This window comes from Polaromonas sp. P1_G1 (assembly GCF_056405595.1).
Genome location: NZ_JBFUBU010000014.1, coordinates 112,214 through 167,322 on the forward strand (window position 1 = coordinate 112,214; position 55,109 = coordinate 167,322).

The window sequence follows — 55,109 nt, forward strand, 5'->3', positions numbered from 1 at the left end:
GCCGACCGTGTGCTGTCGCAGCTCAAGCTGGTCATTCGCACCAATTACAGCAACCCGCAGATCCACGGCGGCATGGTGGTGGCCATGGTGCTCAACACGCCGGCGCTGCGCACCCAATGGGAGCAGGAACTGGGCGAAATGCGTGTTCGCATCAAGGCCATGCGCCAAAAACTCGTGGACGGCCTGAAGGCCGCCGGCGTCAAGGAAGACATGAGCTTCATCACCGCCCAGATCGGCATGTTCAGCTATTCCGGCCTCAGCAAGGACCAGATGGTGCGCCTGCGCAATGAATTCGGCGTCTACGGCACCGATACCGGCCGCATGTGCGTGGCCGCGCTCAACAGCAAGAACATCGACTACGTCTGCGCGTCGATTGCCAAGGTCGTCTGATTCCCCTGACGCCTTCTGAGCCTGCCAGCCCGGATGTCTTCATCCGGGACGTCCTGCAAAACCGCCACAACCAGCGCATCCTGGCGCAGTTGCCCGCCCTGGGCCTGCCGGATGCCTGGCTGGTCGCGGGCTGCCTCTTCCAGACTGTCTGGAACCTGCGCTCAGGCAACCCGCCCGAAGCCCACATCAAGGACTACGACCTGTTCTACTTCGACCCCGCCGATCTTTCGGAGGCGGCGGAGGCACGGGTCAACGAGCGGGTCCTGGCCTGCTTTGCCGGCCAGGGCATCACCGTGGAGGCGAAAAACCAGGCCCGGGTCCATACCTGGTACCAGGATTACTTCGGTTTTCCCTACCCTGCCCTGCGCAGTTCCCGGGACGGCATTGACCGTTTCCTGGTCACCAGCACCTGTGTGGGCGTGAAGGCGGGTAGCTCAGGCCTTGAGCTTTATGCGCCCAACAGCCTGGACGACCTGTACCAGGGCCGGCTCGGACCGAATCCGCTGTGCCCTCACCTGCCGCTGTTTGAAAAGAAGGCCAGGGCCTACCAAGAGCGCTGGCCCTGGCTGCGGATGAGCACCTGAACGCCTAACCCCACACCGCCGAGCGCATGGAGATCGACCCAGCCTGAAAGCTGGTGTTGAAAAAGCGCATGGGCTCCTTCCCGTCGGCGGCGCCGGCCGCATACAGCAAGGGCAGGTAGTGCTCATGGGTGGGGTGCGCCATTTTGGCGACCTGGCCCAGCTTCTGGAAGTTCTGCAGCGCGTCGAGGTTGCCCTGCTGGAGGTAGCCACCGATGATCTGGTCGAACTCCAGCGCCCAATCGTAGGCCTGGCTGCCCGTCGCGCCGCGCTGCATCTGGCGCAGGTTGTGCACGATGTTGCCGCTGGCCACCACCAGCACCCCGCGCTCGCGCAAGGCCTTGAGCTGTTTTGCCAACGCGTAATGGTCCTCGGGTGCGCGGCCGTAGTCCATGCTGAGCTGGATCACCGGAATGTCCGCATCCGGGAACATGGGCTTGAGCACCGACCAGGCTCCGTGGTCCAGCCCCCATTCGCCTTCATCGATGCCCAGCGGCGCCGAGGCCCGCTGGCGCACCAGCTGGCTGATGGCCTGCGCGGCGGCCGGATCACCGGGCGCGGGGTATTGCTGGTCGAACAGCTCCTGCGGAAAACCGCCGAAGTCGTGGATGGTCTTGGGCTTGTCCATGCCGGTCAGCCACCAGCCTTCGGTCAGCCAATGGGCGGAAATGCACAAAATCAGCTGCGGTTTGGGGTATTTCGTCCCAAATTCGGCGCCCAGCGCCTGCCAGCTGCGCCGGTATTCGTTGTCGCCGATGGCGTTCATGGGGCTGCCGTGGCCCACAAAAAGCACCGGCATCCTGTCGGATTTCTTCAGGGAGGCCAGTCGGTCCAGCGCGGAGGCGTCAATAGTGGGGAGCATGTTGTTGTTTCCTGTTCGGGTCTGCGGTCCCAGAGGGTCGGCAAAACCGCTGGCCGGAGGCAGAATGGTAAGTGTTCCTACAGTTTTGCAGGTGGCGGCGGTTTATCGGTAAACAAGCCCCGGCCCGCCTGCGTGGCGCTTTGGCACCAATCCCGTGAAAAGCGCCCGGAATTGGTGGTTATCCTCAAATCAGTGCGGCGCCCGCCTGTTATATTGCACTGCAACATACTACGTTTTACTTCATAACGACATAACCAAGGTTGACCCCCGATGCTGTACCAAGTCTATGAAACCCAGCGCACCTTGATGGAGCCCTTTGTTGACTTCGCACAGGCTGCCGCCAAGCTCTACGGCAACCCCCTGTCGCCGCTCGGGCAAAACCCCTTCGCCCAGCGCGTGGCGGCCGGTTACAGCCTGATTTACCGGCTCGGCAAGGATTATGAAAAACCGGCCTTTGACATCCGGACCATCGACGTCAACGGCACCGATGTCAGCATCCACGAACGAGTGGAAATCGACAAACCCTTTTGCGAACTGCGCCGCTTCAAGCGTTTCACCGACGACCCCGCCACGCTGACAGGCCTGAAAGGCGAGCCCGCGGTGCTGATCGTGGCGCCGCTGTCCGGCCACTACGCCACCTTGCTGCGCGACACCGTGCGCACCATGCTCAAGGACCACAAGGTCTACATCACCGACTGGAAAAACGCGCGCACCGTTCCGCTGTCCGACGGCTCCTTCCACCTGGACGACTACGTCAACTACGTGCAGGAGTTCATTCGCCACATCCAGGGCATTTACGGCAACTGCCACGTCATCAGCGTCTGCCAGCCCACCGTGCCGGTGCTGGCGGCGGTGTCGCTGATGGCCTCGCGCGGCGAGACCACCCCGCTGAGCATGACCATGATGGGCGGCCCCATCGATGCGCGCAAATCGCCCACGGCCGTGAACAACCTGGCCATGAACAAGAGCTACGAGTGGTTTGAAAACAATGTGATTTACCGCGTGCCCAGCAACTTCCCGGGCGCCGGCCGCCGCGTCTACCCCGGCTTTTTGCAGCACACCGGCTTCGTCGCGATGAACCCCGACCGCCACGCCAGCAGCCATTACGACTACTTCAAGGACCTGCTCAAGGGTGACGACGCCAGCGCCGAGGCACACCGCAAGTTCTACGACGAATACAACGCCGTGCTCGACATGGACGCCGATTACTACCTGGAAACCATCAAGACGGTGTTCCAGGAATTCAAGCTGGTGAACGGCAACTGGGACGTCAAGAATGTGGACGGCGAACTTGAGCGCGTGCGTCCCCAGGACATCAAGACCACGGCCCACTTCACCGTCGAAGGCGAACTCGACGACATCTCCGGTTCGGGACAGACCGAGGCGGCCCACAGCCTTTGCTACAACATCCCCAAGGGCCTGCAAAAGCACCTCGAAGTCAAGGGCGCGGGCCACTACGGCATCTTCAGCGGCCGCCGCTGGCGCGACATTGTGTACCCGCAGGTCAAGGCTTTTATTCTGGAGAACAACAAGCTTTCTGCTCCGGCGAAACGGGCCGCAGCGGCAAAGCCTGCCGCCAAATCCACCGCCAAGCCCGCTGCAAAGCCGGCGACAAAAAAGACCGCGCGCAGCAAACAGGCCTGAACACGCCGCTAGCGGCAGGCCCTGGGGCCATGACTGGTAGGACAATAGGCCGGTGACTTCCCCCATAGCCTCCCGCCTGGCAGAGCGACTCAACGCCGCCCTGCCCCAGACCCAGTGCACCCGCTGCGGTTACCCCGACTGCTCGGCGTATGCCGAAGCCATGGCCTCCGGCGACGCCGCGATCAACCAGTGCCCGCCGGGCGGCGCCGAAGGCGTTCAGCGCCTTGCGACCATCACCGGCCTGCCCGTCCGGCCCCTGAATCCCGCCAATGGAACGGAAGGCCCGCGCGCCATGGCCGTCATCGACGAGAACTGGTGCATAGGCTGCACTCTGTGCCTCAAGGCCTGCCCGACCGACGCCATCATGGGCAGCAACAAGATGATGCATACCGTGATCGAGCCCTGGTGCACGGGCTGTGAGCTGTGCATCCCGGTATGCCCGGTCGACTGCATCAGCCTCGAAAACATCACCGGCGCGCGCACCGGCTGGGAGGCGTGGTCGCCGCAGCAAGCCGACACGGCGCGCAGCCGCTATGAGCTTCACGGCCGGCGTTACCCCAAGGAAAGCGCCGCAATCCCGCAGCCAACCACCGAAAGCGCCCAGCAGTTCCAAGCAGAAGACAGGCCGGCCGCTCCCGCATCCGCCTCGTCAACCGATGACGGCAGCGCCGAGCGCAAGCGCGCCGTGATCGAAGCCGCGCTGGCACGCGCCCGCGCCAAGCGCGGCCCCGCCGCCTCAGGCTGACACGATGTTTTTGTAGACGCCGCAGCCCACGAAGATGTCGCCGGCCTGCTGCACGAATGACATCTTGGTCTGGACCTTGCCCGTGGCCGGGTTGGTGATGTCGTACTCGACCCAGCCCGGCTCCTCGCCGGCCTGCGAAACAATGGCCTCCAGCAGCCCCTGCCCGTCAATGCCGGGGATGTCCTGCACGCGTGTGCCCAGCTTGGCCGGGTTGCCGCCAAACGCCAGGTAGGTGCCGCGGCTGTCCAGCGCAAAGACATACATGTCGCGGTCATGGAAACCCTTGGCGGGGTTGGTGAGGTCGCGCAGGAAAACATCCCTGGGCATGTTGCGGCCATGCGCGATGGCCCGCCCCACCATGGCACACGCCTCCTCGGCCGATCCCTGCTGCAGCCTGAAGCCGGCCACCGACTGGACCAGGGTGCTTGCCCGTCCCTCAAGCCTGGTGGCTTGTGCCACGGCGCGCTCCACCATCTGCGCGTTGTCCTGGGTGATTTTGTCGAGCTGCCGGACCGCCGTCGTGATTTCGCCCAGGCTGGCGCTTTGCTCGGTGCTGGACTTCGAAATCTGCGCCATATTGGTCGCCACGTCGCGGATGCCGGAAACCATGTGCGTGATGCTGCTTCCCGCCGTGCGTATGGTTTGCACGCTGGCCTCCACCTGGCGCGAAGACTCGCCAATCAGCTGGCGGATTTCCTTCGCCGACTCGGCCGACCGTTTGGCAAGCGAGCGCACCTCGGCGGCCACCACCGCGAAACCACGGCCCGACTCGCCCGCTCGGGCAGCCTCCACCGCGGCATTGAGGGCCAGGATATTGGTCTGGAAAGCCAGGCTGTCGATCACGCCGACGATCTCGTCCATGCGCCTGGCGCCGCCATGAATAGCCTCCACGGAAGCGACGGCCTCGGTCATGGCCGAGGCGCCGGCCTCCGCCAGGTCCCGCACCTGGGCTGCCTGCAGATTGGCCTGGCCGGCCCTGCCGGCGTTGTCCCGGACGGTGGAAGACAGCTGTTCGACGCTGGCCGCCGTCTGCTCCAGGTTGGCGGCCTGCTGTTCGGTACGGTCCGACAGCTCACGGTTGCCTCTGGCCATGCTCTGGCCCGAATGCGCCACAAATGCCGCGTTGCTGCGCACATTGGCCACCATGCCCGAGAGTGTGTGGCTGAGTGCGGACGTGGAGGCCAGCAGGCGGCCCAACTCGTCGGCGCCGCGGCCTGCGGGCTCGAGGCGCAAATCGCCGGCCACCATCTTGCCCGTGGCCCTGGCCAGCTGATCGATGCCGTCGGCCATCACGCAACGGAAGGCGAGCAGAAAGTAAAGCAGCAGCGCGAGGATCAAGCCGCATGCCGTTGCCAGCGCAGCCAGGCCCTCAGCCGGCCTGGATGCCAGCGTGAACTGCAGCACGACGAGCAAAGGCGGCAGGGCCGACAAAACCGCAAGCCACGCGAGCTTCCCCCCAAGCTGCAGGCGACGGAGCAGCCGGATGCCAGGATTCAACAGCGTGCCGGGATTCATCAGAGAGTCTTCTTCAGGTGGAAGCACAGGCTGCGCTTCTCTTGAAACCATTGTGAAGAATTGCGCGGCGGCCAATTGAGGAAAAAGAGGGCTTAAGCGCGCCCTCATCCAGGGGCGGCCGGGCCCGCTCCCTGGCCTCTCCGCGTTTACCCCAGGGCCGCGAAGGCCTTGATGACTTCAGGCGGCGCCTGAACCATCTCGATCAGCACGCCCTCACCCGCAATCGGAAATTCGTCGCTGGCCTTGGGATGCAAAAAGCAGATGTCAAAACCCGCGGCCCCTTTGCGGATACCGCCGGGCGCAAAACGCACGCCCTGGGCCGTCAGCCATTCCACGGCTTTGGGCAGGTCGTCTATCCACAGGCCCACGTGATTGAGCGGCGTGGTGTGCACGGCAGGCTTCTTGTCCATGTCCAGCGGCTGCATCAGGTCGACCTCGACCTTGAACGGGCCGCTGCCGATGGCGCAGATGTCTTCGTCCACGTTCTCGCGTTCGCTGACGAAGTTGCCGGTGACTTCCAGTCCCAGCATGTCCACCCACAGCGTGCGCAGGCGGTCCTTGCTGGGGGCACCGATGGCGATTTGCTGGATACCCAATACCTTGAAAGGACGCGTCATGAGGAAGCCGCCTCCTTGCGGCCGGAAAGATAAACCACGCCGGCGGGCCCGGCGCTTTCAAGATGCACGGTGCCTGCCGCAAGGCGGAAAATATCGCCCGCTTTGTAAGTTGTGGCGACGCCGCCCACGGTCAGTGTGATTTCGCCGCCGAGGATGAACGCTCGCGCATCGAAGGGATGCTGGTGCTCGCCGAGGCTGTAACCCGCCAACCGTTCCACCTGGACGGCAGTGGCAAACCCGTCACGCTGCAAGCTGGCCTCAAATTCCTGACGGTCCATGACATGCTCCTTTGCCTGCCTTCAGACGAATTCCACAATCGGCTGGTCCACGCTTAACGACTCGCCCTTGGCCGCCAGCACCTTGCCGACCACACCGTCAGCCACGGCGAACAGCACGTTTTCCATCTTCATGGCTTCAATCACGGCCACGCGCTCGCCGGCCTGCACTTTCTGTCCCACCTGCACGGCCACGTCCACCAGCAGCCCCGGCATGGGCGACAGCACATAGCGGCTCATGTCGGGCGGCGCCTTGTAAGGCATCAAGGCATGCAGTTGCGCCGCGCGCGGCGCCAGCACCAGCGCGTCCAGGCGTGTGCCGTTGTGGGCGATGCGGATGGCCAGTGGATTGCGGCCCACGCCGCGCTCCACCTGCGCGGCAAAAGGCTGGCCGTTGACCGTGCCGCGGATGCGCGCACCGCCCAGGTGCCAGTTGCTGCAGATTTCATAGCTCCTTGCATCCACATCCACCGTGCCGGAACCGGTTTGCGCCTGGTAGTTGCGCACCGTCACCGGGTGTGTGGTGTTCTGCCCGGCCGCTCCCAGGCCGACCACGGCGAACTCTTCGCCCACCGTCACGCCATGGCCCGGCAGCTGGCCGCTGATGCCGGCCGCGCGGCCCAGCATGCGACGATTGACATAGGCCGCCAGCGCCAGCAGGAAGGACGGGTCCTCGTGCGGCACGTCCTCGGCGTGAAAGCCCTTGCCGTAGTTCTCGGCGATAAAACCGGTGTTGAAATCGCCCGCGACGAATTTGGGATGCGCCAGCAAGGCCGCCTGGAAAGGAATGTTGCTCGAGATGCCACGGATCACAAAGCCGTTGAGCGCCTCGCGCATTTTCGCGATCGCCTCCTTGCGGTCCTTGCCATGCACGATGAGCTTGGCGATCATCGAGTCGTAAAACATCGGGATCTCGCCGCCGTCCTGCACGCCGGTGTCCACGCGCACGCCTAACAGCTGCGAGGTGTCGGCCGCGAACATGGTTTCCTTGGGCGGCTGGAAGCGCACCAGCCGGCCCGTCGAAGGCAGAAAGCTGCGGAACGGGTCTTCGGCGTTGATGCGGCACTCAATCGCCCAGCCATTGCGCTGCACGTCTTTCTGCATGATCGGCAGCTTCTCACCGGCCGCGACGCGGATCATCAGTTCCACCAGGTCCAGCCCCGTGATGCATTCCGTCACCGGGTGCTCGACCTGCAGCCGGGTGTTCATTTCGAGGAAATAAAAGCTCTGGTCCTTGCCAACCACAAATTCCACGGTGCCGGCGCTCTGGTATTTCACGGCCTTGGCCAGCGCCACCGCCTGTTCGCCCATGGCCTTGCGCGTGGCGTCGCTGATGAAGGGCGACGGCGCTTCTTCGATCACCTTCTGGTGGCGCCGCTGGATGGAGCATTCGCGTTCATTGAGGTAGACCACATTGCCGTGGCTGTCGCCCAGCAGCTGGATTTCGATGTGGCGGGGTTCTTCGACAAACTTCTCGATAAAGACGCGGTCATCGCCAAAGCTGTTGCGCGCCTCGTTGCGGCAGGAAGTGAAGCCCTCGAACGCCTCTTTGTCGTTGAAGGCCACGCGCAAGCCCTTGCCGCCGCCACCCGCGCTGGCCTTGATCATTACCGGGTAGCCAATGCCTTTGGCGATTTCCACCGCTTTCTCGGCGGTTTCAATCGCATCATTCACGCCGGGAATGCAGTTGACCCCCGCCGCGCCGGCCAGCTTTTTAGACTCGATCTTGTCGCCCATGGCGGCAATCGAATAATGCTTGGGGCCTATGAAGATGATGCCTTCTTCCTCGACCCGTTTGGCAAAGCCTGCGTTCTCGCTGAGGAAGCCATAACCCGGGTGTACCGCCTGCGCGCCCGTCTGCTTGCAGGCCGCGATGATCTTGTCGGCCTGCAGATAACTGTCACGGCTGGGCGCCGGGCCTATGTTGACGGCCTCGTCAGCCAGTTCGACGTGGCGCGCGTCCTTGTCGGCGTCGGAGTACACCGCGACGGTTTTGATGCCCATCTTGCGGGCGGTCTTGATCACGCGGCAAGCGATCTCACCTCGATTTGCAATGAGTATTTTGGTGAACATGATATTTCCAGTCGATTTTCTTTTTTGATACGCGGCAGCTCAGTATTCCCGCAGCAACCAGCCTGAAAAGCAGGCGAAATACTCGCGTGTCCATGCGTTGTAGCGCATATAAAGCGGTGTCAAGGCACCCGCCGTGCGCACATGGGACCAGCCCGCTTTTTCGGCAATCCAGCCGGCGCGCAGCGTGTGAAAGTCGCTGGTCACCAGCACCATGGGCACATCCCGTTTCACACCCGCAGCCTCCAGCAGACGCGCCGAAAACACCAGGTTTTCATACGTGCTGGTGCTTTGGTCTTCCAGGTTGATGCGCGCGGCATCCAGCCCAAGGCCGACCAGGTAGTCGGCCATCACACGTGCTTCAGGAATCTGCTGCTTGAAGTCCGTTCCGCCGCTGACCACGACCCGCGCCCGGGGATGTTGCCCGGCGAGGCTGTAGGCCAGTTTGAGGCGCTCCGCCAGGGTCGGGGAGGCTTGCCCGTTCGGCGTGCTTGAGCCGAGAACCACGATGACCCGCGGATCGGCATCTCCCGCAGCCGAAGGCTGCAGCCGCTGCAGGACGACAAAAAAGACCAGCAAGGAGGCCAGCCACAGGAAGAACCCGGTGAGTACCAGCCGCCAGGCGAACCATCGCCAGCGGCGTTCGCGCAGCCACCTATGCCAACGTTCGGCGAACAATGAAAGCGCGATCAGCACCGTCGCGATGACTGCCGGCACGATCACGCCGAGGTGCGTGACCTTGACCGTCACGAGGTAAAGGCAGTCGACCAGCAACAGGAGGCCGATCGCCAGCTGCAGCCAACGCATGGTCCCCGCACGGTAGCTGCTGGGTGTCGAAGCAGAAATGTCCAAGGCGGAAATTCCGGACATGGCTTACAGCGGGATGTTCCCGTGCTTGCGCCACGGGTTCTCGATCTTTTTGTCGCGCAGCATGACCAGCGAGCGGCAGATGCGCTTGCGGGTTTCGTGCGGCAGGATCACGTCGTCGATAAAGCCGCGCGCACCGGCCACAAAGGGGTTGGCGAAGCGCGCCTTGTATTCGGCCTCTTTGGCGGCCAGCTTGGCCGGGTCGCCCTTGTCTTCACGGAAGATGATTTCCACCGCGCCCTTGGCACCCATCACCGCGATCTCCGCGTTGGGCCAGGCGAAGTTGACATCGCCGCGCAGATGCTTGGACGCCATCACGTCGTAGGCGCCGCCGTAGGCCTTGCGCGTGATCACCGTGATCTTGGGCACGGTGCACTCGGCGTAGGCGTACAGCAGCTTGGCGCCGTGCTTGATGATGCCGCCGTATTCCTGGCTGGTGCCGGGCATGAAACCGGGCACGTCGACAAAGGTGATCACCGGGATGTTGAAGGCATCGCAAAAGCGCACAAAACGCGCGGCCTTGATGGAACTCTTGATGTCCAGGCAGCCGGCCAGCACCAGGGGCTGGTTGGCGACGATGCCCACGGTCTGCCCTTCCATGCGCGCAAAACCGATGATGATGTTCTTCGCGTATTCGGGCTGGATTTCGAAAAAATCGCCGTCGTCCACCGTCTTGACGATGAGTTCCTTCATGTCGTACGGCTTGTTCGGGTTTTCCGGCACTAGCGTGTCCAGGCTCAGGTCCATGCGGCCAGCCGGATCGGCGCTAGGGCGAACCGGTGCTTTTTCGCGGTTGTTCAGCGGCAGGTAGTTGTAGAGGCGGCGCAACATCAGCAGCGCCTCGACGTCGTTTTCGAATGCCAGGTCGGCCACGCCGCTGCGCGTGGTGTGGGTGGTGGCGCCGCCAAGCTCCTCGGCGGTCACTTCCTCGTGGGTCACGGTCTTGACGACCTCGGGCCCCGTGACAAACATATAGGAGCTGTCCTTGACCATGAAGATGAAGTCGGTCATGGCCGGCGAATACACCGCGCCGCCCGCGCTGGGCCCCATGATCATGCTGATCTGCGGAATCACCCCGCTGGCCATCACGTTGCGCTGGAACACGTCGGCATAGCCGCCCAGCGAGGCCACGCCTTCCTGGATGCGGGCGCCACCCGAGTCGTTGAGCCCGATGACGGGCGCGCCCACCTTCATGGCCTGGTCCATGACCTTGCAGATCTTCTCGGCGTGGGCTTCGCTCAAGGCACCGCCGAACACCGTGAAATCCTGGCTGAAGACAAACACAAGGCGGCCGTTGATCATGCCGTAGCCGGTGACCACACCGTCGCCGGGAATCTTGTTGTCCTGCATGCCGAAGTCGGTGCAGCGATGCTCGACGAACATGTCCCATTCTTCAAACGTGCCTTCATCCAGCAGCAGCTCAAGCCGCTCGCGCGCCGTCAGCTTGCCTTTGCCGTGCTGCGCGTCTATGCGCTTCTGACCGCCGCCCAGGCGGGCCGCGGCGCGTTTCTTTTCGAGTTGTTCAAGGATTTCTTGCATGGTGTGTTCCGCAATGTCGACAGTGAAAACTTACTTGGTTGAATCAAACAAAAGGCGCGCAGCGGCCTGGCTCATGCGGCGCGAGTCGTGCCCCACACCCGGCACGGTGACGCGCTCCCAGGCCAGCGGTGTGCCCAGCTTCTGCGCCTGCGCGGTAGCCTGCGCGAAGAAGTTGGAGCCGCGCTCAAACCGGTTTACGCCCTGTGCCGTGGCCTGCCTGGCCTTGGGAAGGTTGGCCGCGTCGGTCTGGATATCGGCCTCGCCAAGCAGCACGACAAGTTTGCGCGCAAAAACCTGCTTGAGTTTGTCGGGGCTGACGATGCTCTCGTCCAGCGCGTAAGGAAACTTGTCGTCCATCAGGGCTGGGTAGCGGGGCATGGTGTAACTGCCGGCATTGGCCGCCACGGCGACGGAGACGCGGGGCGCATCCGTCAGCAGCATGAAGCGATGCACGAACTGCCCGCCGGCCGAGTGGCCGAAGAGCAGGTAATCGGGTGCAGTGAGCCTTTCCTCGGCACGGACGAAGTCAAAAAGATGTTCGATGATCTGGAAAGACCACTGACTGCGGTCGCGGCTTTCGATGCCGCCCATGTTGAACAGCCTGGAGGAGAAACGCGCCTCGTCGAATTCCGGGGCCAGCACGATCAGCTTGTTTTTCTCGGCAAAAGGCATCCAGTTGTCACGCATGCGGGAACCTTGGCGCTCCGCGCCATGGATCACCATCATTACCCTGGCATCGGGGCCGGCGCTGCGTGCCTTGTAGTAATGCACGGTGACCGGTTTGTCCGCGAAATAGCCCTTGTCCGTGAAAACAAAGCTCTGAGGCTCACCGGCGACCATGCCACCCGCCCAGGCCAGGCAGGCCTGCAAAAGCAGAACGCAGAGGATGACGATCTTCTTCATCGGTCCCATCCCTTGGCGGCGAGCGCCAGCAAACTACGGGCGGCTGTCGAGGCCGCGACTTCGCCACGTGCCACCTCGGCCAGCAGGCCGGGCAGGCGCTCGCGCACCTGAGGGTCCTGGCGAAAAGCCTGCTTGAGGCCGGCATCTATGCGCTCCCACATCCAGGAGAGCGACTGCTGCTGGCGCCGGGCGGCCAGGCGGCCGTTGGCAGCCTGCAAAGCCTTGAACTGCGTCACGGCTTCCCAGAAGACGTCCACGCCTTTGTTATGCAGCGCGCTGAGCTGGATCACCTGCGGATGCCAGTTCTTGTCGAAGTTGGCGGCCTGCGCGCTGTCCATGGCGTTGTTGACCAAGCCGAACAGGCGCATCGCCGAGGTGATCTGCGCTTCGGCCCGCATGGCCGCGTCGGCGTCGATGTCGGCCTTGTTGATGATGACCAGGTCAGCTAGCTCCATCACGCCCTTCTTGATCGCCTGCAGGTCGTCGCCGGCGTTGGGCAGCTGCATCAGCACAAACATATCGGTCATGTTGGCGACGGCGGTTTCGCTCTGGCCCACGCCGACGGTTTCGACGATCACCACGTCGTAGCCGGCGGCTTCACAGACCAGCATGGCCTCGCGCGTCTTCTCGGCCACGCCGCCCAGGTTGCCGCTGGAGGGGCTGGGCCGGATGTAGGCGCGCTCATGGACCGAGAGCTTTTCCATGCGGGTCTTGTCGCCCAGGATGGAGCCGCCCGAGACGGAAGAGGAAGGATCGACGGTGAGCACCGCGACGCGGTGGCCTTGCGCGATCAGGTGCAGGCCCAACACTTCGATGAAGGTGGACTTGCCGACCCCGGGCACCCCGCTGATGCCCAGGCGCATGGCCTTGCCGGTGTGGGGCAGCAAAGCCGTCAGCAACTCGTCGCCCTGGGCGCGGTGGTCGGCGCGGGTGGACTCCAGCAGCGTGATGGCCTTGGCGATGGCGCGGCGCTGGACCATTGCGTCCGGGCCCATGATGGCCTGGAGGAAATCAGGCGCGGCCATCACGCCACGCGCTCCATCGCGGGCCATTCGTAGTGCAGGTCCACGCCCTCTTCGCCTTGCAGCACAAAGCCGTGGCGCAAGTAGAAGCGGTTGGCATCGCTTTCTTTCAGCGCGGTCAGCCTGACAGCCAGGCCGCGTTCGCGCGCCTGGGCCAGCACCTGGCCGAGCACCCAGGCGCCTATGCCCTGGCCGCTGGCCTTGCTGCGCAGGTAAAGATGGTCAAGCCGCAGGGCCGCCTCGCCTTCGGATTTGAGCGTAAAAAAACCCACGCGCTCGCCATCAAGCAGGATGTGTTGCATGTACTGCGGAAAGAACCCCGCTGACAAGCGCTCGCGCGAACGCGTAAGGTCAAAGCGGCCGACGCGCTCCAGGCTGGGCCGCATCGCCTCTATGCGCAAGGCCAGCATGTCCTCGAAGTCGCCGGCAAGCACCGGCTGCAGAGACAGGCGCAAACTGATGTCCGTCACCGCGGGCTCACTTCGCAACAGCGGCGCGAATCTGTTCCAGCACGTCCTTGGCGCTGGCAGGAATCGGCGTACCTGGGCCGTAGATGCCTTTCACGCCGGCTTCGTACAGCATTTCGTAGTCCTGCCGCGGAATCACGCCGCCGACAAACACGATGATGTCGTCGGCGCCCTGCTTCTTGAGCTCGGCGATGATGGCCGGCACCAGCGTCTTGTGGCCGGCCGCCAGCGTGGAGACACCTACCGCATGCACGTCGTTTTCAATCGCCTGGCGGGCGCACTCTTCGGGTGTCTGGAACAGCGGGCCCATGTCCACGTCGAAGCCCAGGTCTGCGAAGGCCGTGGCCACCACCTTGGCGCCGCGGTCGTGGCCGTCCTGGCCCAGCTTGGAAATCATCACGCGGGGGCGGCGGCCCTGCGCTTCGGCAAAAGCGTTGATCTCGGTCTTCAGGGTTTCCCAGCCTTCGGCGGAGTCATAAGCGGCAGCGTACACACCGGTCACCTTTTGTGTATCGGCGCGGTGGCGCCCGTAAACTTTCTCGAGCGCATCGCTGACCTCACCCACCGTGGCGCGCAGGCGCACGGCCTTGATGCTGAGGTCCAGCAGGTTGCCGCTGTTATTTTCGGCGGCGGCCGTCAAGGCGTCCAGCGCGGCCTGCACCGCCGCGCTGTCGCGTTTGGCCTTGATGGCTTTCAGGCGAGTGATTTGCCCATCGCGCACGGCCACGTTGTCGATGTCGCGCGATTCGATGGCGTCTTCGGTCTTGAGCTTGTATTTGTTGACGCCGACGATGACGTCTTTGCCGCTGTCAATGCGCGCCTGCTTTTCCGCCGCGGCTGCTTCGATCTTGAGTTTGGCCCAGCCGCTGTCGACGGCCTTGGTCATCCCGCCCATGGCTTCGACTTCTTCAATGATGGCCCAGGCGGCATCGGCCATGTCCTGGGTGAGTTTTTCCATCATGTAGCTGCCGGCCCAGGGGTCTATCACGTGGGGGATGTGGGTTTCTTCCTGGATGATGAGCTGGGTGTTGCGGGCGATGCGGGCACTGAACTCGGTGGGCAGCGCAATCGCTTCATCGAATGAGTTGGTGTGCAGGCTCTGCGTGCCGCCAAACACAGCAGCCATGGCTTCTATGGTGGTGCGCACCACGTTGTTGTAGGGGTCCTGCTCGGTCAGGCTCCAGCCGGAGGTCTGGCAGTGCGTGCGCAGCATCAGGCTCTTGGGGCTCTTGGCATTGAAGCCCTTCATGATGCGGCACCACAGCAAACGGGCGGCACGCATCTTGGCGACTTCGAGGTAGAAGTTCATGCCGATGGCCCAGAAGAAGCTCAGGCGTCCGGCGAATTCGTCCACGTCCAGGCCCTTGCCCAGTGCGGTCTTCACATATTCTTTGCCGTCGGCAAGCGTGAAGGCCAGTTCCAGCGCCTGGTTGGCGCCGGCTTCCTGCATGTGGTAGCCCGAGATCGAGATCGAGTTGAACTTCGGCATGTTCTGCGCCGTGTATTCAATGATGTCGCCGATGATGCGTATGCTGGGCTGGGGCGGGAAGATATAGGTGTTGCGGACCATGAACTCCTTGAGGATGTCGTTCTGTATGGTTCCGCTCAATTTGTCCTGGCTCACGCCCTGCTCTTCGGCCGCGACCACATAGCCGGCCAGCACCGGCAGCACCGCGCCGTTCATGGTCATGGAGACGCTGACTTTGTCCAGCGGGATCTGGTCGAACAGTATCTTCATGTCCTCGACCGAGTCAATCGCCACACCGGCCTTGCCCACGTCGCCGGTCACGCGCGGGTGATCGCTGTCGTAGCCGCGGTGCGTGGCCAGGTCGAACGCCACCGACACGCCCTGCCCGCCGGCGGCCAGCGCCTTGCGGTAGAAGGCATTCGATTCCTCGGCCGTGGAAAAGCCCGCGTACTGGCGGATCGTCCAGGGGCGCACCGCATACATGGTGGCCTGCGGGCCGCGGATGAAAGGCTCGAAACCCGGCAGCGTGTTGGTATGGGGAAGGTCTTTAGTGTCTTCGGCGGTGTACAGCGGCTTGACGCTGATGCCATCCGGCGTCTGCCAGTTCAGCGCATCCAGGTCGCCGCCGGGGGCCGACTTGGCGGCCGCTTTGGCCCAGGCTTCCAGGCTGGCGGCGGGAAATTCAGGTTCGAGAGGACGCTTGGACATGGAATGTTTACCGTAACAGGATCTGCAGAGGCTGGCGATGCACACCAGGACCCTGGAGATGGGATTCGTGATCGCTCCAAGTTTACATCATTTATAATTATTGATGCAAAATTCAGTTTCGAGTAAGATGCCTGTAGCGCTGACAGGAAGCAGCGCGCCCCGAGCTCGCCTTACCCACTAAAAACACCCTATGTCCATGGCCGCCGTGTCCCTGACTCCCCGAGCGCTTTATGAAGAAGTCGCCGAGCTTTTGCGCCAGCGCATTTTCAACCGCGAACTGGCGCCGGGCAGCTGGATAGACGAACTCAAGCTGGCCGAGGAATACGGCATCAGCCGCACGCCGCTGCGCGAGGCCCTCAAGGTGCTCGCCACCGAGGGCCTGGTCACCATGAAGGTACGGCGCGGCGCTTACGTGACGGAAGTCTCCGAACGCGACCTGGCCGACGTCTACCACCTGCTCTCCCTGCTGGAAAGCGACGCGGCCGGCGTGGTGGCCGCCCAGGCGACCCCGTCGCAGCTCCAGGAGCTGCAGGGCCTGCATGAGGAACTCGAAAAAGCCGTCGGCAACCGCGAACGCTTTTTCGAGATCAACGAGGCCTTTCACATGCGCCTGCTGGAGATCGCCAACAACCGCTGGCGCGACCAGATGGTGGCCGACCTGCGCAAGGTGATGAAGCTCAACCGCCACAATTCGCTGCTCAAAAGCGGCCGCATCGAAGAATCCCTGGCCGAGCACCGCGCCATCATGCAGGCGCTGGCCGCGCGCGACGCCGACGGCACCGCGCAGCGCATGCGCGAACATTTCAGGAACGGGCTGGAAGCCGCGGGCTGAGATCGGCTCGCTGCCCGAGGCATCAGGCCTGCGGCAGCGCCTCCCAGTGCTGCACCACCTTGCCGTGCTTGTCCACACTTTCAAGCTGCACGCGAAAACCCCACAGGCTCGCGATGTGCTTGATCACCTCCTGGACGTCATCCGTCAGCGTCCGGTCGTTGTGGCGGCTGTGGCGCAAGGTCAGCGAACGGTTCCCGCGCACGTCCACGTCCCAGACCTGTATGTTCGGTTCGCGGTAATTCAGGTCATGCTGGCGCGACAGCGCCTCGCGCACGTGCCGGTAGCCGGCATCGTCATGGATGGCCGCCACCTCAAGCTCGGACCTGCTCGCGTCATCCACCACTGAAAAAAGGCGAAATTCGCGTATCAGGCGCGGCGAAAGGTATTGCCCGATGAAGCTTTCATCGCGGAAATGCCGCATCGCGTAGTCCAGCGTCTCCAGCCAGTTGGAGCCGGCCACATCCGGCAGCCACTGCCGGTCTTCTTCCGTGGGGGACTCGCAGATGCGCTTGAGGTCGCTGAACATCGCAAACCCCAGCGCGTAGGGGTTGACGCCGTTGTAGCCCGGATGCGTTACCGGCGGCTGGTAAATGACGTTGGTGTGGGATCGCAGGCATTCGATCATGAAGCCGTCGGTCAGCAAGCCTTCGTCATACAGCGAATTGAGCAGCGTGTAATGCCAGAAAGTGGCCCAGCCCTCGTTCATGATCTGCGTCTGGCGCTGCGGGTAAAAATACTGGCCGATCTTGCGCACGATGCGGATCACCTCGCGTTGCCAGGGCTCCAGCAGGGGCGCGTTTTTCTCGATGAAATACAGAATGTTTTCCTGCGGCTCCGGCGGAAAACGGCGACTCGTTTTTTCGGCCGGCTTGTCGGCCGGCTTGGGCACCGTGCGCCACAGGTCATTGAGCTGCTGCTGCAGATAGGCCTCGCGGTCCTTGCGGCGGGCTTCTTCCTCCGCCAGCGACAGCTTCTGCGAACGCTGGTAGCGGTCCACGCCGTGGCTCATCAGGGCATGGCAGGAATCCAGCAACTGCTCGACCGCCTCCCAGCCGTGGCGCTCCTCACACTCGGCAATGTAGGCTCGCGCATACACCAAGTAGTCCACGATGGCCGCAGCGTCGGTCCACATCTGGAACAGGTAGTTGCCTTTGAAGAAGGAGTTGTGGCCGTAGCAGGCGTGCGCCATCACCAGCGCCTGCATGGGCATGGTGTTTTCTTCCATCAGGTAGGCGATGCAAGGGTTGGAATTGATCACGACCTCGTAGGCCAGCCCCATCTGGCCGCGCCGGTAATTTTTTTCCGTCGAGATGAACTGCTTGCCGAAGGACCAGTGCCGGTAGTTCACCGGCATGCCCACCGACGCATAGGCGTCAATCATCTGCTCGGCGGTGATGACCTCGAGCTGCACCGGGTAGGTGTCCAGGCCGAAGGACTTTGCCTTTCGCGCAATCTCACCGTGGTAGAGCTCGATCAACTCGAAGGACCAGTCGGACGGGCTGGGCAGGCAGGCATGCCGGCGCCCGGTGCCGGACAAGCCAGGGGCAGCTACCTCGGCAGTTTTTTTTGCGGTCTTTGTCATGGCTTGACGCCTTTTTTGAACAACTCCCTGAACACCGGGAATATCTCGTCCGCGCCGCCCACCTTGCGCATCGCAAAGTTCCGGTTGGCCTCCTGCACCTGGGTGTACTCTTCCCAGAGGTTCTGGTCTTCCTCGCCCACCTGGACATAGGCGAAATAGCGCGACACGGGCAGCAGCTTGTTGACCAGCAGTTCACGGCAGCGCGCCGAATCCTGGTGCCAGTTATCGCCGTCCGAAGCCTGGGCGCCATAGATGTTCCAGTCGCCGGGGGGGTAGCGCTCCTGGATGATCTGGTGCATCAAGGCCAGCGCGCTGGACACCACGGTGCCGCCGGTCTCGGTGGACTGGAAGAATTCATCTTCGGACACTTCGGTGGCCTGGGTGTGATGGCGAATGAAGATGACGTCGGTCTTTTCGTAATGTTTCCGGAGGAACAGGTACAGCAGGATAAAAAACCGCTTGGCGATGTCCTTGCGCGTTTCATCCATGGAACCCGAGACGTCCATCAGGCAAAACATGACCGCCTTGGAGGTGGGCTGCGGCACCCTGACCCGGTTGCGGTAACGCAGGTCGAAAGGATCGAAAAAGGGAATGGTCTTGAGGCGCCGGCGAAGCGTGTCTATCTGCGTCCTCAAGGAAAGAATCTCGTCGGGCAGATCCGGCGCGTCGCGCAGGGCCAGCGCCAGCTGCGCCTCGAGCTCATGCACCTGCCGCCGCGTCTCCCCGCCTATGGCGATGCGCCGGCTGAGCGCGACCCGCAGCGAACGCACCACGTGCAGGTTGGTCGGCGTTCCGTCCGAGATGAAACCGGCACGGCGGGATTTCCACTCCGGCGCATCGGGGAGAAGCTGGGTGCGTATGAGGTCGGGCAGCGCAAGATCATCGAAGAAGTACTGCATGAACTCTTCGCGCGTGATGCGAAAGACAAAGTCGTCCTCACCCTCACCGTCGGGGCTGGCCTCGCCGCCCGAGCCGCCGCCGCTGCCGCCTGGGGGCCGCGCGATGCGATCACCGCGCACGTATTCGCGGTTTCCGGGGTGCACGGTCTCGCGTGTGCCGCCGGTGTGCCCAAACACCGGCTGGTAAACGTCTCGCCGCGGCACGGTGACGTCTTCGCCCTGCTCGATGTCGTGGATGCTGCGACCCGCGACGGCACGGCGCACGGTATCGCGTATCTGCTCGCGGAAGCGGCGCAGAAACCGCTCGCGGTTGCCGATGGACTTGTTCTTTCCCGACAAGCGCCTGTCAATGACTTGCTGGAGCACGGTGATCTCCGGTCACATACACATGACGCGCCCGCCACGGCGCGCCGCGGGCCTCAGGAACTCTTGCGTACACGCAGGTACCAGTCGCACAACAAGCGGACCTGCCGCGTGGTATACCCCTTGGCGACCATGCGGTTGACGAAATCCTCGTGCTTTTGCTGCTCGTCCGCGCTGGCCTTGGCATTGAATGAAATCACCGGCAACAGGTCTTCGGTGTTCGAGAACATTTTTTTCTCGATCACGGTGCGCAGCTTTTCATAGCTGGTCCAGACCGGGTTCTTGCCCGCGTTGTTGGCCCGTGCGCGCAACACAAAATTGACGATCTCGTTGCGGAAGTCTTTCGGGTTGCTGATGCCGGCCGGTTTCTCGATTTTTTCGAGTTCGGCATTGAGCGACGAGCGGTCGAAGATTTCCCCGGTATCGGTGTCGCGGTATTCCTGGTCCTGGATCCAGAAGTCGGCGTAGGTCACGTAGCGGTCGAAAATATTCTGCCCGTACTCCGAATACGACTCCAGGTAGGCGGTCTGGATTTCCTTGCCGATGAACTCGGCGTAACGCATGGCCAGGATTTCCTTGATGTAGGCCAGGTACTTCTGCTCGGTTTCAGGCGGGAACTGTTCGCGCTCGATCTGCTGCTCCAGTACATACATCAGGTGCACCGGGTTGGCCGCGATCTCGGTGGAGTCGAAGTTGAACACCTTGGACAAAATCTTGAAAGCAAAGCGCGTCGAGATGCCGTTCATCCCCTCATCGACCCCCGCGTAGTCGCGGTACTCCTGGTAGCTCTTGGCTTTCGGATCGGTGTCCTTGAGGTTTTCACCGTCATACACCTGCAGCTTGCTGAAGATGCTGGAGCTCTCGGGCTCCTTGAGGCGCGTCAGCACGGCGAACTGCGCCATCATTTTCAAGGTGCCGGGGGAGCAAATGGCGTTGTGCAGCGACGAGTTGTGGATCAGTTTTTCATAAATCTTCACTTCTTCCGAAACGCGCAAGCAGTACGGAATCTTGACGATGTAGATCCGGTCCAGGAAAGCCTCGTTGTTCCTGTTGTTCTTGAACGCCTTCCATTCGCTTTCGTTGGAATGCGCCATCACGATGCCGTCGAAGGGAATCGCGCCAAAGCCTTCGGTGCCCTTGAAGTTGCCCTCCTGGGTGGCGGTCAGCAAGGGGTGCAGCACCTTGATCGGCGCCTTGAACATCTCGACAAACTCCAGCAGGCCCTGGTTGGCCAGGCACAGCCCGCCGGAATAGCTGTAGGCGTCCGGATCGTCCTGGGCATAGGTTTCCAGCTTGCGGATGTCGATCTTGCCAACCAGCGAAGAAATGTCCTGGTTGTTTTCGTCGCCGGGCTCGGTCTTGGAGATCGCGCACTGCTTCAGGATGGAAGGAAAACGCTTGACCACGCGGAAACGGCGGATGTCGCCGCCGTATTCCTCAAGGCGCTTGACCGCCCACGGCGACATCACCCGCTGCAGGTAGCGCGGCGCAATGCCGTACTGGGATTCGAGCAGGGGAGCGTCCTCGGCATTGTTGAACAGGCTGAGCGGCGACTCGTTGACGGGCGAACCCTTCAAGGCATAAAAAGGCACTTGCTCCATCAGCTGTTTGAGCCGCTCGGCGATCGACGACTTGCCGCCGCCCACCGGGCCCAGCAGGTAGAGGATCTGCTTTTTCTCTTCCAGGCCCTGCGCCGCATGGCGAAAGTAGGAAACCACCTGCTCGATGGGGTCCTCAAGGCCGTAGAAGTCCCGGAATGCCGGATAGATCTTGATGACCTTGTTGCCGAACAGGCGCGACAGGCGCTGGTCATGCCGGGTGTCCAGCAGCTCGGGTTCGCCGATCGCGGCGAGCATGCGCTCGGCCGCGGTGGCGTAGACGAGAGGACTGCGCTTGCAGGCGTCGAGGTAGTCCTCGATGGACAGTTCCTCTTCTCGCGTCTGTTCATAACGCGTCAGAAAATTACGGACGACATCCATAAATCCTCCTATACGCGCGGGAACCGAAGGAACCCTGGCCCGTGATGAAAATCCGCTCCGGATTCCGCGCTATGCATCGAACTGTTGTCTCACATCGAGTGAGTGATAGACCGCAGCATCAATGGAAAGTTCCAATGAACAATCAACTCCATTATTTTCCAAATGCGCGAATACGTACAGTCAATTTTTTTAAAGAAACCGGAAGATGTGTATGTGCATGTGCTCATGCAGGCCTCGGTGCGCATCGAGCCTGTCGCCTCGATGGCGTTGCTATGTTTTCAATAGCTGTGCGCTCAGGAAATCAAGCAGCTACAGGCTGATTTACTGAAGAAGAAATCCGCCCACCGGTATCAGCACCACAAGCCGGGTCGCATGAAAAAAGCAAGGCTCATGCACGCGCATTTCATGAACGGGCAGCGAGGCCGCAAGCTGAAACCGCCAACGTGTGTCAGCAATTTCAAGCGCCTTTTGTCAGTATCGGCCTTGAATGTTTTTTAGTCAGCCCCTTGCCGACGCCCGTTACAAAAAATACCCCAGGCAAGATCAATGCGGCACCTATCGCGTGGTGCCAGCCCAACGGTTCGCCCAGTACACCCCAGGCGGCCAGCGCCGCATACAGAGGGCCCAGGTAAAGCGACACCGCTACACGGCTGGCGCCGAGGATTTTCTGCGCCCAGCCGTAAATCCAGTAGGCGCCCAGCCCCGGCACGATCGCGGCCACCACGATCAGCAGCAGGCCGTAGCCGCTCAAGGGCAACGCGTCTGCTCGCGACATCTCCCAGGCCGTCAAGGGGACCAGCACCAGCGTGCCGCCTATGCAGATGGCCGCCAGGCGGGCCGTGGCGCCGAGCGGGCTGGGCCACTGCTTTTGCAGCAAGGCATAAGCCGCCCAGGACACCGTGGCGGCCACGATCCACAGGTCTCCCGCCGAGAACTGCACACCGGCCAGCGCTGTCCACTGGCCTTTGACCACGACGTGCACCACACCGGCAATGGCCAGCACCACGCCCAGGCCCTGGCGCAAGCCCAGGCGCTCACCGAGCCAGATCACCGCGCCCAGTCCTATCAGCACCGGCGACGCCGCATAAATAAGCGCGATGTTCATCGCACCGGTGGAGCGCGCGCCCTGGTAGACCCAGGCGCCGCAGATCACCATGCCCAGGGTGCCCAGCACCAGGTACTGCCACCACACCTTGGCGATGTGGCCGCGCTGGCGCCACAGCTCCGACCGGGTGAGCACCAGCAAAAACAGCGCCGCCAGGCCCCAGCGCCCGAAGGCCAGCAGGTAGGGACCGATCACGCCCGGCGCCTTGCGCGCCACGATGTAGTTGACCGTCCAGAGCGCCGGCACCAGCCAGAGCAGGGCCAGCGCCTGGCGTGCCTGTTTTTGCGCGGAATCAGGCATCGGCCATGGCGGTGGCATCGGCAAGCACCGAAGGCGATGAGGACGGCATTTCATGCGCCAGCGCCATCACGGCATGCGGCGGCATGTCGCGCAGGCGGTGATCGCTCCAGACCTGGCGCCAGCGCCGCGCGCCGGGCAGGCCGTTGCGCAAGCCCAGCATGTGGCGCGAGATCGCGCTCTTGGGCGTGCCGTGCTCGGCGGCCTCGCGCACCATGTAGTCGCACATCTGTGCTTCCACGGCTTCACGGGTCAGAGGGGATTCGGCGGCGCCAAAGAAAGCGTTGTCCCAGGAGGCCAGCCACCAGGGGTTGTGATAGGCCTCGCGGCCTATCATCACGCCGTCGAGTGCGGCTAAATGCCCGGCCACTTCCTCCTGCGTGTTGATGCCGCCGTTGATGCAGATCACCAGTTGCGGGAATTCCTTCTTGAGGCGGTGCACGAGTTCATAGCGCAGCGGCGGCACCTCGCGGTTCTCCTTGGGCGAGAGGCCCTTGAGCCAGGCGTTGCGGGCATGCACGATAAAGACCTTGCAGCCGGCCTCGCTGACGGTGCCGACGAAGTCGCGCACGAACTCGTAACTTTCACCCTTGTCGATACCGATGCGGTGCTTGACCGTGACCGGCACGTCCACCACGTCGACCATGGCCTTGACGCAGTCGGCCACCAGTTGCGGCTCGGCCATCAGGCAGGCGCCGAAAGCCCCGCGCTGCACACGTTCGCTGGGGCAACCGCAGTTGAGGTTGATTTCGTCATAGCCCCATTGCTCACCCAACTGGGCGCAACGCGCCAGGTCCGCGGGTTCGCTGCCACCCAGTTGCAGCGCCACGGGATGCTCTTCGGCATTGAAGCGCAAATGGCGCTCCACGTCGCCGTGGATCAAGGCGCCCGTGGTCACCATCTCGGTGTACAGCAAGGCATGGCGCGACAGCAGCCGGTGAAAATGCCGGCAATGCCTGTCGGTCCAGTCCATCATGGGCGCCACGCTCAGGCGCCAGGGATGGCTGGACGCCGAAACGGGAACACCGGAGAGGCTGGCAGGGGAAAACGGGACGGACATGCCCCATTTTCCCAGAAAGGGCGCTCCCGGCGCCGGTGCAGGGTCTAAGAAGCGCTTTCCCGCCGGGACGCCGGCCGCCGGATGCTAGGCATGGGCGGTCTTGAGCTCGTCCATCAGCTCCATTTTTCGCTGGCTGAGCTCCTCGGCCAGGGCCACCAGGTCCAGCTCGGACTTGCGGGCCTTGAGGAAAATTTCCTCACGCTCTTCCTTGACGTGGTGGTCTATGTATTCACCCAGCACCGTAACCCGGGCGTCATACAGGTCGTCTTCGGGGTCCATGCCCGAAATTTGCGCGATCAGGTCCTTGGCCGTGGCGTGCTCCACTTCGGCCTCGTCAAGCAGCGGGTCGTCATTGATGGCCGCCCGGACCTGGGGATAGAAGATTTCCTCTTCAATCTGCGCGTGCACCGTCAGTTCCTGGCAGATCTGGTCGGCGACTTCGCGCTTGTCTTCGGCGGGCGCATTGCCGTCACACAGCTTTTTGTAAGCCGTGAAAAGTTTCTTGACGGCGATGTGGTCGGCGTCGAGCAGGTCGACGGCATCGTGTTTTTTCGCGGGTGCTTTGCTCATGGGCTTCCTCTTGGGGTTGGTCGTCGGTTTATCGGCTTTACAAATGAAGGCGGCCGCCAGAAGCCGACCGCTGAGCCAATTTAGGCGGTGCGCAATGGGCTTGGTGTGGGACGCTCCGGAGGCGTCATGTAGGAAAACACGAAGCAGGCCCACGGCACTGTGGCGGCGGAGCAAACCGGCGCGCCGCGGGTCGTGCAAGGCGGGTAACATGAGCGGTCCATCCATAGCCCCCGGCCACGCTTGAGGCGCAGAAAATCCATGACGACCACCCTGCCGCAATCATCCAAGACACAGTTTCCCGCCTCGCGTATTCACGGCCTGCGCCCGCTCGCGCTGCTGGCGCCGCTGGCTCTGCTGGCCGCCTGCAGCTCGGTTCCGCTGCCGCCCTGGACACCGCCCGGCCAACCTGCCGCCGTCACGGCCCCCGCGCCGGCCGCCCAGCGCCCTTCCGCAGCGACTCCGCCCGCAGCCGTGCAGGTGACGCCCGTCGCGCCGGCCGCGCAGCCTTTCCCGTCTGCCCCTCAAGCCGACACGCCCGCCCCCTACAGCGCAGCGGTGGCCGCCCGCTTCCCGGCGCCATCGGTGAGCTACAGCACCCCCGGCCTGCAAGCCGGCCGCAGCGCCTTCACCACCCAGGCCGAAATCCAGGCCTGGCTGCGTGAACAGGCGGCGGCCGCCACGCGCACGCCGGGCATCCGGGCCAGCGTGTTGCCCATAGGCCGCTCGCAACGCGGCGAGACACTGGAAGCGCTGGTCTTGACCCGTGCCGGCGGCACGGACCCCGCCGTCATGCAGGCAGCGGGCAAACCCACGGTGCTGCTGGTCGGCCAGCAGCACGGCGACGAGCCCGCCGGCAGCGAGGCGCTGCTGGTGATCGCCCGTGAACTCGCCCAGGGCCTGCTGCAGCCGGTGCTGGAGCGCATCAACGTGGTCATCGTTCCGCGCGGCAATCCCGACGGCGCCGCCGGCGACCAGCGCGCCACCAGCGGCGGGCTGGACATGAACCGCGACCACCTGCTGCTCAACACGCCCGAGGCCCAGGCCCTGGCCCGGCTGGCCCGCGACTACAACCCGACCGTGGTGGTCGACGCCCATGAATACACGGTGGTGGGCCGCTTCCTGCAGAAATTCGGCACGGTGCAGAAGTTCGACGCGCTGTTCCAGTACGCCACAACGGCCAACTTGCCCGAGTTTTTGACCAAGGCCGCCGAAGAGTGGTACCGCCGCCCGATGCTGGCCGCGCTCAAGAGCCAGAACCTCAGCAGCGAGTGGTACTACACCACGTCCAGCGACCTGGCCGACAAAAAAATCTCCATGGGCGGCACGCAGCCCGACACCGGCCGCAACGTGAACGGCCTGAAAAACGCCGTCAGCCTGCTGATCGAAACGCGCGGCGTCGGCATAGGCCGCCTGCACATCCAGCGGCGGGTGCACACCCAGGTCACCGCGATCACCAGCGTGCTGGCCAGCACCGCCCAGCGCGCCAATGAACTGCACCAGCTGCGCCCCTACCTCGACAAGGAAGTCAGCGCCCAGGCCTGCAAGGAGCAGGCCGTCATCGAAGCCGGCCCCACCGCCGCCCAGTACGAACTGCTGATGCTGGACCCGGTCACCGGCGCCGACAAGGCCGTCAACGTGGACTGGGATTCGGCGCTGGCGCTGCGCACCCTGAAAGCGCGGGCCCGCCCCTGCGGTTACTGGCTGTCGGCAGCCTCCACCGTGGCGGTCGACCGGCTGCGGCTGCACGGCGTGCAGGTCATGCGCGTTGCCGAACAGGGCTCCATGCTGGGCGACAGCTACCGCGAGACCGCCAGCACCTCGGGCGAACGCCAGGACGTGCGCGGCGCAATCGCCGACGGCAACGCCATCATCAAGGTGCAGGTCAGCCTGACGCGCGGCGTGGTCGACGTGCCGCGCGGCAGCTACTACGTGCCGCTCAACCAGCCCATGGCCAACCTGGTGGTGGCGGCGCTGGAGCCGGACACCCAGAGCAGCTTTTTTGCCAACCAGATCCTGCGCGGGCTGCAAAGCACGGTGCGCGTGATGGCCGAGCCGACGATCAAGCTCGAAGACTTGTAGCCCCCACGCTTTTCACTTCGTGTAATGCGCTGCCCCCCGAGGGGGCGCTGCGCCTGCGGCCCGGCAAAGCCGGTTCCGCGGCCCCTGCTTGAAAAGAAGAGCCCCCACGTTCGCCCACTGCGTGTGGCTCTCTGCCCCCTAGGGGGCGCTACGCCTATGCCCCGGCAAAGCCGGTTCCGCGGCCCTTGCTTGAAGGGGGAAACCCCACGCGCCCCCAACGGCACAGACTTGACGACCGCGTCTTACAGGAAGAGGATGTAAGCGCTGACCGGAACCCCCCGGGTTTCCGCGCCTTAATGATTCGTTGATGCAACGCAATGCATGAAAGGACTCGCCATGAAGCACTTTGAAATGACCAAAAAAATGCTCAGTATGGGCGGCACGTTTTACCCCACCGGCTACGCCTTCATCATGTTCCCGGACGCCGAGGACGCCAAACAGGTGGCCCAGGAACTGGAAGTGAGCAGCGACGGTGTCATGCTGCTGACGCCGGAAGAAGTCATCGAGAGCATCAGCCCCGCCGACGGCCATTCGGACGTGCGCCTGCCGCGTGTCGGCACCGAAGGCGCCACGGTCCATAAATACGTGGACCTGGCCCGCGAGGGCCACCATGCGCTGATGATTCCCGTGCCGAACAAGGAGACCACGGAGCGCATCATGACCGTGGTGCGCAAGGTGCCCTTTTCCTACGCGCAGAAGTACCACAGCCTGGCCATCGAAGACCTCGAATAGCGCCCTGCAGTAGCGCCTGTCCTGCAGAGGCCAAGGGCAATCGCCGCTGTCTGAGAAATCCGGCCCGGCTTTGAGGCACACTGCGCCTCATGCCCCAGCCCAGCCATCCCGCCTCCACACCCACACCGCGCGCGCAGCAACTGATTGAACAGCTGCAACTCCAGCCCCACCCTGAAGGCGGCTGGTATCGCGAGGTGTTCCGCTCCGAAGGCCAGGTCATGCCGCAGGACGGCAGGCCCGCGCGCAGCGCCTTGACCTCGATTTATTTCCTGCTCGAAGCCGCACAGCACTCGCGCTGGCACCGCGTGCTGTCCGACGAGGTATGGGTGCACCTGGAAGGCGCGCCGCTGGAACTCTGGACCTGGGACGCGGCGGACAGCCGCCTGCACGGCGCGATGCTGGGCCCTGTGAGCGCCGCCACCATTCCCCAGCACGTCGTCGCGGCCGGGTTGTGGCAAGCCGCCAGGCCCAAGACCGGAGACACAGCGGGCCACACGCTCGTGGCCTGTATGGTCGGGCCGGGATTTGATTTTTCGGATTTCCGGATGATGGAGCCGGGGGGCAGCGAAGCCCGGCGCATCGCTGCCGACCACCCGCAACTGGCATCCTTGATCTGACGTCCCAACATTCAAGAACCTCGAGAACCCCATGATCGACCTGCACTACTGGCCCACGCCCAACGGATGGAAAATTTCCATCATGCTCGAAGAATGCGGCCTGCCCTACCGCCTGGTGCCCGTCAACATCGGCAAGGGTGAGCAGTTCACGCCGGAGTTTTTGGCCATCAGCCCCAACAACCGCATGCCGGCCATCGTCGACCATGCGCCCGCCGGCGGCGGCGCCCCCGTGCCGGTGTTTGAAAGCGGCGCCATCCTGCTCTACCTGGCCGAAAAAACCGGCCGCTTCCTGCCCACGGGATTGCGCGAGCGCTACCAGGCCCTGCAATGGCTGATGTGGCAGATGGGCGGGCTGGGCCCGATGGCGGGGCAAAACGGCCACTTTCTTTTGTATGCGCCCGAGAAAATTCCCTACGCCATGGAGCGCTACGGCAAAGAGGTGGACCGGCTTTACGGCGTGCTCGATGCTCAGCTGGCGCGCACGGGCGCACATGTGGCCGGCGCCGATTACTCCGTTGCCGACATGGCCATTTTCCCCTGGGTCCGTACGCACAAGGCCCAGCAGGTGGACCTGCAAAAGTTTCCCCACGTGCAGCGCTGGTACGACGCCCTGTTTGAAAGGCCCGCCGTCAGACGCGGACTGGACCTGGGCAAGGAGCTGCGCGCGCCGGCCCTCACCGACGAGGCACGCAAAGCCCTGTTCGGGCAGACCGCGCAAAGCGTGCGCGAAGGCGCGCACAAGGTTTCCTGAGTTTTTCTGATGCTTCCAACAAAGAGACAGACCATGATTGAATTTTTCTTCGACTGCTCCAGCCCCTGGACTTACATCGCCTTTCGCAACATCCAGCCGCTGGCGGCCGAATTGCAGGAAACCATCCACTGGAAGCCGGTGCTGGTGGGCGGCATCTTCAACAGCGTCAACAAGGGCATTTACGCGGCGCGTGAAGACATGGACACGCCCAAAAACCGCTATACGCTCAAGGACGTGCAAGACAACGCGCGCGAAGCGGGCCTGAAGATCGCCTTCCCGCCCAAGGTGTTCCCGGTCAACAGCGTCAAGGCCATGCGCGGCTGCCTGTGGATCGCGCAGGATGCGGGGGCCAACCCGCATTACCTGGCGTTCATTGAAGCCACCTTCGCCGCTTACTTCACGCGCGAAGAAGACATCTCGCAGGACGAAGTGCTGGCCGCCATTTGCCGCCAGGTGGGCATTGACGCTGAAGCGTTTGCGGCGGGCATCACCGCATCCGGCGTCAAGGAGCAGCTCAAAGCCAACACCGACGAAGCCATACGCCGCGGCGCCTTCGGTTCGCCCACCTTTTTTGTCGGCGAGGACATGTATTTCGGCAACGACAGGCTGGCGCTGGTACGCTCGGCCGTGCTGCGCGCCAGGGCCAAAAACTAAGGGCATGCGCCCAAACCCACCACAAAGAATCCTCCACCATGCACATCGCCATCCTCACCTTTGAAGGCTTCAACGAACTCGACTCGCTGATCGCGCTCGGCATCCTCAACCGGGTCAAGCGCCCAGGCTGGCGGGTGTCCATCGCCAGCCCGGCCGCGCGCGTCCGGTCCATGAACGGCGTGGTGCTTGAAGCGCAAGCCTCGCTTGCCGAGGCCGGCACCGCCGACGCGGTCATCGTCGGCAGCGGCATGCGCACGCGCGAAGTGGTCTCCGATGCGGCCCTAATGGCGCAATTGCGGCTGGATCCCTCACGCCAGCTGCTGGGCGCGCAGTGCTCGGGCACGCTGGTGCTGGCAAAACTAGGCTTGATCAATGGCGTGCCTGCATGCACCGACCTGACGACCAAACCCTGGGTCGAGGAAGCCGGTGTCGAGGTGCTGAACCAGCCCTTTGTGGCCAGGGGCAATGTCGCCACGGCGGGCGGCTGCCTGGCGTCGCAGTACCTGGCCGCCTGGGTGATTGCCCGCCTGGCGGGCCTGGAGGAAGCGCGCAGCGCGATGCACTACGTCGCACCCGTGGGAGAAAAAGAAGACTACGTTGCGCGCGCGATGAAAAACATCACGCCTTTCATGGACACGGCGCTGGCCACGGCCTGAGGCAGCGCTAGGGGCTTGCGCCTGGTGTTGTGGCCGATGCGGCCGCGCCGGAGCGCTCCAGCACATGGCGGGTCATGGACTGCGCGAGTTCATGCTCACCGAGGAAAATCTTGCCGGCCTTCTCGCTGGCTAGCAGCCGCGCTTCGGCCTCGTTGTGGGTGCGCACCACGATTTCAATGGCCGGGTTGAGCGCCCGCGCCGTCGCCACCATCTGCCGCACATCCAGCGTGTCGGGCGTGGCAATCACCAGCATGCGCGCCTGCGCGATGTGCGCCTGCACCAGCACCTCGGCCTCCACCGCGTCGCCTGACACGGCGGCCATGCCCTGTGCCCGCAGCCGCTCCACCGCTTCGCGGTTCTGCTCGGCCACCACAAAAGCGATGTGATTTTCCTTGAGCGCCTCGGCGATGCGACGCCCGACCCGCCCGTAGCCCACCAGCACCACGTGGTGCGACAAATATTTTTCGTCGGTGGTGGCCGGCAGTTCGGCGGTCGGGTCGTCACGCGCTTCGAGCTTGCGCGCCAGCGGCGACTTGGCGAGTATCCAGTGCTGCAGCGGCTCCACCGCCTTGAACACCAGCTGGTTGAGCGCGATCGAGATCAGGGCGCCGGCCAGCACCAGGCTTTGCCCCTCGGGCGGCAACAGGCCCAGCGAAGCGCCCAGGCCGACCAGGATGAAGGAGAACTCGCCGATCTGCGCCAGGCTGGCCGAGACCGTGAGCGCGGTGTTGAGCGGATAGCGGAAGGCCATGACCAGCACGCCCGCCGCGAGCGTCTTGCCCACGATGATGATGCCGACCACGGCCAGCACCTGCAGCGGCCGCTCCAGCAGCACCCAGGGGTCGAACAGCATGCCCACCGACACGAAGAACAGCACGGCGAAAGCGTCGCGCAGGGGCAGCGATTCTTCGGCGGCACGGTGGCTGAACTCGGATTCCCGCATCACCATGCCGGCGAAGAAAGCGCCCAGCGCGAAAGACACACCGAACAGCGCCGTGGCGCCGAAGGCGATGCTCACGGCGGCGGCCACCACGCACAGCGTGAACAGCTCGCGCGAACCGGTGCGCTGCACCTGCCACAGAACCCAGGGGAAGAAGCGCCGCCCCACCACCAGCATCAGCGCCACAAAACCGCCCACCTGCAGCAGCGTGATGCCCAGCGTTTTCCACAGCGCGTTGACGTCGGCATCGACTTTGCCCGACAGCCAGCCGCCCAGTGGCGGCAGCAGCACCAGCACCAGGACCATGGCCAGGTCTTCGACGACCAGCCAGCCCACGGCGATACGCCCGTTGACCGAATCGAGGATGCCGCGGCTCTCGAGCGCGCGCAGCAGCACCACGGTGCTGGCCACCGAAAGCGACAGGCCGAACACCAGCGCGCCGCCGAGGTTCCAGCCCCACCAGTGCGCGAGGCCCATGCCCAGCGCGGTGGCCACCGTCATCTGCACGACGGCGCCGGGCACCGCGATCTTGCGCACCGCCAGCAGGTCGTCGAGCGAGAAATGCAGGCCCACGCCGAACATCAGCAGCATCACGCCGATTTCGGCGAGCTGGCTGGCGATCTCCGCGTCGGCAACGAAGCCGGGCGTGAAGGGCCCGATGATCACGCCCGCCAGCAGGTAGCCCACCAGCGCGGGCAAACGAAGCCGCACCGCGAGAAAACCAAACACAAGGGCCAGGCCCAGGCCGGCGGCGATGGTGCTGATCAGGGAGACGCTATGGGGCATGCGAGAGGGATTCCTTCTGGAAAGCGGTTAAGAACCTGTTCACGGTCTAAACGGGGCCGCGCAAGCACCTTCTCGGGATGGGATGCAAGGCGCTGTGCGACGCCCATAGTGCAACTATGGGCTAGCGCCGCAACGCCGCAGACCGCCCGAGAAGGCGCTTGCCCTCCGGGTTGGAGTGAAATCGGGCGATTGAGCCACCCGAGCCCTTGCATGGGCATTAGCCCATGCGGCGTGCCCGGTCGGCCCACTCATCCCGATTTCACTTCAACGCGACCCCGTTTAGACCGTGAACAGGTTCTAAGGCCTGCGACGCAACCGGGCAGGCGGGCTGTCCCCGTAGAACACGTGCAATTAATTTACTACAGATGCGCGGCCGGGCATCCACCAAAACCCCCACGCCCTTGCAGGACGTTTGCCATGGAGAGGGCCAAACGAACCCTCGCCATCGAGGGTAAACCAGGGGGCCGGCGGCATGGCGCTGCCTACAATTGCCGCATGCCGACTTCACCGCCCTCCATCACGCGAAACCGGCTGATAGGTTACTGGTGGGCGCCGTTGATGCTGATTGCGGTAGTGCTGGCGGTGGCCGCCTACCTGCATCCCTACCAGCCGCTGGCACTCTCGGACATTTCGCCCCAGGTGGTCGCCACGGCCGCCGTGCTGGACCCGTCGTTCGGCAAACCCGTCGCACGCTCATTCAAGTACGCCACCCGGCGCAGCTATTCCTCGCCGGCCGGACTGGTGGAAGTTGAAATCCGCGTGACGCTGCAACCCATGGGCAATGGCCTGGTCATGCGCCAGGACGACTGGTATGACCTGGGAGGCCGCAGCGTGATCTACCAGGAGCGCTACGTCCTCTTTCGCAACCTGTTTTCGGTGCACACGCGCAGCCGCGAAGTCGCGCCGCTGGTGCATGACCTGCTGGGGCGGGTCGGCTGGTACAACGACTCCGTGGAATCCCTTGGCAGCACGCTTGAAGGCGGGACGCCCGACTCCGCCGCATGGAAGCTGGACCTGGTGATGGACCGCTTATCCGACACAGACGGCAAGAGCCTGACGCTGCAGACCACGCGCTACCAGCGCCGCCAGCATTGCGAGCGCTCGGGCCAGCTGGACGGCGCGAGCATTGGCGCCGGCTTCAGCGGCGCCTATCCAAAGATCAGTTGCCGCAGCCATACCAGCGAGCAGTCCGCCGATCGCCGCTCGGAGTACGTGTGGCTGCCGGAGCACGGCATCTTCCTGTCGCTGGGATTCCAGCAAGCGGCGGAGACGCCGGAAAAGCCCGACACCGCGCTTGAGGTCAAGGGACGCTATGTTTCTTTCGGAGCCCTGCCCTGACTTTTCCGCGTAACCCCCAGGCGCGGCGGTCGTCGGGCCATAAAAAAACCCGCCGAAGCGGGTTTTTCAACAAGCGCGGCAAGCGCGCCAGCGGGACTCAGCCCATGTGCAGGCCGCCGTTGAGCGAGAAGTCGGCGCCGGTGGCATAGCCGCCTTCTTCGGATGCGATCCACGCAATGATGGAGGCGATCTCTTCGGGCTGGCCCAGGCGCTTGGCCGGAACGCCCGCCACGATTTTTTCCAGTACGTCAGGGCGGATGGCCTTGACCATGTCGGTGCCGATGTAGCCGGGACTCACCGTGTTGACGGTCACGCCCTTGGCCGCGACTTCCTGTGCCAGCGCCATGGTGAAGCCGTGCAGGCCGGCCTTGGCGGTGGAGTAGTTCACCTGGCCGAACTGACCCTTCTGGCCGTTGACCGAGGAGATGTTGACGATGCGGCCGAAGCCCGCTTCGATCATGCCCTCGATGACCTGCTTGGTCACATTGAACATGCTGTTGAGGTTGGTGGAAATCACCGCATCCCAGTCGGCCTTGCTCATCTTGCGGAACTGGCCGTCGCGCGTGATGCCGGCGTTGTTGACCAGCACGGCCACCGGGCCGTGTTCGGCCTTGACCTTGTCGAAGGCCGCGACGGTGGAATCCCAGTCGCCGACATTGCCCACCGAGGCGTAAAAAGTGTGGCCCAGCGCTTTTTGCTCGTCAAGCCACTTGGTATAGTCGCGCGTGGGGCCGCAGCCCGCGATCACCGTGAACCCGTCTTTCGCCAGGCGCTGGCAGATGGCGGTTCCAATGCCGCCCATGCCGCCCGTGACGTACGCTACTTTTTTTGCCATTGCGATCTCCTTGAATGATTTTGTGAATTCTCTGAATACCGTAGAACTGTTTCACTGCGTTCCCTGAACGCTATCGCTTCGTATGCACGATGTGTGCCTGTTGGAACATTGTTACCGCAAGCTTAGCGTTCCAGTGTGAGGGCAACCCCCATGCCACCGCCTATGCACAGGCTGGCGATGCCCTTTTTAGCGTCGCGGCGCGCCATCTCGTGCAGCAGCGTCACCAGGATGCGGCAGCCGGAGGCGCCGATCGGATGGCCGATGGCGATGGCGCCGCCGTTGACGTTGACCTTGCTGGTGTCCCAGCCCATTTCCTTGTTGACCGCGCAGGCCTGGGCCGCGAAGGCCTCGTTGATCTCGAGCAGGTCCAGGTCCTGGGCTTTCCAGCCCGCGCGCTGCAGCGCCTTGGTCGAGGCCGGCACCGGGCCCATGCCCATGTAGGCCGGGTCCAGGCCGGTGGTGGCGTAGCTGGCGATGCGTGCCAGCGGCTTCAGGCCCAGCGCCGCGGCTTTTTTGGCCGTCATGACCATCACGGCGGCGGCGCCGTCGTTCAGGCCCGAGGCATTGCCGGCCGTCACGCCGCCGGCTTTGTCAAAGGCCGGACGCAGGCCGGCCAGGCCTTCGGCACTGGTCTTGCGGTTGATGAACTCGTCGGCGGCAAACACCACCGGGTCGCCCTTCTTCTGCGGGATGGTGATGGGGATGATTTCATCCTTGAACTTGCCGGCGTCCTGCGCGGCCGCGGCCTTGGTCTGGCTGGCCAGGGCCAGCGCGTCCTGCGCCGCTCGGTCTATGCCGTATTTCTTGGCGACGTTCTCGGCGGTGATGCCCATGTGGTACTGGTTGTAGACGTCCCACAGGCCGTCGACGATCATGGAGTCGACCATCTTCCAGTCGCCCATGCGCTGGCCGTCGCGCGAGCCGTTGAGCACGTGCGGCGCGGCGCTCATGTTTTCCTGGCCGCCGGCGATCACGATTTCGCTGTCGCCCGTGGCCACGGCCTGGGCCGCCAGCATCACCGACTTGAGGCCGGAGCCGCAGACCGCGTTGATGGTCAGGCCCGGGATGCCGTTGGGAAAGCCGGCCTTGATGACGGACTGGCGCGCGGGGTTCTGGCCGACACCGGCCGTCAGCACCTGGCCCAGGATGACTTCACCGATCTGGTCGGCGCTGAGGCCGGAACGCTCCAGCACGCCCTTGATGACGGCCGCGCCGAATTCGGTCGCGGGAATCTTGGCCAGCGAGCCGCCGAATTTACCCACGGCGGTGCGGCCGGCTGCAACGATAACGATGTCTTCCATGATGTGTTCCCTTATGAAGTTTCGGAGATGGTTTTTAAAAGATGATGACAGGGCTGCGCGCGCGGTGCCTCAGGCCCTGGCCTTGACGTAGCGGCCCGGCGCGGGCTCTATGACCTGGTGCTTGCGGCTGCCGTAGGCCTTGGGCGCGGCGACCTGCTTGCCGGCATGGCCCTTGAGCCAGTCCGACCAGTCCGTCCACCAGCTGCCGGGGTGCTCGGTCGCGCCCTTGAGCCATTCGGCCTGGGTGGCGGGGTATTTGCCCTGTGGCAGTTTTTCGCGCGTCCAGTAGCTGCGTTTTTTCTTGGCCGGCGGGTTGATCACGCCGGCGATGTGGCCCGAAGCCCCCATCACAAAACGCTTGGGGCCCGGCAAGTGCTGGGTGGAGGCATAGGCGCCGCCAACCGGCACGATGTGGTCTTCGCGCGAGCCGTAGAGGTAGACCGGGATGTCGACCTTGCGCAGGTCGATCTTCTGCCCGCAGACCACGGCCTTGCCGGGCTTGACGAGGTTGTTCTCGAAATAGGTGTTGCGCAGGTACCAGGCGTAAAAAGGCCCGGGCAGGTTGGTGGAGTCGCTGTTCCAGTAAAGCAGGTCGAAAGGCGGAGGCGTTTCGCCCTTGAGGTAGTTGCCCACCACGTAGTTCCAGACCAGGTCGTTGGGCCGCAGGAAGCTGAAGGTGGACGCCAGGTCCTGGCCCTTGAGCAGACCGCCCTGCCCCATCTCGGCCTCGCGGTACTTGACCGAGGTCTCGTCGATGAAAATGTCCAGGATGCCGGTGTCGCTGAAGTCGAGGAAGGACGTGAGCAAAGTGGCGCTGGCCACCGGCTTCTTGCCGCGCGCGGCCAGCACCGACAGCGCCGTGCCCAGGATGGTGCCGCCGACGCAAAAGCCCAGGGCGTTCAGCGTCTTGGCGCCGGTGATCTCCTGCACCACCTCTATGGCCTTGATGGCGGCGTGCTCGATGTAGTCGTCCCAGGTCTTGCCGGCCATGGACTCGTCGGGGTTGCGCCAGCTGACCACAAAGGTGCGATGGCCCTGGCTGACGGCATAACGAATCAGCGAATTCTCAGGCTGCAAATCAAGAATGTAAAACTTGTTGATGCAGGGCGGGATCAGCAGGAAGGGCTTTTCGTAAACCTTGGGCGTGAGCGGCTTGTATTCGAGCAGCTGAAAGAATTCGTTTTCAAACACCACCGCGCCTTCGGTGGTGGCGACGTTCTTGCCGACCTCGAACACACGTTCGTCGGTCATGGAGACGTGGCCCTGCTTCATGTCGTGCAGCAGGTTGGTGATGCCCTGGGCGATGCTTTCGCCCTGGCTCTGGATGGCTTTTTGCTGGGCCTCGGCATTGAGCGCCAGGAAATTGCTGGGTGCAGTGGCCGCCATCCATTGCTCGACGGCAAAGCGCACGCGCGCGCGCGTCTTGGCGTCGGCCTGCACAGCGTCGGCCAATTCCATCAGGGTGCGCGCGTTCAGCAGGTAGGTGGAAGCGGAGAATTTCGAGACCGGGTTGGCCTTCCAGGCCTCATTGGAAAAGCGCCGGTCGGAGGCCACCAGGGTGTCGGCGCCGTCCTGCAGGCCCTGGTTCCACAGGGCCGAAGCATCCGCGATATAGCGTTGCTGCAGTTCCTGGAGCTTGGTTGGGTCGAACTGCAGTAGGGGCTGGCCTTGGTCGCCGTTCGCGCCGTTGGGGAAGCCAAAGCCCGGCGGCATGCCGCCGTTTGCCATCGCGCCCATGGCCTGTTGCAGGCCCGCGGCAAAGGTCTCTTGCATCTGACGGGCCGCCTGGGCCCGGTTTGCGTCAGAATTCATCTGTCTCCCCGATCATGTTGAGTCTCGGTGACTCTTTTGAGCACACCATCAGTATCGTAGGATTTGCTTTAAAAATTACTGACCGCACGCAGAGTTTCAAGTATTTATGTATTTGGTTGTCATCGCCTGGATTTACGTGGTGCTCATGATGAGCGTTGCCGAAGCTACCAACAGCAACGGCACGGTCCTCGGGGCGGTGTTTACCTTTGTACTCTATGGACTGGGCCCTGTGGCATTGGTGGTTTACCTGATGGGCGCGCCCGCGCGCAGCAAGGCGCTCAAAAAGCGCGCGGCACAGGAACTCCTGCAGCAAACTGCAGATGCGGAGGCCGCCCGCGAGAAAAACGCGGAAGTCCCCGCGCCCGCCGTGGAAGAAGCCCCCAAAACCCCCTGAGCTTCAGGGCTTGCGCAGTTTGGCCGCTTCGCCGTAATGCTGCAGACACAATTGCCGCGTCAGTTGCACCAAAAAGCGGCTCACGCGCGTGGCCGGCCGCGCCTTGGGCACGGCAATGCACAAACGGTTGCGGATTTGCGGTGCATGGATGGCCGCCATAAAGGGCGGCGCGGCATGTGTCCATTCACGCACCGCACTGGCCGGCAGCACCGTGGCCGCCACGCCGCGCGCCACCAGTGACAACACGGTCTTGATCGAATCGACCTCGGCCACCACCTTGAGCCGGTAGCCCCGCGGCTTGACCTCGCTCTCGAGCAACTGGCGCAGGGAATTGGGTTTGCTCGGCAGCACCAGGGGCAGCGCCGCGACATCGGCCAGGCGTATGCGCGTGGGCAAGGGCGTTGAGGCCATCAGCACCAGTGATTCACGTGCCACCGTCTCGATGTCCAGCAGCGGCGAGGCCGGCGGGTCGAAGAGCACGGCCACGTCCAGCCGGCCCGCTACCAGCCCCTCGCGCAGGCGGATGCTCAAGCCCTCTTCCACGCTGATGGCCGCGTCCGGAAATTCGGCCCGGAAGCGCTCCACCAGGTCGGCCGTCATGGCATGCGCGACGCGGGGCGGCAAGCCCAGGGTGATGCGCCCGCTGGGCACCAGTTGCCGATCGCGCATGTCGGCGCGGGCCCGTTCCGCCAGGTCAAAAATGCCGCGCGCGTGCTGCAGCAGGGCCAGCCCCGCCGCAGTGGGCTCGGCGCCGCGGCCGGTGCGGGTCAACAGGCGATGGCCGGTTTCCTGTTCCAGCGTGGCGATCTGCTGGCTCAGCGCCGGCTGCGACATCACCAGCGCGGCGGCGGCCTTGCTGAAACTGCCGGCTTCAGCGACGGCCACGAAATATTCAAGACGGCGCAGGTCGATGGCGGGCTCCTAAAAAATGCGGTCCAGCTATTCTAGGAGTCATTGCTATTTCCGATAGCTGATATCCAAAAATAGGTGCACCGATTACGACTTCCCGCCGCCAGAATACGGGCAGCACCATGAACGTAGAACCCCTCCTCACCTACCTGCCCGAGCCCTCGCAGCCGGCCTTCCGCCCGCCGCCGGGCGCTTGCGACAGCCATGTCCACGTCTTCGGGCCGGCCGCGCGTTTTCCCTTCGCGGCCACACGCAACTTCACGCCAGTCGATGCATCGCGTGACACGCTGTTCAGCCTGCACCGCAAGCTGGGCATTTCGCGCTGCGTCATCGTGCAGTCGGCCGTGCACGGCTTTGACAACTCGGTGGTGGAAGACGCGATTTCCGCCGGCGGCGGCCGCTACCTCGGCGTGGCGCTGGCGCCGCATAACGTCCCCGACGCGGAACTGCGGCGCCTGATGGCTGCCGGGTTTCGCGGCGTGCGCTTCAACTTCATGAAGCACCTGGGCCAGGGCGCCACGGTGCAACAAGCAGTGGCCCTCACGCACCGCCTGGCGCCGCTGGGCATGCATTTGCAGGTGCACTTCGACAGCAGCCTGATCCACGACCTGGCTCCGGTGCTCAAGGCCTCGACCGTACCGGTGGTGATAGACCACATGGGCCGCGTCGACGCGCGCCTGGGCGAGGGCCATGCCGATTTCCGAGCGCTTTGTCGCCTCATGGAAGACCCGCTGTTCTACGTCAAGGTCAGCGGCGCGGACCGCATCGATGCGAACCCGCCGCATAGCTATGCCCACGGCGTCGCGCTAGCGCGCCGGCTGGTCGAAGCCTTCCCCGATCGCTGCCTCTGGGGCACGGACTGGCCGCACCCCAACCACACGCACGTGCCTGACGACGGCGTGCTGGTCGACCTGCTGCCTGCCATCGCCCCCACACCCGAACTGCAAGACCTGCTGCTGGTACGTAACCCGCAGCGCCTTTACCAATTCCCCGCATGAACACTGCCGTCCTGAACACCCACCCGCCCGCCGCCGGCCGCCTTGCCGGCAAAGTGGCCTTCGTCACCGGCGCCGGATCGGTAGGCCCGGGCTGGGGCAACGGCCGCGCGATCGCCGTGCGCTTTGCCCAGGAAGGCGCGCGCGTCTTCGCGGTGGACCGCGACATTGAGCGCATGCAAGAGACCGTGCGCCTGGTGCGGGAAGCCGGCGGCGAGATCAATACCGCGCAATGCGACGTGACACAGTCCGCGTCCATCGCGGACGTGGTGGCGGCTTGCGTCGCCCGCTTCGGCCGCATCGACATCCTCGTGAACAACGTGGGCGGCTCGGCGGCCGGCGGGCCTGTGGAGATGGCCGAGGAAACCTGGGACGCGCAGATAGACCACAACCTCAAAAGCGTGTTCCTGACCTGCAAGCATGTGCTGCCGCTGATGGAAACGCAGGCGGCGGGCGCCATCGTCAACATCGCCTCGACCTCGGGCCTGCGCTGGACGGGCTCGGCCCAGGTCGCCTATGCATCCACCAAGGCCGGCGTGATGCAGTTCTCGCGCGTGGTGGCGGTGCAGTACGCCAAAACCGGCGTACGTGTGAACACCGTCGTTCCCGGCCAGCTCTACACACCGATGGTCGACGTGCGCCTGGCCAAACAGCGCACCGGGGGCGACGTCACCGCGCTGCTGCAGCAGCGCCAGTCGCGCATCCCCCTGCCCTTTATGGGCGACGGCCGCGACACGGCCAACGCCGCGCTGTTCCTGGCGTCCGACGAAGCGCGCTTCATCACCGGCGCCGAGATCGTGGTGGATGGCGGGATGTCGGTGCGCTGCGATTGAGAAATTTGGACATTCAGATTCACGGAGACACAAGGAAAACACCATGAGACAAAAAAGCATTCTTCGCAGGCGAGCAGCCCTGCTGCTGGGCGCCGCCGTTCTGGCCCTGGGTTTTGCAGCGCAGCCCGCCCACGCGCAGGCCAAGATCACTCGCCTCGTGGTGGCCTTTCCGCCCGGCGGGCCGGTGGACTTTGTCGCGCGCACCATTGGTGAGCAGCTCGGCAAGGAACTGGGCTCGCAGGTGATCATTGAAAACCGGGCCGGCGCCAACGGCGCGATCGCGGCCGAATATGTGGCGCGCGCCGTGCCCGACGGCAGCACGCTGTGGCTGACCAGCGTGGGCGCGGTGGCCATCAACCCGCCGCTGTATGAAAAGCTGCCCTACGACCCGGTGCGCGACCTCGCGCCGGTTTCACTGGTGGTGAACAACGTGGAACTGCTGGTGGTAGGCGCCGGCAACCCGGCCAACAACGGCGCCGAATTCATCGCCAACGCCAGGCTGCGCAAGGACGGCGCGACCATGGCCTCGTCGGGCACCGGCAGCGTGCCGCACCTGGCGATGGAACTGCTGGCGGATTCCACCAAAGCGCCGTTGGTGCATGTACCCTACAAGGGAGCGGCGCCGGCGATCACCGACGTCATCGCCGGCCACGTCGACGGCTTTTTCGGCGACATTCCGGGCCTGGTCGGCTTTATCAAGGCCGGCAAGCTCAAGCCCATAGGCATCGCCTCGAACCGGCGCCACCCGCTGCTGCCCGAGGTCAAGACTTTCCAGGAAATGGGCATGGCCGGCGTGGACTCGGACAACTGGTATGCGCTGTTTGCCGGCAAGGCGACGCCGGCTGCCGACATCGCAAGGCTGAACCAGGCGGTCCGGCGCACATTGGCCAACGAGGCCGTGCGCGCCAAGCTGCTGGCGTCGGGCGCGGAGCCCGCCGCCTCCAGCCCGGCGGAGCTGGCCCTGCTGCTCAAAAATGACACGGCCAAATGGGGCAAGGTCATACGCGCCAAGAAGATCAAACCCGAATGAAGGCCAAAGCCAACATGCGTATCACACCCGTCACCCCCGGCACCCGGCCGGAACTGGCCGCCATCGAAGCCGGCATCATGGCCGAACGCGGCCGCGTGTCGCTGCTTTACCAGGTACTGCTCAACAGCCCACCGCTGGCGCAGGGCTGGGAGCAGTTGCTGACCGCCGTGCGCAACCGCAGCACGGTGCCGGCCCTGCTGCGTGAAATGATCATCCTGCGGGTGGCGGTGCTGAACCGCGCGCCCTATGAATTCGAGGCCCACGTGCCGCACGCGCTGGCGGCCGGCATGCCGTCGGAAAAAATCGAGGCGCTGCGCGACCCCGGGGCAGGCAATCAAACCGCCATGTTCTCGGCGCTGGAGCGCCACGTCATCGCGCTGACCGATGCGATGACCTGCGACATTGAAGTGCCCGACAGCGTCTTCGATCCGCTCAAGCGTTTCTTCAACGAGCAGCAACGCGTGGACCTGGTGGCCACCGTGGCCTCTTACAACATGGTGTCGCGCTTTCTGGTGGCGCTCAGGATTGGGCATTGAAGTGAGCGAAGCTACGCACCCCACTGACGCCCTGCTGGTGCAGGCGAACGCATCGGCCAGCCAGGCGGGCGACTTTGCAGCCTTGCTGGAGCAGTTGCGTATCAGCGTGGGGCAGGCGGCCAAACCGGCGCGCGCGGCCCTCAACAAAGCTCAGGGGATTTTTTACGCCTATGTGTTCCTGGACCAGCGCACCCACTTGGGCCGCCCTGCCGCGGAAATGCTCGAGTCCGACCTCCGAAAACGCTGGCCAGGTCTGCGGGATCTCAGGATCTCCCGGCTGGAACGCGTGTTCGACACGCCCGGCGCCTCGGCAGGCGCGATACCGGTGTTTCACTACGTCGTGGAGATGGACCCCGAGGCGGGGTGGATGCCCGAGCTGTCCGACTGGTATGACTCCGAGCACATGCCAGGCCTGGCCAAAGTCAGCGGCTGCATACGCGCCAGCCGCTTCCTGAACCATGACCACGGCCCGCTGTCGCTGGCCTGCTACGACCTGGTGAGCGAAGAGACCCTGGGTTCACCGCCCTGGCTGGCCGTGCGCGGCACCGAATGGAGCAGCCGCATGCGGCCGCGCTTTACCAATACCCGGCGCAACATGTTTGAGGTCTTGCCCGGAGGCTGACCAGGTTCAGCCACGCCAGACGCAGGCTGCCATGCGCCCGGTCGTGCCAAAGCCGTTGCCGGTGGGGCCGGCGTCGCGCCTGTGCGAGAAAAACCGCGAGGGATTCAGCACCGTGCACCAGGCATCGCTGCCGTCGTTGCCATGGATGTCGGTGATGCCCAGCGCCTGCAGCCGCAGCCGCGCCAGGCCCGGCAGGTCGGCCAGGTATTTGCCCGCGCCGGTGGGCACAAACTGGCGAGCGGCTTCAGGCTGGGTGGATTCGAACGCGGCTTTGACTTCCGCGCCGACCTCGAAGGCCGAGGGCCCTATGCAGGGGCCCAGCCAGGCGAGGATGCGTGCATCGGTCTTCATCGCGGCATGCACCGACTCAAGAACACCTTTTCCGTCTTTGTCGCCTGCCAGCCCGCGCCAACCCGCATGCGCGGCGGCCACCATCGCGCCGTCTTCAGTAGCGAACAGAACCGGCAGGCAATCGGCCACCATGATGGTGCAAGCCACGCCCGCCTCACGGGTCACGCAGGCATCGGCCTGCAGGCCGTCCTCCGTGCCGGCGTCCAGCGCGAGCACCTCGCTGCCGTGCACCTGCTGCAGGAACACCACGTGGCCGCCCAAAGCCTGGCGCAGCAAGGCACGGTTGGCCGCGACCTTGGCCGGCAGGTCGCCGACATGGTCGCCCAGGTTCATGCTGTCAAAAGGCGCGGCCGAGAGGCCGCCGGCCCGGGTGGTGAAGACCGCGCGCACGCCGGCGGGCGCGGGCCAGTCGGGAATCAGCCAATCCGCATGCACAAGGCGCTCAGGCTTCGTTGTCGGGGCAGGCTGAAGGCTGGGCCTTCTGGAAGGCAGGCAACGCCATGCAGGCGTCAAACGCGGCCATGGTGCGCGGCAAGCCGTCAAAGCTCACGTTGAATCGTTTGGCGTTGAAGATCTGCGGCACCAGGCAGCAGTCGGCCAGCGTGGGCGTGTCGCCGTAGCAATACGTCGATGCCGGCAACTGGGCCAGTTGGCGTTCAAAGGCCTCCAGCCCTTCGCGGCACCAGTGGACGTACCAGGCGTTTTTGGCGGCTTCGTCGAGCTTGAGTTCCTTGACCAGGTACTTGAGAACACGAAGATTGTTGATGGGGTGAATTTCGCAGGCAATGGACTGGGCCAGCGCGCGCACCTTGGCTCGGCCCAGCGCGTCGGCGGGCAACAGGGCCGGTGTGGGGTGTTTTTCATCGAGGTATTCGATGATGGCCATGGACTGCGACAGTTTCTCGCCATCGACTTCCAGCAGCGGCACCAGGGTGTCGGCGGCCAGGGCGGCGTAAGGCGGCTGCTTGTGCTCGCCTTTGGCGATGTGCACGGGAATGTAGTCGTAGCTCAGGCCCTTGAGTTCCATCGCGATACGTACACGAAACGAGGAAGAAGAGCGGAAATAGTTGTGGAGTTTCATCTCTAAAGCATAAACCGAAACCGTCGCGGCCCGCTGCGCGAATCGCCTGCGCGACTGACGCAAGGCCATGCCGCCACTACCATTGCCGCGACACCCTTCTCAACGGATTCAGCGGAGACATCTACCATGAGCGCCATCACCAGCCTGAGCAACCACCAGATACGCCTGGCCAGCCGCCCCGTCGGCCTGCCCACCCGCGACAACTGGAGCTTCACCACCGAGCCGGTCGCCGAGCCCGGCCCGGGCGGTGTGCTCGTCAAGACCCTGTACCTGTCGCTGGACCCGGCCATGCGCGGCTGGATGAACGACGCCAAGAGCTACATCCCGCCGGTGGAAATCGGCGCCGTGATGCGCGCCGGCGGCGTGGGCAAGGTGATCGCCTCGCAGAACCCGGCCTTTGCCGTGGGCGACTATGTGAACGCCGCGCTCGACGTGCAGGAGTACTGCTTGATCCCGGCCGACCAGGTCAAACGCAGCGGCATGTTCAAGATAGACCCGCGCCTGGGCCTGACCTCCTGGCTCAATGTGCTGGGCCTGCCCGGCATGACCGGTTACTTCGGCCTGCTGGAAGTCGGCCTGCCCAATGCGGGCGAAACCGTGGTGGTGTCGGGCGCGGCCGGTGCGGTGGGCCAGACGGTGGGCCAGATCGCCAAGCTCAAGGGCTGCCGCGTGGTCGGCATCGCCGGCGGCAAGGCCAAGTGCGACTGGGTAGTCAAGGAACTGGGCTTTGACGCCTGCATCGACTACAAGAACGGCGACGTGCGCGCCGGGCTCAAGGAACACTGCCCCAAAGGCATAGACATTTACTTCGACAACGTGGGCGGCGAAATCCTCGACATGGTGCTGGCGCGCCTGGCGCGCGGGGCCCGCATCATCATCTGCGGCGCGATCAGCCAGTACAACAACACCACACCCGTCAAGGGCCCGGCCAACTACCTGTCGCTGCTGGTGAACCGCGCCCGCATGGAAGGCATCGTGGTGTTCGACTACGCCGACCGCTACCACGTCGGCGTGGCCGAGATGGCCGGCTACCTCAAGGCCGGGACCATGAAGAGCAAGGAAGACATCGTCGTCGGCCTGGACACTTTTCCGGAGACGCTGCTCAAGCTCTTCAACGGCGAGAACTTCGGCAAGCTGGTGCTGCAGGTGGCGGCGGACTGAGGGCCTTTCTTCTTTCTCGTTCTTTCCTACTTGCCGCCGCGCACCAGGCGCACCGCGGCGGCCGTGGCGCGCGGGGCTTCACCGGCGCTGCCGTCGCTGAAACCCACAAACGTGAAATAGCCCGGGCCGGTGCTGCTGGATGTCCAGAAACGGGCGACCGGCGTGGCGGGAAAGGCGTTGGGGTCTATCGCCGCCTTGTCGACGTCAGCTTCCCGTGCAGAAACGATGCTGGACAGTTCTTTGAGGATGGGCAGTCGCCATTCGGCCCCCGGCGCGGAAGCCGCCTTGGCGCGCGTGGCCGCATCGGGCTGGCTCAGGAAAGCTGCCTGCCCGGTGCAGGTCTTGCCCTTGAAGACCATGCCTTCGGCACAGCGGCGCCAGATCAGGCCGGTGCGGCTGTCGGTGACCTCCTGGCCGTCGGCGGAAGGCGTGAAACGCTCCTGCGCAAAGCCGGAGCCGGCCAGCGACAGCAGCAACAGGGCAAAACCCAGGATGCGAACAGGAATGCGGTGCATAGACATCCTCCATGGCCGGAGCGGCCCTTGTAGTCTTACGATTTGTTACCAATGCTAGGCAAGTTATGCCGCGGCAACCATAGGGAAGCTATCTAGTGGCAAGTACTGATGGGGTATTCCTGCAAGCCGCCCCAGGGACCGTCAGGGCAGGTAATCCGGGCCAACGCCGCCGGCATCGAGCACTTCCTGCGTAACCTGTTCCACCAGGAAATCCAGCAGCACGCGCACACGCGCCGGCAGGCGGCCGCCCCGGCCTACAAACACCGCGTGGATGGGCTCTCGCTCACCCGGATTGAGGTCCTCTGCCACCGTCACCAGACGGCCCGCGTCCAGGTCGCGGCGGATGTGAAACATGGACATGCGGGCCAGTCCCGCACCCGCCAGCACCAGGTGGCGCAGCGCCTCACCGTCGCTGGCGCGCGCATAGCCGGTGATCGGCAGTTGCTGGATCTGGCCGTCCACGCGCACCGGCCAGTAATGCATATTGCGTTTGAAGGTGTGGGCCAGGCGCTGGTGCGACTCCAGCTCTTGCAGCGTGCGCGGCGTGCCGTGGCGCGCCAGGTAGGCTGGGCTGCCGACGATGAGCTGCGCCGTGTCGCCGAGGTGCCGAGCCACCAGTTGCGACGACGCCAGCGCCCCCCAGCGTATCGCCACGTCGGTGCGTTCGTCCAGCAGGTCGACCACGCGATCGGTCAGCGTGATGTCCAGCGAGATGTCGGGATAGCGCTCGTGGAAGGCCGGCACCAGCGGCAGCAGCAGGCGGTGCGCGGTCGGCATGCTGGCGTTGATGCTGACGCGCCCGCGCGGCATGGCGCCGGCGGCCGCGCCGCGCTCGGCTTCGTCCATGTCGGCCAGCACGCGCGTGCTTTGTTCGTAAAACGTCGTGCCTTCGGGTGTGAGCTGCAGCTTGCGGGTGGAGCGGTTGACCAGCCGCGTGCCGAGCCGCGCTTCCAGCCGGGTCACCAGCTTGCTGACGGCCGAAGGCGTCATGCACAGCTGGCGCGCCGCGGCCGAAAAACCGCCTTTGTCCACCACCTGGACAAAAGCTTCCATCTCGCCGGAGCGGTTGACGTCTATGCGGGGCATGGTGGGTATTCTGGCGCGGTTTATTGTGAATTCAATTCACAAATCATTGTCTCCAGGACATTCTAGTCAAGATGCCGCTTCGTCTTCACACTAGCCGCATCCTCTTTTTTCACAGGCGACTTTCATGGATGCGCGCAAATCAACCACTTCACTTCCTCTAGGCCTGCTGGCTCTCACCGTCGGCTCCTTCGGCATAGGCACGACCGAGTTCGTCATCATGGGCCTGCTGATACAGGTCTCCGCCGACCTCGGCGTCAGCATCGCTTCGGCCGGGCTGCTGATTTCCGGCTACGCGCTGGGCGTGGCGGTGGGCGCGCCGGCGCTGACGCTGGCCACACGCAAGCTGCCGCGCAAAACCGTGCTGCTGGCGCTGATGGCCATCTTCACGCTGGGCAACCTGGCCTGCGCGCTGGCGCCTGACTACGGCAGCCTGATGGCGGCGCGCGTGATCACCTCGCTGGCGCACGGCACCTTCTTCGGCGTGGGCTCCATCGTCGCCACCGGCCTGGTCGCGCCCGAGCGCAAGGCTTCGGCGATTGCCATCATGTTCAGCGGACTGTCGCTGGCCACCCTGCTCGGTGTACCGGCCGGCGCCTGGCTGGGCCTGCACTACGGCTGGCGCTCCACCTTCTGGGTGGTGGCGCTGATCGGCCTGCTGGCTTTTCTGGTGCTGGCCGTCTTCGTGCCGCGCAGCGCGGCGGAAAACGGCAACGGCTCCATCCGGCAGGAACTGGCCGGGCTGGCCCGCCCGCAAGTGATGCTGGGCCTCTTGATGACGGTGTTCGGTTTTGCCGGCGTGTTCGCGATCTTCACCTACATCCAGCCCATACTGACCCAGCTCACCGGCTTCAGCGAGGCCGCGGTGTCGCCCATCCTGCTGGTGTTCGGCGGCGGCATCTTCATCGGCAACCTGCTGGGCGGGCGCCTGGCCGACCGCGGCCTCAGGATGTCCCTGCTGGTCACCCTGGGCGCGACGGCGCTGGTGCTGGGTGCGATGGGTTTTGTGCTGCATTCGCCGGTGGCCGCGGTGCTCTTCGTCGGCTTGCTGGGTGTGGCCTCTTTTGCGACGGTGGCGCCGCTGCAAATGCGCGTGCTGCAGCAAGCGCACGGCGCGGGCCAGAACCTGGCGGCCAGCCTCAACATAGGCGCTTTCAACGTGGGCAATGCGCTGGGCGCCTGGCTGGGCGGCCTGGTCGTGAGCAGCTCCTTCGGCCTGGGCGGACTGAGCTGGCTGGCAGCATCGATCACCGTCGCGGGCATTGCCATCACGCTGTACAGCCTGTCACGCGACAAGGCCAGGCTGCCTGTCAACACCGTCACCTGCTGAGCGCCGCCACCATGAACATCTTCCTGAAATTCCGCGCCCTTCTATCCACCCTTTGCCTCACGCTGCTGTGCGCCGCCTGGCTTCCACAGGCGCAAGCGGCCGACGGCAACTGGGTCCCCGCCTGGACGGCCAGCCCCCAGCCCGTCTGGGCCGGTGACTTTGTCCTGCCGCTGGGCCTTCCGGCCAGCCTGCGCGACCAGACGGTGCGCCAGGTCGTGCGCGCCGGCGTGGGCGGCTCGCGCGTACGCATCGTGCTGTCCAACGAGTACGGCACCCAGCCCTTGCAGATTGGTGCAGCCCGCATCGCGGCGGCAGGCGACGCGGCAGGCAGCACCAGCGGACCCAGCCTGGCCTTGACCTTTGGCGGCCAGACCACAGCCACCGTGCCGGCAGGCGCGCCCCTCGTGAGCGACCCGATCGCCATGGGTGTCGCACCGCTGCAGCGCCTGGCCGTCAGCCTCTACTTTCCGCAGGCAACGCCCCTCACGACGATCCATTGGGACGGCCTGCAACCCGCGCAGGTCGCGGCGGGCAATGCGGCCGGCGCGGCAAGCGTCAAAGCTGACAGCGTGGTGAACAGCCGCCTCTTCCTGAGCGCGGTGCTGGTGGAAGCCGCGCCCGGCACACGCAGCGTGGTGGCTTTTGGCGATTCCATCACCGACGGCGCGGCCTCCACACCGGGTACGGACCAGCGCTGGCCGGATTTCCTGGCGCGCCGCCTGGCCGGCCGGAACGTGGCCGTGCTCAATGCCGGCATCTCGGGCGGGCGGGTGCTTAAAAACCATATGGGCCCCAATGCACTGGCGCGCTTCGAGCGCGACGTGCTGGGCCAGCCAGGCATCGCCAGCGTGGTGCTGCTGATGGGCATCAACGACATCAGTTGGCCCGGCAGTACGCTTGAACCGCAAGAGCCGGCCACACAGGCCGAGGCCCTGATCGCCGGCTACCGCCAGCTGATCACCCGCGCGCGCAACCGCGGCGTGCGCATCGTCGGCGCCACCTTGACGCCCTTCGAAGGCGCACTGACCATGCAGGGCTCACCGATCACGAACTATTACAGCCCAGCGAAAGATGCGCTGCGCCAGCGCATCAATGCATGGATACGCGCCAGCGGCGAATTCGATGCGGTACTGGATTTCGACGCGGTGGCGCGCGACCCGCAAAACCCGCTCAGGATATTGCCGGCCTATGACTCGGGCGACCACCTGCACCTGGGCGATGCCGGCAACAAGGCTGTGGCCGATGCCGTGGACTTGAAGTTGCTGCTGGGCGAGCGCTAACCCCCGACCACCAGGCGCAAGCCCGGCATCAGGCTCTGGGTTTCAGCGCGCCGCTCCAGCGCCATGCGCATATTCATCTGCGCCACCTCGGTGTGCTCCACCGCCAGGGCCTGGGCGCGCGCGCCCTCACCGGCCTTGAGCGCTGCGAACAGCATGTGGTGCTGGCGGTGCGCGTAGTGCATCCAGTCGCGGTCCTGCTCCAGCGTGGACTGCATGGGCAGCATGGCCGAGGCGGAGGCAAAGGGCAGTTTGTCGTTGAGTTCGATGGCGCGCTGCAAGGCGCGGTTGCCGCTGGCCTCCAGGATCAGCGCGTGGAAGCGGTCGTTCATGGCGGCATAGGCGGCGTAGTTCTCATAGCCCAGCGGGTTGGCCGCCAGCGCGCGGTCACCTTCATCGAGGCAGGACTGCAGATCGAGCTGCAGCTGGCGCGACACGCCGTGTTCAGCCACCAGGCGCGCCGCCATGCCTTCCAGGTGGCCGCGCACCGCGATCGCGTCGGCCACTTCGCGCGGCGTGAACTGGCGCACCAGGTATTTGCCGGTGTCGTTGGCCTCGACCAGCCCCTCCTGCTCCAGTGTGACCAGCGCGGCCCGCACCGGCGTGCGCGAAGCGCCCAGGCGCTCGGCCAGTTGCTGCTCGGCCAGGCGCTGGCCGGGCTCGAACTCGCCACGCAGGATCAGGTCCCGCAACTGCATCAAAACGGTTTCTTGCAAGTTCATGGCGGTGAATGTACACTGAATTTTAAATTTGGGATACCGTTTCAAGGTTTATCCTGCACCACAAGGCCCACGCATGAATGCCGAACAAAACGAACTGCTGACCCGCATCACTGCCGGCACCCCCTGCGGCCGGCTGCTGCGCCAATACTGGCAGCCCGCGGCGCTGGTCGACGAGTTCAACCCGGCGTTGGACCCGCGCATGGACATCCGCCCGGTCAAGGCCTTGAAGCTGTTCGGCCAGGACCTCGTGCTGTTCAAGGACGCCTCGGGCGCCTGGGGCCTGCTGGACCGCGACTGCGCCCACCGCGGCGCCGACCTGTCTTTCGGACGGCGCGAAAGCCTGGAACAAGGCGGCGGCCTGCGCTGCCCTTTTCACGGCTGGAAATTCGCCACCGACGGCCGCTGCCTCGAAACACCGGCCGAGCCCACCGGCAGCAAACTGTGCGAGCGCATACGCCAGCGCAGCTACCCGGTCGTTGAAAAAGCCGGCGTGCTGTTTGCCTGGCTGGGCGACGAAGGCAGCACACCGCCGCCCTTCCCCGCGTTCGACTGCTTCACCGCGCCGGCCACGCACAGCTTTGCCTTCAAGGGCCTGTGGAACGCCAACTGGCTGCAGGCCTTCGAGGTGGGCATAGACCCGGCGCACCCGTCGTTCCTGCACCGCTTTTTGCAGGACAACCCGCTGGACGAAATCGGCCAGAACCCGGCCGGCAAACAGTTCCGCAGCGCCAGCGCCGGCAGCAAGGACGGCGAACAGTGGCCGATGACGCGCATCATGCGCGAGTTCGCCCAGCCCGACATCAGCTTCGAGAACAAGCCCTGGGGCATGCAGCTGACCGCGCTGCGCGCCATGACCGACAAACTGACCCACGTGCGCGTGACCAACGCCATCTTCCCGGCGACCTTTGTGATCCCGCTGTCGGAGACCATGACCATCACCCAGATGCACGTACCGGTGGACGACACCAACACCTACTGGTACACCTTCTTCACGAGCTTCGCCGGCCCGCTGGACCGCGAAAGCATGCGCGCGCAGCGCCAGCAGTTCATCGCGCTGCCCGACTACATCCCCAAGGCCGGCCGCCATAACGGCTGGGGCTTCAATGCCGAAGAACAGATGAGCAGCACCTACCTGGGCATGGGCGAGGAAGACATCAATGTGCACGACCAGTGGGCCGTGGAAAGCATGGGCGCGATCCAGGACCGCACGCGCGAGCACCTGGCCACCTCCGACAAGGTCATCATGGCGAACCGGCGCGTGCTGCTGAAAGCGATCGAGACCGTGCAAAACGGCGGCGTGGCGCCCGGCATCGCCGACCCCGCGCAGGCCGCGATGATCACCGGCCCCGACACGGTGGACGGGATTGCGCCGGCAGGCGAGTGGGCCCAATGGTGGCAGAGCGCGGCCCGCGCCAAACGCGAGGCGGCGCCCTGGCTGGAGACGGGGACCACTTCGTCCACTCCCGCCGACACCGCAACACCATCATGAGCTTCGCGGCGCAATGCGGCGTAAACGACGCCGCGAGGCAGGCCGCGCAGGCCGAAGCCGTGCGGCGCATCGAGGCGGGCGGCCTGGAGTTGGTGCGCTTCGCCTGGTGCGACCTGCACGGCATGCTGCGCGGCAAGACGCTGGTGGCGGCCGCCGCGGCGCAGGCCATGGCAGACGGCGTGGGCATGGTGAGCACGCTGCTGCTCAAGGACACGGCCGATCGCACCGCCTACAAGGTGTTCGAGGCCGGCGGCGCGGCCGGCTTGCCGGGCTTTGAATTCGGCGGCAATGTGATGCTGCTGGCCGACCCTGCCAGCCTGAAAGAATTGCCCTGGGTGGAGAAAACCGGCTGGCTGCAGTGCCAGCCCTGGTTTCCCGATGGCAGCCCGGTAGAACTAGACACGCGCCGGGTGCTGCAGAACGCGCTGGCAAAGCTGGCGCAAGCCGGCTACGGCATGAAGTGCGGGCTGGAGATCGAGTTCCATATTTACCGCATCACCGAGGGCGGACTGCAGCCCCAGCTGGACCCGGAACTGGCCGGCTGGCCCGGCCTGCCGCCCGAGGTGGGCATGATCCATCCCGGCTACCACCTGCTATCCGAGCAGTGGGCGGACATGGCCGAGGAGCCGCTGCGCATCGTGCAGCGCACGGCGCAGGCGCTGGGCCTGCCCTTGCTGTCGCTGGAAATCGAACTCGGCCCCAGCCAGGTCGAGGCGGTGTTCGAGGCCAGCGACGCGCTGGCGGCCGCCGACAACATGGTGCTGTTTCGCAGCGCGGTCAAGCAGGCGCTGCGGCGCGCCGGCTACCACGCGACCTTTATGTGCCGGCCGCCCTTTCCGAACATCATGTCCAGCGGCTGGCATCTGCACCAGTCGCTGGTGGACCTGGCAAGCGGCACCAACTTGTTCAAGCGCACCAACCCCGCGGCCGGCACGACGCCGTCGGACGCCCAGTACACGCTCTCGGAAACCGGCGAACATTACCTGGCAGGACTGCTTGCGCATGCGCGCGGCATGACGGCTTTCTGCACGCCCACCATCAACGGCTTCGGGCGCTTTCGGCCCAACGCGCTGGCGCCGCAATCGATTTTGTGGGGCCGCGACAACCGCGGTGCCATGCTGCGGGTGGTCGGCCAGTGCAACGACAACAGCACGCGCATCGAAAACCGCCTGGGCGAGCCCGCCGCCAATCCCTACCTCTACCTGGCCTCGCAAATCCACGCCGGGCTGGACGGCATCGCACGCCGCCTCAAGGCCCCGCCGGCCACCGACGCGCCCTATGGCGGCGGCGCCGACAAAATTCCCACCAGCCTGGGCGAAGCGCTGGAGGCGCTCCAAGCGGACGTCGTACTGGCGGCCGCCTTCGGCGATACTTTCGTCGGCCACCTCACCCACATCAAACAGGCCGAAATCGCCCGCCATGCCGACGCCGAGGACAAGGACGACTGGCAAAGGCGCGAATACTTCAGCCGCATCTGACGGCCCAACAGGCCACCGCACACTTCATGATCACCCTTCATTTCATCGCGGCCGACGGCCGCGCCACCTCGGCGCAAGGAAAACCCGGCAAAAGCCTGATGGAAGCCGCCGTGGCGGCCGGCATTGAGGGCATCGCCGCCGACTGCGGCGGGCTGTTGACCTGCGCCACCTGCCACGTGCATGTGCGGGAGCCCTACGCGTCCAGCCTGCCGCCGCCCGACGGTGAGGAGCTGGGCATGCTGGAATTCACCGCCGCGCCGCGCAGTCCCGCCAGCCGCCTGAGCTGCCAGATCAAGCTCACGCCCGCGCTCGACGGATTGACGGTAGAGTTGCCGGTCACCCAGTATTAACAAGGACAGGAAGCTTCATGATTCTCGAACTCGCCGACATCCGCATCCACCCCGGCCAGCAGGCCGCTTTTGACGAAGCCATACAGCGCGGCCTCCGCGAAGTGATTTCCAAGGCCAAGGGCTTCCAGGGTTTCAAGGTCAACAAAGGCATTGAAAGCCCTGAGCGCTACATCCTGCAGATTTTCTGGGATACGCTGGAAAACCACACCGTCGACTTCCGCCAGTCGCCGGCCTTCGCCGACTGGCGCGCCATCGTCGGGCCGTTTTTCGCCGGCGCGCCCACGGTGGAACATTTCGACCTGGTCGCCAAATCGGCCTGAGGTTTGGTCGGACTCCATAAAAAACGGGGCTTGAAGCCCCGTTTTTTATGGTCCACAGCCTGGTCGCCGCCTACCTGCCGTCGTTCTCGTGGCCGGTCACCAGCTTGGCCAGCAGCTGGTTCAGCTGCACCCGCTCGTTCTCGTCCAGCGGGGCCAGGATGCGCTGCTGGGTCTTGCCGACAGCGCGCTTCATCTGCAGCGCGACTTTTTCGCCTTCGGGCGTGGTCCACAGCAGCTTGCGGCGCTTGTCGGACGGGTCGGCCTCGCGCTTGACCCAGCCCTTGGCTTCCAGCCGGCCTATCACCGAACCGAAGGTGGCCGGGTCAAAAGCGACGCGGCCCGACAGCGTGATCTGGTCTTCGCCGGGGTCGTCCATCAAGGCGTTCAGGATGGCAAACTGCACCGGTGTGGCGTCAAAACCGGCCGTTTCCTCCATGAAGATCGCCACCGCGAGCTGCTGCGCGCGGCGGATCAGGTGTCCCGGGGCTTCGCTGAAATTAAAAGTTTTTGCCATGTGCGGAGTTTAACGGCCAGCTTTGCAATTCAGGGTATCTACCAGGGTGGTTTATTAATAAGTATACTTATCATCAAGGCACTGAAGCCCGATTCCCCATCTGTTTCCCCAGCTCCCACCTTACCCATCCTCTCACATATGGCACAAACATCCCCACTCCCTCTCCTCATTTCGGGCGGCGGCATTGGCGGGCTGGCCGCGGCCATGGTGCTGGCCCAGGACGGCCACCGCGTGACCTTGTTCGAGCAGGCTGCGAGCTTCGGCGAAATCGGCGCCGGCATCCAGTTGGGCCCGAACATCTTCCGCATGTTCGACTACCTGGGCCTGACCGAAGCCATCAACCGCGTGGCCTTCTTCCCTCCCGGCCTGGGCATGAACGACGTGCGCACCGGCGAAAAAGTCGTGCGTGTACCGCTGGGCGACCTGGCCCGGGCGACCTACGGCTTCCCCTATGGCGTGATTTACCGCGCCGACCTGCACCAGGTCTTCCTGGACGCCTGCCGCGCGCAGCCCAACGTCACCCTGCGCACCAGTGCCAAGGTGGAATCCTTTGACCAGTCGGCGGACGGCGTGACGGTGCGGCTCGAAGGCGGCGAAACCGTTGAAGGCAGCGCGCTGATAGGTGCCGACGGCATGTGGAGCCGCATCCGCGAAGCCGTGGTCGGTGACGGCAAGCCCCGCGTCTCGGGCCATATCGCCTACCGCGCGGTGCTCAAGCGCGAGGACGTGCCGGCCCATTTGTGGAACGACGACGTGCTGCTCTGGGGCGGCGAAAAAACCCACCTGGTGCACTACCCGCTGCGCCGCGGCGAGCTGTTCAACCTGGTCGCCGTGTTCCACAGCAACAAATACGACGAAGGCTGGAACACCTTCGGCGACACCGCCGAGCTCAACGAGCGCTTCGCCGACGCCTGCCCGCAGGTCAAGGAACTGCTGGGCAAGATCGAAACCTGGAAGATGTGGGTGCTGTGCGACCGCGAGCCGGTGAAAAACTGGACCGACAGGCGCGTGACGCTGCTGGGCGACGCGGCCCACCCCATGCTGCAGTACCTGGCCCAGGGCGCCGGCCAAGCCATCGAGGACGCGGTGGTCATGCGCGAGGCGCTGCGCCATACCCGCGGCGACGTGCCCAAGGCCTTCCAGAAATACCAGCAGGCCCGCTACCTGCGCACCGGCCGCGTGCAGCTGACGGCGCGTTTTTATGGTGATATTTACCATGCGGCCGGCGTGCAGCGCGAACTTCGCAACCAGATGTTCC

At 64.5% G+C, this 55,109-nt stretch carries 54 protein-coding genes (2 of these 54 running past the window's edge); 26 read left to right on the plus strand and 28 right to left on the minus strand.

The features are described 5' to 3' along the window. Both AC1D1Y_RS09230 and AC1D1Y_RS09235 read left to right on the plus strand, forming a co-directional pair. Positions 1–390: the 3' portion of an amino acid aminotransferase gene (locus AC1D1Y_RS09230; RefSeq protein ID WP_477682070.1), read on the plus strand. 807 nt of this gene lie to the left of the window's left edge; 390 of the gene's 1,197 nt are visible here — the last part of the coding sequence; its start codon lies beyond the left edge, outside the window; it ends in the stop codon at positions 388–390. Next, positions 390–974 carry a nucleotidyltransferase family protein gene (locus AC1D1Y_RS09235; protein WP_477682120.1) on the plus strand — a complete coding sequence of 195 codons (585 nt, stop codon included), beginning with the start codon at positions 390–392 and terminating at the stop codon, positions 972–974. Before AC1D1Y_RS09230 ends, AC1D1Y_RS09235 begins: the two co-directional genes overlap by 1 nt. A 4-nt stretch (positions 975–978) precedes the next feature. Here AC1D1Y_RS09235 and ygiD read toward each other — a convergent pair whose 3' ends face one another. Beyond that, on the minus strand, positions 979–1,833 hold the full coding sequence (gene ygiD / locus AC1D1Y_RS09240) for a 4,5-DOPA-extradiol-dioxygenase (protein ID WP_477682071.1): 855 nt from the start codon (positions 1,831–1,833) through the stop codon (positions 979–981). A gap of 270 nt (positions 1,834–2,103) precedes the next feature. Between ygiD and AC1D1Y_RS09245 the strand changes: the two genes are divergently transcribed. Next, positions 2,104–3,477 carry a polyhydroxyalkanoate depolymerase gene (locus AC1D1Y_RS09245; protein ID WP_477682072.1) on the plus strand — a complete coding sequence of 458 codons (1,374 nt, stop codon included), beginning with the start codon at positions 2,104–2,106 and terminating at the stop codon, positions 3,475–3,477. Between the two features lie 52 nt (positions 3,478–3,529). Next, positions 3,530–4,222, plus strand: a complete 693-nt coding sequence (gene rsxB / locus AC1D1Y_RS09250; protein WP_477682073.1) for an electron transport complex subunit RsxB — start codon at positions 3,530–3,532, stop codon at positions 4,220–4,222. On the opposite strand, the gene AC1D1Y_RS09255 is transcribed toward rsxB, so the two are convergent. The 10 genes from AC1D1Y_RS09255 to scpA all read right to left on the minus strand — a co-directional run bounded on the left by AC1D1Y_RS09255 (position 4,214) and on the right by scpA (position 15,673). Then, the gene (locus tag AC1D1Y_RS09255; RefSeq protein WP_477682074.1) at positions 4,214–5,737 is read right to left on the minus strand and encodes a methyl-accepting chemotaxis protein; all 1,524 of its coding nucleotides are present in this window, start codon (positions 5,735–5,737) and stop codon (positions 4,214–4,216) included. The genes rsxB and AC1D1Y_RS09255 overlap by 9 nt on opposite strands. Before the next feature lie 146 nt (positions 5,738–5,883). Next, the gene (locus tag AC1D1Y_RS09260) at positions 5,884–6,354 is read right to left on the minus strand and encodes a VOC family protein (protein WP_477682075.1); all 471 of its coding nucleotides are present in this window, start codon (positions 6,352–6,354) and stop codon (positions 5,884–5,886) included. Further along, positions 6,351–6,632, minus strand: coding sequence for a cupin domain-containing protein (locus AC1D1Y_RS09265; RefSeq protein ID WP_477682076.1), 282 nt, complete (start codon positions 6,630–6,632; stop codon positions 6,351–6,353). Before AC1D1Y_RS09265 ends, AC1D1Y_RS09260 begins: the two co-directional genes overlap by 4 nt. Before the next feature lie 21 nt (positions 6,633–6,653). Then, a complete protein-coding gene (locus AC1D1Y_RS09270; RefSeq protein ID WP_477682077.1) occupies positions 6,654–8,702 on the minus strand; it encodes an acetyl-CoA carboxylase biotin carboxylase subunit in 2,049 nt (682 codons plus the stop codon). A gap of 39 nt (positions 8,703–8,741) precedes the next feature. Beyond that, positions 8,742–9,551 carry a YdcF family protein gene (locus AC1D1Y_RS09275; protein ID WP_477682078.1) on the minus strand — a complete coding sequence of 270 codons (810 nt, stop codon included), beginning with the start codon at positions 9,549–9,551 and terminating at the stop codon, positions 8,742–8,744. A gap of 21 nt (positions 9,552–9,572) precedes the next feature. Next, entirely contained in the window at positions 9,573–11,105 is a 1,533-nt protein-coding gene (locus AC1D1Y_RS09280; RefSeq protein ID WP_007866994.1) for an acyl-CoA carboxylase subunit beta, read from the minus strand. 30 nt (positions 11,106–11,135) lie between these two features. Continuing rightward, entirely contained in the window at positions 11,136–12,008 is an 873-nt protein-coding gene (locus tag AC1D1Y_RS09285) for an alpha/beta hydrolase family protein (RefSeq protein ID WP_477682079.1), read from the minus strand. After that, complete coding sequence (gene meaB / locus AC1D1Y_RS09290; RefSeq protein WP_477682121.1) at positions 12,005–13,033, minus strand: methylmalonyl Co-A mutase-associated GTPase MeaB; 1,029 nt, start codon at positions 13,031–13,033, stop codon at positions 12,005–12,007. Before meaB ends, AC1D1Y_RS09285 begins: the two co-directional genes overlap by 4 nt. Continuing rightward, positions 13,033–13,500, minus strand: a complete 468-nt coding sequence (locus AC1D1Y_RS09295; protein ID WP_477682080.1) for a GNAT family N-acetyltransferase — start codon at positions 13,498–13,500, stop codon at positions 13,033–13,035. Before AC1D1Y_RS09295 ends, meaB begins: the two co-directional genes overlap by 1 nt. Positions 13,501–13,507: 7 nt before the next feature. Then, positions 13,508–15,673, minus strand: coding sequence for a methylmalonyl-CoA mutase (gene scpA / locus AC1D1Y_RS09300; protein WP_477682081.1), 2,166 nt, complete (start codon positions 15,671–15,673; stop codon positions 13,508–13,510). Between the two features lie 196 nt (positions 15,674–15,869). Between scpA and AC1D1Y_RS09305 the strand changes: the two genes are divergently transcribed. Beyond that, positions 15,870–16,505 (plus strand): GntR family transcriptional regulator, encoded by a 636-nt coding sequence (locus AC1D1Y_RS09305; protein ID WP_477682122.1) that lies wholly within the window; start codon positions 15,870–15,872, stop codon positions 16,503–16,505. A 22-nt stretch (positions 16,506–16,527) separates the two neighbouring features. Here the strand turns inward: AC1D1Y_RS09305 and AC1D1Y_RS09310 are convergent, their stop codons facing one another. The 6 genes from AC1D1Y_RS09310 to AC1D1Y_RS09335 form a co-directional block, all read right to left on the minus strand. Next, positions 16,528–18,087 carry a SpoVR family protein gene (locus AC1D1Y_RS09310; RefSeq protein ID WP_477682082.1) on the minus strand — a complete coding sequence of 520 codons (1,560 nt, stop codon included), beginning with the start codon at positions 18,085–18,087 and terminating at the stop codon, positions 16,528–16,530. Then, positions 18,084–19,358 carry a YeaH/YhbH family protein gene (locus AC1D1Y_RS09315; RefSeq protein WP_477682123.1) on the minus strand — a complete coding sequence of 425 codons (1,275 nt, stop codon included), beginning with the start codon at positions 19,356–19,358 and terminating at the stop codon, positions 18,084–18,086. The genes AC1D1Y_RS09310 and AC1D1Y_RS09315 overlap by 4 nt, the downstream gene beginning before the upstream one ends. Before the next feature lie 47 nt (positions 19,359–19,405). Continuing rightward, on the minus strand, positions 19,406–21,328 hold the full coding sequence (locus tag AC1D1Y_RS09320) for a PrkA family serine protein kinase (RefSeq protein ID WP_477654650.1): 1,923 nt from the start codon (positions 21,326–21,328) through the stop codon (positions 19,406–19,408). Positions 21,329–21,785: 457 nt separating this feature from the next. Continuing rightward, a complete protein-coding gene (locus tag AC1D1Y_RS09325; protein ID WP_477682083.1) occupies positions 21,786–22,733 on the minus strand; it encodes a DMT family transporter in 948 nt (315 codons plus the stop codon). Continuing rightward, entirely contained in the window at positions 22,726–23,790 is a 1,065-nt protein-coding gene (dusA, locus tag AC1D1Y_RS09330; protein ID WP_477682084.1) for a tRNA dihydrouridine(20/20a) synthase DusA, read from the minus strand. The genes AC1D1Y_RS09325 and dusA overlap by 8 nt, the downstream gene beginning before the upstream one ends. An 84-nt stretch (positions 23,791–23,874) precedes the next feature. Then, complete coding sequence (locus AC1D1Y_RS09335; protein WP_477654647.1) at positions 23,875–24,360, minus strand: hemerythrin domain-containing protein; 486 nt, start codon at positions 24,358–24,360, stop codon at positions 23,875–23,877. Positions 24,361–24,618: 258 nt separating this feature from the next. Between AC1D1Y_RS09335 and AC1D1Y_RS09340 the strand changes: the two genes are divergently transcribed. The 6 genes from AC1D1Y_RS09340 to AC1D1Y_RS09365 all read left to right on the plus strand — a co-directional run bounded on the left by AC1D1Y_RS09340 (position 24,619) and on the right by AC1D1Y_RS09365 (position 29,849). After that, positions 24,619–26,439 carry a M14 family metallopeptidase gene (locus AC1D1Y_RS09340; RefSeq protein ID WP_477682085.1) on the plus strand — a complete coding sequence of 607 codons (1,821 nt, stop codon included), beginning with the start codon at positions 24,619–24,621 and terminating at the stop codon, positions 26,437–26,439. 336 nt (positions 26,440–26,775) lie between these two features. After that, on the plus strand, positions 26,776–27,171 hold the full coding sequence (locus AC1D1Y_RS09345; RefSeq protein WP_477678340.1) for an RNA-binding protein: 396 nt from the start codon (positions 26,776–26,778) through the stop codon (positions 27,169–27,171). A gap of 89 nt (positions 27,172–27,260) precedes the next feature. Next, the gene (locus tag AC1D1Y_RS09350) at positions 27,261–27,788 is read left to right on the plus strand and encodes a cupin domain-containing protein (RefSeq protein ID WP_477682086.1); all 528 of its coding nucleotides are present in this window, start codon (positions 27,261–27,263) and stop codon (positions 27,786–27,788) included. Between the two features lie 31 nt (positions 27,789–27,819). Beyond that, positions 27,820–28,539 carry a glutathione binding-like protein gene (locus tag AC1D1Y_RS09355; RefSeq protein ID WP_477682087.1) on the plus strand — a complete coding sequence of 240 codons (720 nt, stop codon included), beginning with the start codon at positions 27,820–27,822 and terminating at the stop codon, positions 28,537–28,539. A gap of 33 nt (positions 28,540–28,572) precedes the next feature. Continuing rightward, positions 28,573–29,193, plus strand: coding sequence for a DsbA family protein (locus AC1D1Y_RS09360; RefSeq protein WP_477682088.1), 621 nt, complete (start codon positions 28,573–28,575; stop codon positions 29,191–29,193). Between the two features lie 38 nt (positions 29,194–29,231). Continuing rightward, the gene (locus tag AC1D1Y_RS09365; RefSeq protein ID WP_477682089.1) at positions 29,232–29,849 is read left to right on the plus strand and encodes a DJ-1/PfpI family protein; all 618 of its coding nucleotides are present in this window, start codon (positions 29,232–29,234) and stop codon (positions 29,847–29,849) included. A gap of 7 nt (positions 29,850–29,856) precedes the next feature. Here the strand turns inward: AC1D1Y_RS09365 and AC1D1Y_RS09370 are convergent, their stop codons facing one another. Then, positions 29,857–31,575, minus strand: a complete 1,719-nt coding sequence (locus AC1D1Y_RS09370) for a cation:proton antiporter domain-containing protein (protein WP_477682090.1) — start codon at positions 31,573–31,575, stop codon at positions 29,857–29,859. Between the two features lie 495 nt (positions 31,576–32,070). Between AC1D1Y_RS09370 and AC1D1Y_RS09375 the strand changes: the two genes are divergently transcribed. Next, complete coding sequence (locus AC1D1Y_RS09375; RefSeq protein WP_477682091.1) at positions 32,071–32,913, plus strand: hypothetical protein; 843 nt, start codon at positions 32,071–32,073, stop codon at positions 32,911–32,913. Between the two features lie 97 nt (positions 32,914–33,010). Here AC1D1Y_RS09375 and phbB read toward each other — a convergent pair whose 3' ends face one another. From phbB to phaC, 3 genes are all read right to left on the minus strand, one after another. Further along, positions 33,011–33,748, minus strand: coding sequence for an acetoacetyl-CoA reductase (phbB, locus tag AC1D1Y_RS09380; protein ID WP_477682092.1), 738 nt, complete (start codon positions 33,746–33,748; stop codon positions 33,011–33,013). Positions 33,749–33,870: 122 nt separating this feature from the next. After that, positions 33,871–35,049, minus strand: a complete 1,179-nt coding sequence (locus AC1D1Y_RS09385; RefSeq protein ID WP_436154087.1) for an acetyl-CoA C-acetyltransferase — start codon at positions 35,047–35,049, stop codon at positions 33,871–33,873. 69 nt (positions 35,050–35,118) lie between these two features. After that, positions 35,119–36,861 carry a class I poly(R)-hydroxyalkanoic acid synthase gene (gene phaC / locus AC1D1Y_RS09390; RefSeq protein ID WP_477682093.1) on the minus strand — a complete coding sequence of 581 codons (1,743 nt, stop codon included), beginning with the start codon at positions 36,859–36,861 and terminating at the stop codon, positions 35,119–35,121. Positions 36,862–36,967: 106 nt separating this feature from the next. Between phaC and AC1D1Y_RS09395 the strand changes: the two genes are divergently transcribed. After that, on the plus strand, positions 36,968–37,255 hold the full coding sequence (locus tag AC1D1Y_RS09395; protein WP_477682094.1) for a hypothetical protein: 288 nt from the start codon (positions 36,968–36,970) through the stop codon (positions 37,253–37,255). A 3-nt stretch (positions 37,256–37,258) separates the two neighbouring features. Here AC1D1Y_RS09395 and AC1D1Y_RS09400 read toward each other — a convergent pair whose 3' ends face one another. Next, on the minus strand, positions 37,259–38,167 hold the full coding sequence (locus tag AC1D1Y_RS09400) for a LysR family transcriptional regulator (RefSeq protein WP_477682124.1): 909 nt from the start codon (positions 38,165–38,167) through the stop codon (positions 37,259–37,261). A 119-nt stretch (positions 38,168–38,286) separates the two neighbouring features. Between AC1D1Y_RS09400 and AC1D1Y_RS09405 the strand changes: the two genes are divergently transcribed. From AC1D1Y_RS09405 to AC1D1Y_RS09425, 5 genes are read left to right on the plus strand one after another with little or no spacing between them, the layout of a single operon-like run. Further along, positions 38,287–39,162, plus strand: a complete 876-nt coding sequence (locus tag AC1D1Y_RS09405) for an amidohydrolase family protein (RefSeq protein WP_477682095.1) — start codon at positions 38,287–38,289, stop codon at positions 39,160–39,162. Further along, positions 39,159–39,992 (plus strand): SDR family NAD(P)-dependent oxidoreductase, encoded by an 834-nt coding sequence (locus tag AC1D1Y_RS09410; protein ID WP_477682096.1) that lies wholly within the window; start codon positions 39,159–39,161, stop codon positions 39,990–39,992. The genes AC1D1Y_RS09405 and AC1D1Y_RS09410 overlap by 4 nt, the downstream gene beginning before the upstream one ends. 43 nt (positions 39,993–40,035) lie before the next feature. Then, a complete protein-coding gene (locus AC1D1Y_RS09415) occupies positions 40,036–41,022 on the plus strand; it encodes a Bug family tripartite tricarboxylate transporter substrate binding protein (protein ID WP_477682097.1) in 987 nt (328 codons plus the stop codon). Between the two features lie 14 nt (positions 41,023–41,036). After that, entirely contained in the window at positions 41,037–41,558 is a 522-nt protein-coding gene (locus AC1D1Y_RS09420; protein ID WP_477682125.1) for a carboxymuconolactone decarboxylase family protein, read from the plus strand. 1 nt (position 41,559) lies between these two features. Then, positions 41,560–42,180 carry a hypothetical protein gene (locus tag AC1D1Y_RS09425; protein ID WP_477682098.1) on the plus strand — a complete coding sequence of 207 codons (621 nt, stop codon included), beginning with the start codon at positions 41,560–41,562 and terminating at the stop codon, positions 42,178–42,180. A 6-nt stretch (positions 42,181–42,186) separates the two neighbouring features. Here AC1D1Y_RS09425 and pgeF read toward each other — a convergent pair whose 3' ends face one another. After that, complete coding sequence (pgeF, locus tag AC1D1Y_RS09430; RefSeq protein ID WP_477682099.1) at positions 42,187–42,966, minus strand: peptidoglycan editing factor PgeF; 780 nt, start codon at positions 42,964–42,966, stop codon at positions 42,187–42,189. A 7-nt stretch (positions 42,967–42,973) separates the two neighbouring features. Beyond that, positions 42,974–43,612 (minus strand): maleylacetoacetate isomerase, encoded by a 639-nt coding sequence (gene maiA, locus AC1D1Y_RS09435; RefSeq protein WP_477682100.1) that lies wholly within the window; start codon positions 43,610–43,612, stop codon positions 42,974–42,976. A gap of 126 nt (positions 43,613–43,738) precedes the next feature. Here maiA and AC1D1Y_RS09440 point away from each other — a divergent pair, with 126 nt between their 5' ends. Further along, positions 43,739–44,773 (plus strand): NADP-dependent oxidoreductase, encoded by a 1,035-nt coding sequence (locus AC1D1Y_RS09440; protein WP_477682101.1) that lies wholly within the window; start codon positions 43,739–43,741, stop codon positions 44,771–44,773. A 26-nt stretch (positions 44,774–44,799) separates the two neighbouring features. On the opposite strand, the gene AC1D1Y_RS09445 is transcribed toward AC1D1Y_RS09440, so the two are convergent. Continuing rightward, complete coding sequence (locus tag AC1D1Y_RS09445; protein WP_477682102.1) at positions 44,800–45,288, minus strand: Lcl C-terminal domain-containing protein; 489 nt, start codon at positions 45,286–45,288, stop codon at positions 44,800–44,802. Between the two features lie 141 nt (positions 45,289–45,429). Further along, positions 45,430–46,374 carry a LysR substrate-binding domain-containing protein gene (locus AC1D1Y_RS09450; protein WP_477682103.1) on the minus strand — a complete coding sequence of 315 codons (945 nt, stop codon included), beginning with the start codon at positions 46,372–46,374 and terminating at the stop codon, positions 45,430–45,432. A 124-nt stretch (positions 46,375–46,498) separates the two neighbouring features. Between AC1D1Y_RS09450 and AC1D1Y_RS09455 the strand changes: the two genes are divergently transcribed. Both AC1D1Y_RS09455 and AC1D1Y_RS09460 read left to right on the plus strand, forming a co-directional pair. Beyond that, a complete protein-coding gene (locus tag AC1D1Y_RS09455; protein ID WP_477682104.1) occupies positions 46,499–47,701 on the plus strand; it encodes an MFS transporter in 1,203 nt (400 codons plus the stop codon). 11 nt (positions 47,702–47,712) lie between these two features. Further along, positions 47,713–48,981, plus strand: coding sequence for an SGNH/GDSL hydrolase family protein (locus tag AC1D1Y_RS09460; protein WP_477682105.1), 1,269 nt, complete (start codon positions 47,713–47,715; stop codon positions 48,979–48,981). Here the strand turns inward: AC1D1Y_RS09460 and AC1D1Y_RS09465 are convergent. Further along, entirely contained in the window at positions 48,978–49,700 is a 723-nt protein-coding gene (locus AC1D1Y_RS09465; RefSeq protein ID WP_411880947.1) for a GntR family transcriptional regulator, read from the minus strand. The genes AC1D1Y_RS09460 and AC1D1Y_RS09465 overlap by 4 nt on opposite strands. Positions 49,701–49,773: 73 nt before the next feature. Here AC1D1Y_RS09465 and AC1D1Y_RS09470 point away from each other — a divergent pair, with 73 nt between their 5' ends. From AC1D1Y_RS09470 to AC1D1Y_RS09485, 4 genes are read left to right on the plus strand one after another with little or no spacing between them, the layout of a single operon-like run. Continuing rightward, positions 49,774–51,189, plus strand: coding sequence for a Rieske 2Fe-2S domain-containing protein (locus AC1D1Y_RS09470; protein ID WP_477682106.1), 1,416 nt, complete (start codon positions 49,774–49,776; stop codon positions 51,187–51,189). Beyond that, positions 51,186–52,667: a glutamine synthetase family protein gene (locus AC1D1Y_RS09475; RefSeq protein ID WP_477682107.1), complete on the plus strand. Its 1,482-nt coding sequence runs from the start codon at positions 51,186–51,188 to the stop codon at positions 52,665–52,667. The genes AC1D1Y_RS09470 and AC1D1Y_RS09475 overlap by 4 nt, the downstream gene beginning before the upstream one ends. 26 nt (positions 52,668–52,693) lie before the next feature. Then, positions 52,694–53,017: a 2Fe-2S iron-sulfur cluster-binding protein gene (locus tag AC1D1Y_RS09480; RefSeq protein ID WP_477654626.1), complete on the plus strand. Its 324-nt coding sequence runs from the start codon at positions 52,694–52,696 to the stop codon at positions 53,015–53,017. A gap of 17 nt (positions 53,018–53,034) precedes the next feature. Next, the gene (locus AC1D1Y_RS09485; RefSeq protein WP_477675457.1) at positions 53,035–53,337 is read left to right on the plus strand and encodes an antibiotic biosynthesis monooxygenase family protein; all 303 of its coding nucleotides are present in this window, start codon (positions 53,035–53,037) and stop codon (positions 53,335–53,337) included. A gap of 70 nt (positions 53,338–53,407) precedes the next feature. On the opposite strand, the gene AC1D1Y_RS09490 is transcribed toward AC1D1Y_RS09485, so the two are convergent. Beyond that, positions 53,408–53,851, minus strand: a complete 444-nt coding sequence (locus AC1D1Y_RS09490; protein ID WP_477654624.1) for a MarR family winged helix-turn-helix transcriptional regulator — start codon at positions 53,849–53,851, stop codon at positions 53,408–53,410. 138 nt (positions 53,852–53,989) lie between these two features. Between AC1D1Y_RS09490 and AC1D1Y_RS09495 the strand changes: the two genes are divergently transcribed. Next, on the plus strand, positions 53,990–55,109 hold the 5' portion of the coding sequence (locus AC1D1Y_RS09495; protein WP_477682108.1) for a 3-hydroxybenzoate 6-monooxygenase. Its footprint extends 80 nt past the window's final position; 1,120 of the gene's 1,200 nt are visible here — the first part of the coding sequence; the start codon lies at positions 53,990–53,992; the stop codon falls past the right edge of the window.

What these genes read in the sequence shown, in the direction of transcription:
- AC1D1Y_RS09285 (WP_477682079.1), bottom strand. Translation starts at nt 12,008, where the DNA reads ATGAAGAAGATCGTCATCCTCTGCGTTCTGCTTTTGCAGGCCTGCCTG.
- AC1D1Y_RS09465 (WP_411880947.1), bottom strand. Translation starts at nt 49,700, where the DNA reads ATGAACTTGCAAGAAACCGTTTTGATGCAGTTGCGGGACCTGATCCTG.
- AC1D1Y_RS09460 (WP_477682105.1), top strand. Translation starts at nt 47,713, where the DNA reads ATGAACATCTTCCTGAAATTCCGCGCCCTTCTATCCACCCTTTGCCTC.
- AC1D1Y_RS09365 (WP_477682089.1), top strand. Translation starts at nt 29,232, where the DNA reads ATGCACATCGCCATCCTCACCTTTGAAGGCTTCAACGAACTCGACTCG.
- AC1D1Y_RS09470 (WP_477682106.1), top strand. Translation starts at nt 49,774, where the DNA reads ATGAATGCCGAACAAAACGAACTGCTGACCCGCATCACTGCCGGCACC.
- AC1D1Y_RS09270 (WP_477682077.1), bottom strand. Translation starts at nt 8,702, where the DNA reads ATGTTCACCAAAATACTCATTGCAAATCGAGGTGAGATCGCTTGCCGC.
- AC1D1Y_RS09310 (WP_477682082.1), bottom strand. Translation starts at nt 18,087, where the DNA reads ATGACAAAGACCGCAAAAAAAACTGCCGAGGTAGCTGCCCCTGGCTTG.
- AC1D1Y_RS09490 (WP_477654624.1), bottom strand. Translation starts at nt 53,851, where the DNA reads ATGGCAAAAACTTTTAATTTCAGCGAAGCCCCGGGACACCTGATCCGC.
- AC1D1Y_RS09280 (WP_007866994.1), bottom strand. Translation starts at nt 11,105, where the DNA reads ATGCAAGAAATCCTTGAACAACTCGAAAAGAAACGCGCCGCGGCCCGC.
- AC1D1Y_RS09485 (WP_477675457.1), top strand. Translation starts at nt 53,035, where the DNA reads ATGATTCTCGAACTCGCCGACATCCGCATCCACCCCGGCCAGCAGGCC.
- AC1D1Y_RS09415 (WP_477682097.1), top strand. Translation starts at nt 40,036, where the DNA reads ATGAGACAAAAAAGCATTCTTCGCAGGCGAGCAGCCCTGCTGCTGGGC.
- AC1D1Y_RS09385 (WP_436154087.1), bottom strand. Translation starts at nt 35,049, where the DNA reads ATGGAAGACATCGTTATCGTTGCAGCCGGCCGCACCGCCGTGGGTAAA.
- scpA (WP_477682081.1), bottom strand. Translation starts at nt 15,673, where the DNA reads ATGTCCAAGCGTCCTCTCGAACCTGAATTTCCCGCCGCCAGCCTGGAA.
- meaB (WP_477682121.1), bottom strand. Translation starts at nt 13,033, where the DNA reads ATGGCCGCGCCTGATTTCCTCCAGGCCATCATGGGCCCGGACGCAATG.
- phaC (WP_477682093.1), bottom strand. Translation starts at nt 36,861, where the DNA reads ATGAATTCTGACGCAAACCGGGCCCAGGCGGCCCGTCAGATGCAAGAG.
- maiA (WP_477682100.1), bottom strand. Translation starts at nt 43,612, where the DNA reads ATGAAACTCCACAACTATTTCCGCTCTTCTTCCTCGTTTCGTGTACGT.
- AC1D1Y_RS09395 (WP_477682094.1), top strand. Translation starts at nt 36,968, where the DNA reads ATGTATTTGGTTGTCATCGCCTGGATTTACGTGGTGCTCATGATGAGC.
- AC1D1Y_RS09245 (WP_477682072.1), top strand. Translation starts at nt 2,104, where the DNA reads ATGCTGTACCAAGTCTATGAAACCCAGCGCACCTTGATGGAGCCCTTT.
- AC1D1Y_RS09440 (WP_477682101.1), top strand. Translation starts at nt 43,739, where the DNA reads ATGAGCGCCATCACCAGCCTGAGCAACCACCAGATACGCCTGGCCAGC.
- AC1D1Y_RS09345 (WP_477678340.1), top strand. Translation starts at nt 26,776, where the DNA reads ATGAAGCACTTTGAAATGACCAAAAAAATGCTCAGTATGGGCGGCACG.
- AC1D1Y_RS09255 (WP_477682074.1), bottom strand. Translation starts at nt 5,737, where the DNA reads ATGAATCCCGGCACGCTGTTGAATCCTGGCATCCGGCTGCTCCGTCGC.
- AC1D1Y_RS09325 (WP_477682083.1), bottom strand. Translation starts at nt 22,733, where the DNA reads ATGCCTGATTCCGCGCAAAAACAGGCACGCCAGGCGCTGGCCCTGCTC.
- AC1D1Y_RS09455 (WP_477682104.1), top strand. Translation starts at nt 46,499, where the DNA reads ATGGATGCGCGCAAATCAACCACTTCACTTCCTCTAGGCCTGCTGGCT.
- AC1D1Y_RS09410 (WP_477682096.1), top strand. Translation starts at nt 39,159, where the DNA reads ATGAACACTGCCGTCCTGAACACCCACCCGCCCGCCGCCGGCCGCCTT.
- phbB (WP_477682092.1), bottom strand. Translation starts at nt 33,748, where the DNA reads ATGGCAAAAAAAGTAGCGTACGTCACGGGCGGCATGGGCGGCATTGGA.
- AC1D1Y_RS09335 (WP_477654647.1), bottom strand. Translation starts at nt 24,360, where the DNA reads ATGAGCAAAGCACCCGCGAAAAAACACGATGCCGTCGACCTGCTCGAC.
- AC1D1Y_RS09450 (WP_477682103.1), bottom strand. Translation starts at nt 46,374, where the DNA reads ATGCCCCGCATAGACGTCAACCGCTCCGGCGAGATGGAAGCTTTTGTC.
- AC1D1Y_RS09350 (WP_477682086.1), top strand. Translation starts at nt 27,261, where the DNA reads ATGCCCCAGCCCAGCCATCCCGCCTCCACACCCACACCGCGCGCGCAG.
- AC1D1Y_RS09445 (WP_477682102.1), bottom strand. Translation starts at nt 45,288, where the DNA reads ATGCACCGCATTCCTGTTCGCATCCTGGGTTTTGCCCTGTTGCTGCTG.
- AC1D1Y_RS09370 (WP_477682090.1), bottom strand. Translation starts at nt 31,575, where the DNA reads ATGCCCCATAGCGTCTCCCTGATCAGCACCATCGCCGCCGGCCTGGGC.
- dusA (WP_477682084.1), bottom strand. Translation starts at nt 23,790, where the DNA reads ATGTCCGTCCCGTTTTCCCCTGCCAGCCTCTCCGGTGTTCCCGTTTCG.
- AC1D1Y_RS09320 (WP_477654650.1), bottom strand. Translation starts at nt 21,328, where the DNA reads ATGGATGTCGTCCGTAATTTTCTGACGCGTTATGAACAGACGCGAGAA.
- AC1D1Y_RS09265 (WP_477682076.1), bottom strand. Translation starts at nt 6,632, where the DNA reads ATGGACCGTCAGGAATTTGAGGCCAGCTTGCAGCGTGACGGGTTTGCC.
- AC1D1Y_RS09405 (WP_477682095.1), top strand. Translation starts at nt 38,287, where the DNA reads ATGAACGTAGAACCCCTCCTCACCTACCTGCCCGAGCCCTCGCAGCCG.
- AC1D1Y_RS09480 (WP_477654626.1), top strand. Translation starts at nt 52,694, where the DNA reads ATGATCACCCTTCATTTCATCGCGGCCGACGGCCGCGCCACCTCGGCG.
- AC1D1Y_RS09375 (WP_477682091.1), top strand. Translation starts at nt 32,071, where the DNA reads ATGCCGACTTCACCGCCCTCCATCACGCGAAACCGGCTGATAGGTTAC.
- AC1D1Y_RS09475 (WP_477682107.1), top strand. Translation starts at nt 51,186, where the DNA reads ATGAGCTTCGCGGCGCAATGCGGCGTAAACGACGCCGCGAGGCAGGCC.
- AC1D1Y_RS09260 (WP_477682075.1), bottom strand. Translation starts at nt 6,354, where the DNA reads ATGACGCGTCCTTTCAAGGTATTGGGTATCCAGCAAATCGCCATCGGT.
- AC1D1Y_RS09420 (WP_477682125.1), top strand. Translation starts at nt 41,037, where the DNA reads ATGCGTATCACACCCGTCACCCCCGGCACCCGGCCGGAACTGGCCGCC.
- AC1D1Y_RS09355 (WP_477682087.1), top strand. Translation starts at nt 27,820, where the DNA reads ATGATCGACCTGCACTACTGGCCCACGCCCAACGGATGGAAAATTTCC.
- AC1D1Y_RS09305 (WP_477682122.1), top strand. Translation starts at nt 15,870, where the DNA reads ATGGCCGCCGTGTCCCTGACTCCCCGAGCGCTTTATGAAGAAGTCGCC.
- AC1D1Y_RS09340 (WP_477682085.1), top strand. Translation starts at nt 24,619, where the DNA reads ATGACGACCACCCTGCCGCAATCATCCAAGACACAGTTTCCCGCCTCG.
- ygiD (WP_477682071.1), bottom strand. Translation starts at nt 1,833, where the DNA reads ATGCTCCCCACTATTGACGCCTCCGCGCTGGACCGACTGGCCTCCCTG.
- AC1D1Y_RS09360 (WP_477682088.1), top strand. Translation starts at nt 28,573, where the DNA reads ATGATTGAATTTTTCTTCGACTGCTCCAGCCCCTGGACTTACATCGCC.